Source organism: Aurantimonas marina (genome assembly GCF_017183135.1).
Lineage (GTDB): Bacteria > Pseudomonadota > Alphaproteobacteria > Rhizobiales > Rhizobiaceae > Aurantimonas > Aurantimonas marina.
Genome location: NZ_JADDXW010000019.1, coordinates 1 through 55,829, shown reverse-complemented (window position 1 = coordinate 55,829; position 55,829 = coordinate 1). Strand labels below are relative to the sequence as shown.

The 55,829-nt window shown below is 64.9% G+C and carries 54 protein-coding genes and 1 pseudogene; 22 read left to right on the top strand and 33 right to left on the bottom strand.

The features are described from left to right. Positions 1-572: 572 nt before the first annotated feature. The gene (locus ING15_RS17225) at positions 573-2,495 is read left to right on the top strand and encodes a M23 family metallopeptidase (protein ID WP_206456079.1); all 1,923 of its coding nucleotides are present in this window, start codon (positions 573-575) and stop codon (positions 2,493-2,495) included. Between the two features lie 128 nt (positions 2,496-2,623). Here ING15_RS17225 and ING15_RS17220 read toward each other — a convergent pair whose 3' ends face one another. Continuing rightward, a complete protein-coding gene (locus ING15_RS17220) occupies positions 2,624-2,845 on the bottom strand; it encodes a hypothetical protein (protein ID WP_206456078.1) in 222 nt (73 codons plus the stop codon). Between the two features lie 125 nt (positions 2,846-2,970). Between ING15_RS17220 and ING15_RS17215 the strand changes: the two genes are divergently transcribed. After that, positions 2,971-3,852, top strand: a complete 882-nt coding sequence (locus ING15_RS17215) for a LysR substrate-binding domain-containing protein (protein WP_206456077.1) — start codon at positions 2,971-2,973, stop codon at positions 3,850-3,852. Between the two features lie 81 nt (positions 3,853-3,933). Here the strand turns inward: ING15_RS17215 and mgrA are convergent, their stop codons facing one another. The 4 genes from mgrA to ING15_RS17195 all read right to left on the bottom strand — a co-directional run bounded on the left by mgrA (position 3,934) and on the right by ING15_RS17195 (position 8,806). Then, a complete protein-coding gene (mgrA, locus tag ING15_RS17210) occupies positions 3,934-4,971 on the bottom strand; it encodes an L-glyceraldehyde 3-phosphate reductase (protein WP_206456076.1) in 1,038 nt (345 codons plus the stop codon). A 110-nt stretch (positions 4,972-5,081) separates the two neighbouring features. Further along, on the bottom strand, positions 5,082-6,140 hold the full coding sequence (locus ING15_RS19885) for an extensin-like domain-containing protein (protein ID WP_206456075.1): 1,059 nt from the start codon (positions 6,138-6,140) through the stop codon (positions 5,082-5,084). Continuing rightward, the gene (locus ING15_RS17200) at positions 6,137-7,135 is read right to left on the bottom strand and encodes a L,D-transpeptidase family protein (RefSeq protein WP_206456074.1); all 999 of its coding nucleotides are present in this window, start codon (positions 7,133-7,135) and stop codon (positions 6,137-6,139) included. The genes ING15_RS19885 and ING15_RS17200 overlap by 4 nt, the downstream gene beginning before the upstream one ends. Before the next feature lie 123 nt (positions 7,136-7,258). Continuing rightward, positions 7,259-8,806, bottom strand: a complete 1,548-nt coding sequence (locus ING15_RS17195; protein ID WP_206456073.1) for a L,D-transpeptidase family protein — start codon at positions 8,804-8,806, stop codon at positions 7,259-7,261. Between the two features lie 291 nt (positions 8,807-9,097). On the opposite strand from ING15_RS17195, the gene ING15_RS17190 reads away from it, so the two are divergent. After that, positions 9,098-9,490, top strand: coding sequence for a PRC-barrel domain-containing protein (locus ING15_RS17190; protein ID WP_232845843.1), 393 nt, complete (start codon positions 9,098-9,100; stop codon positions 9,488-9,490). A 70-nt stretch (positions 9,491-9,560) separates the two neighbouring features. Here the strand turns inward: ING15_RS17190 and clpB are convergent, their stop codons facing one another. From clpB to ING15_RS17155, 7 genes are all read right to left on the bottom strand, one after another. Further along, positions 9,561-12,185: an ATP-dependent chaperone ClpB gene (gene clpB / locus ING15_RS17185; RefSeq protein WP_206456072.1), complete on the bottom strand. Its 2,625-nt coding sequence runs from the start codon at positions 12,183-12,185 to the stop codon at positions 9,561-9,563. Between the two features lie 251 nt (positions 12,186-12,436). Beyond that, positions 12,437-13,423: a DUF4167 domain-containing protein gene (locus ING15_RS17180; RefSeq protein ID WP_206456071.1), complete on the bottom strand. Its 987-nt coding sequence runs from the start codon at positions 13,421-13,423 to the stop codon at positions 12,437-12,439. 300 nt (positions 13,424-13,723) lie between these two features. Then, positions 13,724-14,641, bottom strand: a complete 918-nt coding sequence (prmC, locus tag ING15_RS17175) for a peptide chain release factor N(5)-glutamine methyltransferase (RefSeq protein ID WP_206456070.1) — start codon at positions 14,639-14,641, stop codon at positions 13,724-13,726. Beyond that, positions 14,634-15,713, bottom strand: coding sequence for a peptide chain release factor 1 (prfA, locus tag ING15_RS17170; RefSeq protein WP_206456069.1), 1,080 nt, complete (start codon positions 15,711-15,713; stop codon positions 14,634-14,636). The genes prmC and prfA overlap by 8 nt, the downstream gene beginning before the upstream one ends. A gap of 85 nt (positions 15,714-15,798) precedes the next feature. Then, positions 15,799-18,006, bottom strand: a complete 2,208-nt coding sequence (gene ptsP / locus ING15_RS17165; RefSeq protein WP_232845842.1) for a phosphoenolpyruvate--protein phosphotransferase — start codon at positions 18,004-18,006, stop codon at positions 15,799-15,801. Positions 18,007-18,250: 244 nt separating this feature from the next. Continuing rightward, on the bottom strand, positions 18,251-19,504 hold the full coding sequence (locus ING15_RS17160; RefSeq protein WP_206456067.1) for an aspartate kinase: 1,254 nt from the start codon (positions 19,502-19,504) through the stop codon (positions 18,251-18,253). 249 nt (positions 19,505-19,753) lie between these two features. Next, positions 19,754-19,993, bottom strand: coding sequence for a hypothetical protein (locus ING15_RS17155; RefSeq protein ID WP_206456066.1), 240 nt, complete (start codon positions 19,991-19,993; stop codon positions 19,754-19,756). 388 nt (positions 19,994-20,381) lie between these two features. Here ING15_RS17155 and ubiG point away from each other — a divergent pair, with 388 nt between their 5' ends. Together ubiG and ING15_RS17145 are read left to right on the top strand one after the other, a co-directional pair. Next, positions 20,382-21,131, top strand: coding sequence for a bifunctional 2-polyprenyl-6-hydroxyphenol methylase/3-demethylubiquinol 3-O-methyltransferase UbiG (gene ubiG, locus ING15_RS17150; RefSeq protein WP_206456065.1), 750 nt, complete (start codon positions 20,382-20,384; stop codon positions 21,129-21,131). A gap of 159 nt (positions 21,132-21,290) precedes the next feature. Next, a complete protein-coding gene (locus ING15_RS17145) occupies positions 21,291-21,638 on the top strand; it encodes a hypothetical protein (RefSeq protein ID WP_206456064.1) in 348 nt (115 codons plus the stop codon). 19 nt (positions 21,639-21,657) lie between these two features. On the opposite strand, the gene ING15_RS17140 is transcribed toward ING15_RS17145, so the two are convergent. Genes ING15_RS17140 through ING15_RS17125 form a run of 4 tightly spaced genes read right to left on the bottom strand, consistent with a single transcriptional unit; the run spans position 21,658 to position 24,087 of the window. Further along, a complete protein-coding gene (locus ING15_RS17140) occupies positions 21,658-22,128 on the bottom strand; it encodes a DUF1178 family protein (protein WP_206456063.1) in 471 nt (156 codons plus the stop codon). Next, positions 22,125-23,009: a carbon-nitrogen hydrolase family protein gene (locus ING15_RS17135; RefSeq protein WP_206456062.1), complete on the bottom strand. Its 885-nt coding sequence runs from the start codon at positions 23,007-23,009 to the stop codon at positions 22,125-22,127. Before ING15_RS17135 ends, ING15_RS17140 begins: the two co-directional genes overlap by 4 nt. Before the next feature lie 30 nt (positions 23,010-23,039). Next, positions 23,040-23,297, bottom strand: a complete 258-nt coding sequence (gene grxC / locus ING15_RS17130) for a glutaredoxin 3 (RefSeq protein WP_206456061.1) — start codon at positions 23,295-23,297, stop codon at positions 23,040-23,042. A 40-nt stretch (positions 23,298-23,337) separates the two neighbouring features. Further along, positions 23,338-24,087, bottom strand: a complete 750-nt coding sequence (locus tag ING15_RS17125) for a ComF family protein (protein WP_206456060.1) — start codon at positions 24,085-24,087, stop codon at positions 23,338-23,340. 159 nt (positions 24,088-24,246) lie between these two features. Here ING15_RS17125 and ING15_RS17120 point away from each other — a divergent pair, with 159 nt between their 5' ends. Further along, positions 24,247-25,146, top strand: a complete 900-nt coding sequence (locus tag ING15_RS17120) for a class I SAM-dependent methyltransferase (protein WP_206456059.1) — start codon at positions 24,247-24,249, stop codon at positions 25,144-25,146. A gap of 7 nt (positions 25,147-25,153) precedes the next feature. Here the strand turns inward: ING15_RS17120 and ING15_RS17115 are convergent, their stop codons facing one another. From ING15_RS17115 to ING15_RS17090, 6 genes are all read right to left on the bottom strand, one after another. Next, positions 25,154-25,297, bottom strand: a complete 144-nt coding sequence (locus tag ING15_RS17115) for a Flp family type IVb pilin (RefSeq protein ID WP_206456058.1) — start codon at positions 25,295-25,297, stop codon at positions 25,154-25,156. A gap of 50 nt (positions 25,298-25,347) precedes the next feature. Further along, the gene (locus ING15_RS17110) at positions 25,348-25,665 is read right to left on the bottom strand and encodes a hypothetical protein (protein ID WP_206456057.1); all 318 of its coding nucleotides are present in this window, start codon (positions 25,663-25,665) and stop codon (positions 25,348-25,350) included. Positions 25,666-25,781: 116 nt separating this feature from the next. Next, on the bottom strand, positions 25,782-26,192 hold the full coding sequence (locus tag ING15_RS17105) for a (deoxy)nucleoside triphosphate pyrophosphohydrolase (protein WP_408628706.1): 411 nt from the start codon (positions 26,190-26,192) through the stop codon (positions 25,782-25,784). Continuing rightward, positions 26,192-26,980 (bottom strand): GNAT family N-acetyltransferase, encoded by a 789-nt coding sequence (locus ING15_RS17100; RefSeq protein WP_232845841.1) that lies wholly within the window; start codon positions 26,978-26,980, stop codon positions 26,192-26,194. Before ING15_RS17100 ends, ING15_RS17105 begins: the two co-directional genes overlap by 1 nt. After that, complete coding sequence (argJ, locus tag ING15_RS17095) at positions 26,961-28,202, bottom strand: bifunctional glutamate N-acetyltransferase/amino-acid acetyltransferase ArgJ (RefSeq protein ID WP_206456054.1); 1,242 nt, start codon at positions 28,200-28,202, stop codon at positions 26,961-26,963. Before argJ ends, ING15_RS17100 begins: the two co-directional genes overlap by 20 nt. Before the next feature lie 178 nt (positions 28,203-28,380). Further along, entirely contained in the window at positions 28,381-29,268 is an 888-nt protein-coding gene (locus ING15_RS17090; protein WP_206456053.1) for a peptidylprolyl isomerase, read from the bottom strand. Between the two features lie 286 nt (positions 29,269-29,554). Between ING15_RS17090 and secA the strand changes: the two genes are divergently transcribed. Further along, a complete protein-coding gene (secA, locus tag ING15_RS17085) occupies positions 29,555-32,284 on the top strand; it encodes a preprotein translocase subunit SecA (protein ID WP_206456052.1) in 2,730 nt (909 codons plus the stop codon). A gap of 206 nt (positions 32,285-32,490) precedes the next feature. Here the strand turns inward: secA and ING15_RS17080 are convergent, their stop codons facing one another. The 4 genes from ING15_RS17080 to ING15_RS17065 all read right to left on the bottom strand — a co-directional run bounded on the left by ING15_RS17080 (position 32,491) and on the right by ING15_RS17065 (position 36,064). Next, positions 32,491-33,492: a L,D-transpeptidase family protein gene (locus tag ING15_RS17080; RefSeq protein ID WP_206456051.1), complete on the bottom strand. Its 1,002-nt coding sequence runs from the start codon at positions 33,490-33,492 to the stop codon at positions 32,491-32,493. A gap of 287 nt (positions 33,493-33,779) precedes the next feature. Continuing rightward, entirely contained in the window at positions 33,780-34,733 is a 954-nt protein-coding gene (locus tag ING15_RS17075) for an acetyl-CoA carboxylase carboxyltransferase subunit alpha (protein ID WP_206456050.1), read from the bottom strand. 180 nt (positions 34,734-34,913) lie between these two features. Further along, positions 34,914-35,897, bottom strand: a complete 984-nt coding sequence (locus ING15_RS17070) for a site-specific tyrosine recombinase XerD (protein WP_332873853.1) — start codon at positions 35,895-35,897, stop codon at positions 34,914-34,916. Further along, positions 35,894-36,064: a histidine kinase gene (locus tag ING15_RS17065; RefSeq protein WP_206456049.1), complete on the bottom strand. Its 171-nt coding sequence runs from the start codon at positions 36,062-36,064 to the stop codon at positions 35,894-35,896. Before ING15_RS17065 ends, ING15_RS17070 begins: the two co-directional genes overlap by 4 nt. A gap of 173 nt (positions 36,065-36,237) precedes the next feature. Here ING15_RS17065 and ING15_RS17060 point away from each other — a divergent pair, with 173 nt between their 5' ends. The 3 genes and pseudogenes from ING15_RS17060 to ING15_RS17050 all read left to right on the top strand — a co-directional run. Then, complete coding sequence (locus ING15_RS17060) at positions 36,238-36,819, top strand: shikimate kinase (RefSeq protein ID WP_206456048.1); 582 nt, start codon at positions 36,238-36,240, stop codon at positions 36,817-36,819. After that, positions 36,816-37,967 (top strand): 3-dehydroquinate synthase, encoded by a 1,152-nt coding sequence (gene aroB / locus ING15_RS17055; RefSeq protein ID WP_206456047.1) that lies wholly within the window; start codon positions 36,816-36,818, stop codon positions 37,965-37,967. Before ING15_RS17060 ends, aroB begins: the two co-directional genes overlap by 4 nt. Further along, a pseudogene (locus ING15_RS17050) lies at positions 37,964-39,220 on the top strand (HlyC/CorC family transporter); the annotation flags it as partial. The gene aroB and the pseudogene ING15_RS17050, both read left to right, overlap by 4 nt. A 342-nt stretch (positions 39,221-39,562) precedes the next feature. On the opposite strand, the gene ING15_RS17045 reads toward ING15_RS17050, so the two are convergent. Next, positions 39,563-39,865: a BolA family protein gene (locus ING15_RS17045; RefSeq protein WP_206456045.1), complete on the bottom strand. Its 303-nt coding sequence runs from the start codon at positions 39,863-39,865 to the stop codon at positions 39,563-39,565. A gap of 143 nt (positions 39,866-40,008) precedes the next feature. Here ING15_RS17045 and ING15_RS17040 point away from each other — a divergent pair, with 143 nt between their 5' ends. The 6 genes from ING15_RS17040 to ING15_RS17015 all read left to right on the top strand — a co-directional run bounded on the left by ING15_RS17040 (position 40,009) and on the right by ING15_RS17015 (position 45,341). After that, positions 40,009-40,629 carry a J domain-containing protein gene (locus ING15_RS17040; RefSeq protein WP_206456044.1) on the top strand — a complete coding sequence of 207 codons (621 nt, stop codon included), beginning with the start codon at positions 40,009-40,011 and terminating at the stop codon, positions 40,627-40,629. Between the two features lie 166 nt (positions 40,630-40,795). Then, positions 40,796-41,782 carry a cobaltochelatase subunit CobS gene (gene cobS, locus ING15_RS17035; protein ID WP_206456043.1) on the top strand — a complete coding sequence of 329 codons (987 nt, stop codon included), beginning with the start codon at positions 40,796-40,798 and terminating at the stop codon, positions 41,780-41,782. A 111-nt stretch (positions 41,783-41,893) separates the two neighbouring features. Then, complete coding sequence (locus ING15_RS17030; protein WP_206456042.1) at positions 41,894-42,136, top strand: type II toxin-antitoxin system HicA family toxin; 243 nt, start codon at positions 41,894-41,896, stop codon at positions 42,134-42,136. Positions 42,137-42,138: 2 nt separating this feature from the next. After that, entirely contained in the window at positions 42,139-42,399 is a 261-nt protein-coding gene (locus ING15_RS17025; protein WP_206456041.1) for a type II toxin-antitoxin system HicB family antitoxin, read from the top strand. Positions 42,400-42,402: 3 nt separating this feature from the next. Then, positions 42,403-44,313 (top strand): cobaltochelatase subunit CobT, encoded by a 1,911-nt coding sequence (cobT, locus tag ING15_RS17020; protein ID WP_206456040.1) that lies wholly within the window; start codon positions 42,403-42,405, stop codon positions 44,311-44,313. Then, the gene (locus tag ING15_RS17015) at positions 44,310-45,341 is read left to right on the top strand and encodes an esterase-like activity of phytase family protein (protein ID WP_232845840.1); all 1,032 of its coding nucleotides are present in this window, start codon (positions 44,310-44,312) and stop codon (positions 45,339-45,341) included. Before cobT ends, ING15_RS17015 begins: the two co-directional genes overlap by 4 nt. 24 nt (positions 45,342-45,365) lie before the next feature. Here ING15_RS17015 and ING15_RS17010 read toward each other — a convergent pair whose 3' ends face one another. Both ING15_RS17010 and rpmB read right to left on the bottom strand, forming a co-directional pair. Continuing rightward, complete coding sequence (locus tag ING15_RS17010; protein WP_206456039.1) at positions 45,366-46,049, bottom strand: queuosine precursor transporter; 684 nt, start codon at positions 46,047-46,049, stop codon at positions 45,366-45,368. A gap of 99 nt (positions 46,050-46,148) precedes the next feature. Further along, positions 46,149-46,445, bottom strand: coding sequence for a 50S ribosomal protein L28 (gene rpmB, locus ING15_RS17005; RefSeq protein ID WP_206456038.1), 297 nt, complete (start codon positions 46,443-46,445; stop codon positions 46,149-46,151). A gap of 331 nt (positions 46,446-46,776) precedes the next feature. Between rpmB and ING15_RS17000 the strand changes: the two genes are divergently transcribed. Together ING15_RS17000 and yddG are read left to right on the top strand one after the other, a co-directional pair. Beyond that, positions 46,777-47,565 (top strand): DUF3108 domain-containing protein, encoded by a 789-nt coding sequence (locus ING15_RS17000; protein WP_206456037.1) that lies wholly within the window; start codon positions 46,777-46,779, stop codon positions 47,563-47,565. A gap of 89 nt (positions 47,566-47,654) precedes the next feature. Then, complete coding sequence (yddG, locus tag ING15_RS16995; RefSeq protein WP_206456036.1) at positions 47,655-48,527, top strand: aromatic amino acid exporter YddG; 873 nt, start codon at positions 47,655-47,657, stop codon at positions 48,525-48,527. A gap of 11 nt (positions 48,528-48,538) precedes the next feature. On the opposite strand, the gene ING15_RS16990 is transcribed toward yddG, so the two are convergent. Both ING15_RS16990 and gloB read right to left on the bottom strand, forming a co-directional pair. Next, on the bottom strand, positions 48,539-48,991 hold the full coding sequence (locus ING15_RS16990) for a cupin domain-containing protein (RefSeq protein ID WP_206456035.1): 453 nt from the start codon (positions 48,989-48,991) through the stop codon (positions 48,539-48,541). Next, entirely contained in the window at positions 48,991-49,761 is a 771-nt protein-coding gene (gloB, locus tag ING15_RS16985; RefSeq protein WP_206456034.1) for a hydroxyacylglutathione hydrolase, read from the bottom strand. The genes ING15_RS16990 and gloB overlap by 1 nt, the downstream gene beginning before the upstream one ends. 447 nt (positions 49,762-50,208) lie before the next feature. On the opposite strand from gloB, the gene ING15_RS16980 reads away from it, so the two are divergent. Further along, a complete protein-coding gene (locus tag ING15_RS16980) occupies positions 50,209-50,823 on the top strand; it encodes a class I SAM-dependent methyltransferase (RefSeq protein WP_332873855.1) in 615 nt (204 codons plus the stop codon). A gap of 165 nt (positions 50,824-50,988) precedes the next feature. On the opposite strand, the gene iolB is transcribed toward ING15_RS16980, so the two are convergent. Both iolB and ING15_RS16970 read right to left on the bottom strand, forming a co-directional pair. Continuing rightward, a complete protein-coding gene (gene iolB, locus ING15_RS16975) occupies positions 50,989-51,843 on the bottom strand; it encodes a 5-deoxy-glucuronate isomerase (protein ID WP_206456033.1) in 855 nt (284 codons plus the stop codon). A 5-nt stretch (positions 51,844-51,848) separates the two neighbouring features. Beyond that, on the bottom strand, positions 51,849-52,106 hold the full coding sequence (locus tag ING15_RS16970) for a DUF3329 domain-containing protein (protein ID WP_206456032.1): 258 nt from the start codon (positions 52,104-52,106) through the stop codon (positions 51,849-51,851). Between the two features lie 144 nt (positions 52,107-52,250). Here ING15_RS16970 and iolG point away from each other — a divergent pair, with 144 nt between their 5' ends. The 3 genes from iolG to fixJ form a co-directional block, all read left to right on the top strand. Continuing rightward, complete coding sequence (iolG, locus tag ING15_RS16965) at positions 52,251-53,243, top strand: inositol 2-dehydrogenase (RefSeq protein WP_206456031.1); 993 nt, start codon at positions 52,251-52,253, stop codon at positions 53,241-53,243. A 497-nt stretch (positions 53,244-53,740) separates the two neighbouring features. Continuing rightward, complete coding sequence (locus ING15_RS16960; protein WP_206456030.1) at positions 53,741-55,276, top strand: PAS domain S-box protein; 1,536 nt, start codon at positions 53,741-53,743, stop codon at positions 55,274-55,276. Then, the coding region (gene fixJ, locus ING15_RS16955; protein WP_332873854.1) for a response regulator FixJ at positions 55,269-55,829 on the top strand (561 nt) is incomplete at its 3' end. The genes ING15_RS16960 and fixJ, both read left to right, overlap by 8 nt.

Below are 55,829 nucleotides of genomic sequence, written 5' to 3'. Positions count from 1 at the left end.
AGAAAGCAAACAAAAGCTTGCCAAACCCCTAGGAGGGTCGCTGTATCAGCGGCACTCGAAAAGATATGACGAAGGCGGCACAAAACCGAACCGGTCAGAACACTTTGTTCGTACCGGCTCTTGGCGGCCCGTTCAGGCCACCCCGGCGCCACCGCCGTCGTCGATGACCGGCATATAGGCGATCGCTGATCCGCCTGTCAACGGCGGTGGTCGCAAAAACTTCAAAAACCTGGCGCCGGCGGTGTGACGCAGGGGCCGCCTGGGAGGCCGGGACGCCAGGTGCGCCTCCTTCGCCCGCTCTGCCAGCGTCTATGCGCCAACCGCGAAGGCACTTGCGACTGCCTGGCGGTTCGACGGCCTGACTTGCGGCAGCGGATCGAGGCGGCACTATCAGAACCGCTCGCCGATCATACAGAACCGCGCGCGATCATAGTTGAGACCCCGTGGGGGAGACGCTATTGCCGGCAGGCACGGGATTTTCGAGGCGTTCCGTCGATGATGCGCCTCGGTCGATATTTCGCCACCTTGTTCGCGCAAACGCGACGAGCAAAAGACGACGGGGGACAGACCGCTTGCGATACGACAAGCCGGCTTTTGGGGACGAGCCGCCGCTGGTAGCCGATCGGCGTCGCCGACCGGACCGCCGGCAGGTATCGGCGCGCTGGCTTGCCGGGACGCTACTGACTGGTCTCACCTCGACCGCCTTGATGGGCATTGCCCTCTCCGCGGCCCTCGATGGCCACCGCGGCGCCGCCCGGCCCGCCGGCCTTGCGGCGCTGGTCTTCAACAAGAGCCTCACAGAAAAAGGCGAACGCGTCGTTGCGACCGCGATCCCAGTCGCGCGCAGCCGTCAGATCATCGAGTTGTCGACCATGAGCCGGGATGGTGATCGCGAGGTCATCCGCACCCTGCCCTTCGGTTACGTCAACATGCTGCTCGGCGCGCGCTATCAGGCGAGCACCGACTATCCGAGCTTCGATCCGTTGAAAATCTTCGCCGACGCCGCGGATAGGGAGTCGGGTACCGACGCTGCGGAGCCTGCCCGGATCTATGGGGCGCGGGTCGAATCGGAGGTGCAGCTCAAGGTTCAGTCCTTCGATTATGACGAAGCCGCCTATGAACGCGCCGACGCCCTGACCACCGCGAATGCGGCGCAACTCGTGCGCTCCGTCGCGCCGAGCCTGTCCTACCAGCCGGTTCAGGTTGCATCGCTGGCGACCGTCGACCCGATGCGGTTCAACCTGACGAGCGATGCCCCCGACTACGAGCCGGGCTCCGCGTTTCGGGTAGTGGAGGAAAACGTCTCGCTGGCGACATCCGACACGGACGACGCGCTTCCGCGCTTCCATGAAGAGGTGATCCCGTTGCGCGATACGGCGAAGATTGCCGATATTCTCGATCGCAACGGACGCCCACAAGCCGAGGCCGGCGCCGCGGTCGATGCGCTGGTGGGACTTCTGAAATCCGACGACCTGAAAGCCGGCGACGCATTGCGGGTGGGCATCGTCACGACCGGCGACCGCACGCAGGTGGTGCGGCTTTCGGCCTATCGCGGCAACCGGCATCTCGCCACCGTCGCCGAGACGGAGGATGGCCCGTTCGAAGCCGCAGCGGCGCCGGAAATGGGCGACTCGGTTTCAGATGCCTTCAACGAGAACGAAAACGAGGCGCCGCTGCGCACCGACATGCCCAGCGTCTATGATGGCGTCTACCAGGCGGCGCTCTCCTATGGTCTGAACAGCCGGCTTTGCCGTCAACTGGTGCGCATGCTTGCCTCGGAAGTCGACCTGCAGGCCCGACTGAGCCCGACTGATCGGCTGGCCGTGTTCTATTCCCTGGAAGAAGGCGAAGAAGACGCGACCGACAAATCCGAGATCCTGTTCGTCGAGGTCCGCTTCGGCGATACCACGAAGCGCTTCTACCGGTTTCGACCGAGCGACGCCGACAGCGCCGACTATTTCGATGCGGAAGGGCGCAGCGCCAAACAGTTCCTGCTGCGCAATCCCGTGCCCAACGGCCGCTTCACATCGAGTTTCTCGCCCAACCGCAAGCATCCGGTGCTTGGCTATGTGCGACCGCATTGGGGGGTCGACTGGGCGGCCCCGCGCGGCACGCCGATTCTCGCCTCCGGCAACGGCGTCGTCGAAAGGGCCGGCTGGTCCAGCGGCTATGGCCGCCAGACCATCATCCGTCATGCCAATGGCTACGAGACCTCCTATTCGCACCAGAACGCCATCGCCAAGGGCGTCAAGGCGGGCGCCAAAGTGCGTCAGGGGCAGGTCATCGGCTATGTGGGCTCGACCGGCCTGTCGACCGGCAACCACCTTCACTATGAATTGTCGGTCAACGACAAGAAGGTCGATCCGATGCGCATCAAGCTGCCCTCGGGCCGCGCGCTGAAGGGGGCCGAGCTCGATACCTTCAACCGGGAACGCGACCGCATCGACAATCTGTTGCGCGAACGCGTGGAGTCGCCGCTGGTCGCCAATCGCTGACCAGCCATTACGGCGCCGCGTCAGCGCGGTCGCGAGACCCCGTCAAAGCCGCTACCGCTGGGCGTAACCGCCCTGCGCCGACGTGCTGGAGCAGTTCCCGGCAAAACGGACGGGACGACAGCGATACCTCAGGCGAAGGTCCGGTAGGGAGCGAAACGGCTCTCCTGCACCATCCGCCAGCGCCGCGACGTCGACAGCACGGTCTCATCCGCTTCGCCGTTCCGGCCATGTAGACCGACATCTGCGAGAATATGACCGTCATGCACGGCCATGGAGCGGTTGAGAAGCTCGGCGCTCTTCATGGCGCGACCGGCAGTCTTGGTCTTGGGACCGATTTTCAATCCGAACATGTCGCACCCCTACGCTTGTCTGCAGATGTCATTTTGCTGTGCGACAATTCATTTGATTAGTCCAGCGACAAGTTTTAAACGGATCGGTGAGAAAAACTCGTCTAATTCCTCCAGTCGGATCCGCCATGCCCCTGATCGAGGTCGATCTCGTCCGTACCTTCGTCGCGATCTGCGAGACCGGCAGCTTCTCCAAGGCCGCCCAGCAGGTCGCCCGCACGCCGTCGGCTGTTAGCCTGCAGATGAAGAAGCTCGAGGCGATTCTGGGCCGCGAGCTTTTCGTGCGGGAGGGTCGCTCGGTCGGCCTCAGCGGCGACGGCGAGGCGTTCCTAGGCTATGCGCGCCGTCTGATGCAGCTCAACGAGGAGGCGGTCTCGCGCTTTCGCGCACCGGCCATGGAGGGTCGGGTGGCGTTCGGCGCCCCGGACGACATCGGCTATATTGCAATTCCGCAGATCCTCAAGCGCTTCGCGTCGACCCATCCCCATGTCGAAGTCGACGTGAAGCTCAAGTCCAGCGATGAACTGCGCCGGCTTTGCGATACCGGCGCGCTCGATCTCGCGGTGCTGTGCTGTTCGGATTACGGCAAGCGTGACGTGCGGATCGTTCACACCGAAAATCTTGTCTGGATCGGCCTTAAGCACGGTCAAGCGGTCAGCAAGAATCCACTGCCGCTGGCTCTCGCCACCCGGGGCTGTGCCTGGCGAGCCAGCGCCCTCGCTGCGCTCGACGCGGCTCACATCGGTTACCGGATCGCCTATTCGAGCGAGCACTCGCAAGGACAGATCGCCGCGGTTCTCGCTGACCTCGCGATCGCGCCGCTTCCCGAAAGCCATGTCTCCGCATCGCTGCGCCAACTGGGCGAAGCGGATGGTATGCCGCCGCTGCGCCAATATGAAGTGGCGCTGATGAAGCGGAAGGGCTGCGGCAAGATCGCCGACGCGCTCGCCGAGCACGTCACCGAAAGCTTCGCCGACCTTCGTCCGTCCCTGAGCCTCGCCCTTGCGTGAACAGGGGGGTCCGGGCTCCGGGGAGATCATGGTCCCTGGCGCTTCTCATGAGCGGGAGCGACCGGCCATCGTCCCTTGCGATCAGCCAGCGCTTTCGACGCGCGACTGCGTCCGCCAGAGGTCGATCTCGCCCTCGCCGGCGTGACGATCGATCTCGGCAAGTTCGGTCTCGGAGAAGTCGAGCTGTTTCAGGGCGTCGAGCGAATTATCGAGCTGATCGACGGTGCGCGCGCCAACCAGCGCCGACGTGACCTCCGAGCGCCGCAGCACCCAGGCGATCGCCATTTGCGCAAGGCTCTGTCCCCGGCTCTCGGCGATCGCGGTGAGGGCGCGGATTCGCGCGATGTTCGCGGCGCTGAGCATGTCCGGTTTGAACGAGCCCTCGCGCGCGGCACGCGAGTCGCTCGGAACGCCCTCCAGATATTTTCGGGTCAGCAGGCCCTGGGCCAAGGGCGAAAACGCGATGCAGCCGATGCCCAGCTCACCGAGGGTTTCCAGGAGCCCGTCCTCGACCCACCGGTTGAGCATCGAATAGGACGGCTGGTGGATGACGAAGGGCGTGCCCTGCTGCTTCAGAATCGCGTATGCCTGCCGCGTCAGTTCCGGCGAATAGGACGAGATGCCGACATAGAGCGCCCGTCCGGACCGCACGATCTGATCCAGGGCGCTCATTGTCTCCGCAAGCGGCGTCTCGGGATCGGGGCGGTGATGGTAGAAGATGTCGAGATAGTCCAGCCCCATGCGCTTCAGGCTCTGGTCGCAGGACGCGATCAGATATTTGCGCGAACCGAAATTGCCGTAGGGACCGGGCCACATGTCGTAACCGGCCTTGGACGAGATGATCAGCTCGTCCCGGTAGGGCCGGAAATCCATCTCCATCCAGCGGCCGAAATTCTCCTCGGCGGAGCCGTAGGGCGGGCCGTAATTATTCGCCAGGTCGAAATGCGTGACGCCCCGATCGAACGCCCGCCGCAGGATCGCCCGTCCGGTCTCGAAGACATCCGTGCCGCCGAAATTCTGCCAGAGGCCGAGCGAAATGGCCGGCAGTTTCAGGCCGGAGCGCCCGACCCGTCGATAAGGGATGGCGTCGTAACGATTTGCTTCGGCGAGGTAGGGCATGCGGCGGACCTTTTTGGCGAACCAGAACTGTCTGCCGGTATAGGCGGTCGCGCGGCGCGGGAAAAGAGCGGCGGAACGCCAGTGCGATCGGCCTCCTCGCCGCCGGGTGCCTATTTGCAGTAAGTCCCGCCATTTCGCCGCGCCGCGATATCGAGATGGAAATGCGTCGCGTGGTCGGCGTCGGTGCCTGGGCCGAGAACCGTCTTGAAGGGCCCGCATGCGCCCTCGCGGACCGCACGTTGAAACCGCGCTGCCGGTGAGCCCGGCTCCTGCGTCTCGACGCCGATCCTCTTGCCATCCTTGAAGGCGAACGCGGCGATGTCGACGGCGCTGCCGCGCGCATGTTCGGAAATGCCGTTTTCGGATGCGCGGTTGCGGCAGACATAGGTGGAGGCGTGGCGAAACTCGCTCAGCCGCGTCGCCGGGAAATTCGCCTTGGCCGCCGGAACGACGCTGTCCGTTATCCAACGGTCGAGGGCGAGCGCCGATCGACATAGCAGCTCGGTGCCCGACGAAATCGTAACGCCGCTGGAAAGCCGTTCGATATTGACCGGCCGCAAGACGCCGCAGGCGCCGTCGCTGATACTCTCGCCAATGGTGAAAAGAACGCCGCGCTTCTCGAGTTCCGCCTCGCACATCCTGGCGTCCTCGATCGCCGCAGCGGCGAGAACGGCAGCGGCCGGTGTAATGGCGGGCTCTCGATCTTTCAACGGATCGGGAGCGTCCGAAACCGGAGCAGAGACAGGCCTATCCGGTAGAGCCGGTTTCGCTCGCTCTCGTTTGCTCGCTTCCGGCGCCGCGAGAGATTGGCTTTCAGGCAGTACGTCCGGTCGCGTCTCCGGGACCGGGATCTCGCTCACAGGCTTTTCCACCGCGGGCTCGGGTGCGCTCTCCATCGCTCCGGGAATTGCGGGGCCCAAGAGACCGCTTTCTTTGGGCTTACCCGTTTCGGCCGCCCCCTCAGATCGCACCGCCGCCGGCAGGTCGCCACCCTTCGGTTTCGATTCTTCTCCCTCGCGCGCACCGGTGGCGCCGTCGTCCGGCCGCGCTTCGGGCACGGGCAGCGCCGCATCCTTCGGTGCCTGCGCCCGCGCCGATGGCTGCCCTGAAGCGAAGACCAGCGCCAAGACGGCCAATACCGAAAAAGCGCGGTCCTTCGCCCCTCTCACCCGGAGAACTCGACGCTCGTGCGGCCCGGCTCGACCAGCTTCGACAAGGCCTCGGCGTCCCAATTGGTCAGCCGTACGCAGCCATTGCTATTCGATTTGCTGATTTGCGAGGGCTCGGGCGTTCCGTGAATTCCATAGGTCGGCTTGGACAAATCGATCCACATCGAGCCGACCGGTCCGTTCGGTCCCGGCGGCAGCGTCAGCGGTTCGGAATTCTCACCCTGCTGAAAATTGATCTTCGGATTGTAGCTGTAGGTCGGCTCAGGGGCTAAAGCATTGACCGTCATCGTTCCCGATGGCGAGGGCGTCGCCGTCGAGCCGATCGTCGCGGGATTGGCGAGCACGATCTGATCTTGGTCATCATAAGCGACGAGACGACCGGCGGCCTTATCGACGACGATCCTGGCGACCTTCGTCGTCGGCGCCTCGCCGGGATCGGCGACCAGGATCGTCGTTCCTGCCTTGGCGAAATCGGCGCTCGGATTGAGCAATTTGAGAAGATCCTCGTCCATATGGAACTTCTCGGCCAACATCTCGGCGGGATCACGGTAGCCGAGCCATTCCATCCCGGCCCGCTCGCCATAATCCTCCGGAATAGATGCAACGTAGCGGCCCGCGACATCCTCCTTGGTGATCGTGTAGATCTGCATGGCCTCGCCCTCATCGACGGCAAGAACCGTCCAGACATCCGCGTCGATCCGCCCGTCCTCCGGTAGGCCGCGCATCAACTCGTAGGCGCGGACCGCCTTGTCGGTATTGTCGCCGGGCATTCCGTCGATGACGCCGGGCGAGGCATGTGCCCGGCCAAGCAGCACCTGCAGCCGGATGAGAAACGGGTCCGGAGCCCCTCCGGAACGAGCGCCCTGCCGCGCTTGCCAATCGACGAAATGCGCTGTTCCGATCGCCGCTTGCGTCAGCGGCAGTGCGTCAGAAAAGGCTGGAGAGGGGGCAAGCCACGCCAGCAAGCCGGCGGATGCGGTTAGAAGGATTTTCATCAAAGGCCTCACATCGAAACAATGAACCTTCAACGCCAGCCCAGGGCTCGAGGCTCCCGGACCGGTGATCAACCTTCCATCGTGGTCAACGATGCGTTAACAAACGCGCCCATCCTCCACGGACTATTCAACGAACTCCACCGTGACGCCCGACTTGACCATCTTGGCAAGCTCCGTGGCGTCCCAATTGGTCAGGCGCACGCAGCCATTGCTGTTGGTCTTACCGATTTTGGAGGGCTCGGGCGTGCCATGGATGCCGTAAGTCGGTTTTGACAGGGCGATCCAGATCGAACCGACCGGCCCGTTGGGTCCGGGCTGGATCGTCAGCACCTTGTCGTTGTCGCCCTGTTTGAAGTTGATCTTCGGGTTGTAGGTGTAGTTCGGGTCGAAGGCGATCCGGTTCACCTGGACGATGCCGGAGGGCGACGGCGTCTGGGTCGAGCCGATCGTCGACGGATAGGCCGTGATCAACGTGCCGTCGGCGGCGTAGACGCGGACCTGCTCGCGCCCCTTGTCAGCGATAATCCTGGCGACGTCCTGCTTCACCGGCTCGCCGATCGCGGCAACCTTGATCCGCGTGCCGGGCTTGCTGAAGTCGGCACCGGGGTTGATCTCCCGCAGGAAAGCCTCGTCCATGTGGAACTTCTCCGCGATCTTCTCCGAGGGTCGCTCGAAGCTCATTGCGGGCAGCTGCGCCTTTTCGCCGTAGTCGACGGGGATCGACGCAACGAAGGGGCCGGCGACATCGTCGGCGGTGAGCTCATAGGTGGTGATGGCCGGGCCGCCGGTGGCGTCGAGTTCCTCGGCCAGAGCCTGGGCGTCGCCGGTGGGAAGAGTCCGACCGAATTTTTCCTCGTACGCGGCAACCGCCTTGTTGACATTCGATCCCATGCGCCCGTCGATCACGCCGGGGGACATGCCGGCCCGGTCAAGCAGGATCTGCAGCGCCGCGATCTCAGCCTTGGCGTTCTTGCCCTTAGGCATCGCGACCTGGGGGGCCGGATCGCTCTCCTGAACCGTCTGCCCCTCAGGCTGGACGATCGGCGCACCCGGCTCCGGCAGGGGTTCGGACGACGGAATCGTGTCGGGCAGGGCGGCGTCCCTCTGCGGCTCGACGACCACATCGCGAGGCGCTGACAACGGCAATTCGGCTTCGCGGCGCGGCTCGGCCGCCGGTTGCTCGGGCGCGGGCAATGGCGCGGCGATTACCGGGGCATCGAAGGCGGGGCCGTTGCCGCGGGGTTCGTTATGGTAGGGATCCGCCGAGCGTGGGCGCACGATCGAACGCTCCACGGGGGCCGGCTCGAGGATAGCGCCCGGAGGAGCGATATCGACCCGCCCTTCGAGCGTAACCCCTGGTGGCGGCGGTCCATCGATGATCGCACCACGGCGGTCCTCGAAGCGCTGACGACGCTCCCGGAACTGCTGCCGGCGCGGCTGCTCCACACCGATGATGCGGCCATAGGCATCGACCATGACGCGTCGGCCCATCTCGTCTACGTACACTTCGGCGACGTTGTCGTGATAGATCTCGACGTTCGGATCGTAATATTGCGCCAACCGCACGGGTTCATCGACCCGCCTCGCGGAATCTGCGGTCTGCGCCAAGGCCGCCGTCGCGCCGAATGACAGCACGAACGCCGAAAGATACAACCGCGCGATTACACTCATCTTCATCTCTCCACCAAAGCCCCCGACCCGGACGTCTCGACCGGCCCGGACCATATCGACATAGAAAATGGCAGATGAACCGGACATGAAAAAGGCGGCTTTACTTCTTTGTCCGGTCCAGATCGGCCGTTCCAGCCTCGAAACAGTCGAAGTTCGCCGGAAAACGCCCTGCGGCAAGCCCGTCATTCCGTGGTCTGGCGGTAGCTCCCCGTCACGCCGAATGCGACCCGGTGGAACGCGATGCGCCTGCAACCCGTTGATGGGGCAACCGAAACGGATCGGAGAAGGATCATGTCATCGACGGAAGGCCGGACCATCATGGGCAATGAGACCGACGGCGTCGGCATCGACAATATCGAGGCAAGCCGCGTCTCGGGAACCGAAGTCTACAACACCGACGGTCATCACCTCGGCCATATCCACGATCTCGTGCTCGGCAAGCGTGACGGCCGGGTGAAATACGCGATCATGTCGTTCGGCGGCTTTCTGGGGATCGGCGAGGAATATCATCCCCTGCCCTGGCAGGTGCTGAAATACGACGAGCGGCAGGGTGGCTATGTCGTCGGCATCACCCGCGATCAACTCGAGGGCGCACCGCGCTATGCCGCGGGGGCCACCCCGAGTTGGGGCGACCCGGACTACGGCCGCAGAATCGACGACTATTATCGGCCCGCTTACATCTGACCGGCGCGCATCGGGACCAAACAAAAGAGGGCGGCCGCGGGGCCGCCCTTTTCGTTCGCCATCGCATCTTTCAGGCGGCCGCGCGGTCACCGCCGGCACCGGCCTTCGAGCCGACTACATCGAAGATCAGGTGGTCGGTCCCACCGGTGATCTTCACCGTATTTTCGTCACGAACCTCGCCGAGCAGGATCTTCTCGGCCAGCGGATCCTGCACCTCGCGCTGGATGACCCGCTTCAAGGGCCGCGCGCCGTAAGCCGGATCATAGCCCTTCTCTGCCAGCCACGTCCGTCCGCTCTCGTCCAGTTCGAGCCGGATCTTGCGGTCGACGAGCAGCTTTTCGAGCCGTGTCATCTGGATGTCGACGATCGCGCCCATTTCCGAGCGATGCAGACGGTGGAAGAGGATGATCTCGTCCACCCGGTTGAGGAACTCCGGACGGAAGGAGGCCTGCACCACCGCCATGACCTGTTCGCGCGCCGCTTCGGCGTCCTCGTCGTCCTTGAGCGCGACCAGATACTCCGCCCCAAGGTTGGATGTCATGATGATCATGGTGTTGCGGAAGTCGACCGTGCGCCCCTGCCCGTCGGTGAGCCGCCCGTCATCGAGCACCTGCAAGAGGACATTGAAGACGTCCGGGTGGGCCTTCTCGATTTCGTCGAACAGAACCACCTGATAGGGCCGGCGCCGCACCGCCTCGGTGAGCGAACCGCCCTCCTCGTAGCCGACATAGCCCGGAGGCGCCCCGATCAGCCGGGCGACCGAGTGCTTTTCCATGAATTCGGACATGTCGAGCCGGACCATCGCCGCCTCGTCGTCGAACAGGAAGGAGGCCAGCGCCTTGGTCAGTTCGGTCTTGCCGACCCCGGTGGGGCCAAGAAAGATGAACGAGCCGATCGGTCGGTTGGAATCCTGCAGGCCGGCGCGCGCCCGGCGCACCGCCTTGGAGACCGCCTGCACGGCCTCGCCCTGACCGACGACCCGCTTTTGTAGCGCGTCTTCCATGCGCAGCAGCTTGTCGCGCTCGCCTTCCAGCATCCGATCGACCGGGATACCGGTCCAACGCGAAATCACCTGCGCGATGTGGTCGGCGGTCACCGTCTCCTCGACCATCGCATCGGCGTTGACCGTCGTATCGACGGCCTCGGCCTGCTTCAGTTCCTCTTCAAGCTTCGGGATTTCGCCATAGGCGAGTTCGCCCGCCCGCTGGAATTCGCCGCGCCGCTGGGCGGTGGCGAGTTCGTTGCGGGCCTCGTCGAGTTGCCGCTTAAGATCCGCGGCGAGGCCCAGCTTGGATTTTTCCGCCTGCCACGCGCTGGTGATCCGGTTCGATTCCTCTTCAAGATTGGCGATCTCGGAATCCAGCCGCTCCAGCCGATCCCGCGCCGCCTCGTCGGTCTCTTTGCGCAAAGCCTCGCGCTCGATTTTCAACTGCATGACACGCCGGTCGATCTCGTCGAGCGCTTCGGGCTTGGTGTCCACCTGCATGCGCAGCCGCGCCGCGCCCTCGTCGACGAGGTCGATCGCCTTGTCGGGCAGGAAGCGGTCGGTGATGTAGCGGTTGGAGAGCTGCGCCGCCGCAACAAGGGCCGAATCCGAGATTCGCACCTGATGGTGCTGCTCGTATTTCTCCTTGAGGCCGCGCAGGATCGAGATCGTATCCTCGACCGTCGGCTCGGCGATGAAGACCGGCTGAAAGCGCCGCGCCAAGGCCGCGTCTTTCTCGACGTGCTTGCGATATTCGTCGAGGGTTGTGGCGCCGACGCAGTGCAGTTCGCCACGGGCAAGCGCCGGCTTCAACAGGTTCGAGGCGTCCATCGCCCCGTCCCCCTTGCCAGCGCCGACCAGCGTGTGCATCTCGTCGATGAACAGTATGATCGAACCGGCCGCGCTGGTGACTTCCGACAGCACCGCCTTCAGCCGTTCCTCGAATTCGCCACGATATTTCGCGCCGGCGATCAGCGAACCCATGTCGAGCGCCATCAGCTGCTTATCGCGCAGCGACTCCGGCACGTCGCCACTGACGATCCTCAGCGCCAGGCCTTCGGCGATCGCGGTCTTGCCGACACCCGGCTCGCCGATCAGAACCGGGTTGTTCTTGGTGCGGCGCGACAGAACCTGGATCGTGCGGCGGATCTCGTCGTCCCGGCCGATCACCGGATCGAGCTTGCCCTCTCGGGCCGCGGCAGTCAGGTCGCGGGCGTATTTCTTGAGGGCGTCATAACCGCTCTCGGCCGACGCGGAATCAGCCGTGCGCCCCTTGCGCAAATCGTTGATCGCCTCATTGAGGCCGTTCGGCGTGACGCCGGCCTTCTTCAGGATGTCGGCGGTCTTGGCGGATGTCTCGATCGTCAGCGCCAGCAGCAACCGCTCGACGGAAACAAAGCTGTCGCCGGCTTTCTTGGCGATCTCCTCGGCCGTCGCGAACACCTTCGCCAGTGGCTGCGCAAGGTACATCTGCCCCCCGCCTCCGGAGACCCGGGGCATCGCGTCAAGCGCCCCATCGACTGCGATCTGAACGTCTTTCGGGCGACCGCCAGCTTTCTCGATCAGGCCGGCCGCCATGCCCTCCTCGTCGTCGACGAGGACCTTCAGAAGATGCTCCGGCGTGAACTGCTGATGGTCGCGGGACACCGCGAGCGTCTGGGCCGCTTCGACAAAGCCGCGCACCCGTTCAGTATATTTTTCCAGATTCATTGGATCGCCTCTCCTTTTGGCGGTCCACCCTCGCCCGAGGCATGAACCGCGCATCGATGGAGTTCGGCCCCCGACATCGGCGAGCCGCCCGCCACCGATATGGGATCGGACGGGTCGCCGCGAAAGAGGCAGTTTGCCAGACTGTTGCAAAAATGTTGCGCCAGCGTGAATGCAAAAGGACGCCGCGGCAGCCGCGACGTCCTTGATCTTGATCATATGCATCCGGCGATCGGCCGAAAAGGCCGGACGGTTCAGGCGTTGGAGGCCAGCAGGAAGTCCGGCAGGGCGTTGCCCTCGCCGTCGCTCGTCTCGGCCGACGCCTCTTCGAGCTTTTTCTTGCGCGGTCGGCCGGGCCGGCGCTTGACCGGCGCCTCGGCCCCACTCTCGGGGGTATTGGCCAGGGGCTCCGCGCTGGCAACCTCCTCGACCTTTCGGGCTTCGGCCGTCGCGCCCTCGCCGCCTCGCGACGGGCTCGGACGGGTGGCGCTCGCGGCAACCGCCTCCTCGCCCTCGCGGCTCCGGCGCGGCCTGCCCCGGCGCCGCGGCGTCCGTTCCGCCGGCTCGTCGGCCTGTGATTCGCCGGCAGAGACCACCGCGCCGCTTGACGCCTCCGACGAATGCCTGTCACGGACTCGCTCGCCGTCATTGCGCTGGTGGCGGCCGCCCTCACCCTGTTCGGAGTTTTCGCGCGCGATGACCGGCTGCGGACCGGTCCCGTCCGCCGGAGTTCTGTCGCGGCGGTCGCGATTTCTGTCGCGATTGCCGTCACGGTCCCTGTTGCCGTCGCGATTGTTATCGCGATCCCGGTCGCGATTGCCGTCCCGGCCCCGATTGCCGTCCCGGTCGCGGTTGGAGTCGCGATCGCGGAATCCGTCGCGGCCATCGCGATCGCCGTCCTGCTGACGGTGATCGTTGCGCTCGCCCGACGACTCCTGCGAATCGTCATCTTCGTCGGACTCGTCGCGGGAATCGCGATCGTCGCGCTGTTGCGGGAACTGCGCCTGCGCGGCCGCGACGATGCGATTATAGTGTTCGGCGTGCTGCAGGTAGTTCTCGGCCATCACCCGGTCGCCGGCACCCGAAGCATCGCGCGCGAGCGTCGTGTATTTCTCAGCGACGTGCTGGGCGGTGCCCCTGATCTTCACATCCGGGCCGTTCGACTCGTAACTGCGCGAGAGCGGATTGGGACCTTTGCGTCCGCGGCCGCGCATACGGTTTTTCTGCTGTCCTGGCCTCATGAACTTCCTGTCTATTGGATGCACCGGTCGTGCCGGTATGGCTTACTGCCTCAGGGCGCACCATGCGCGCCCGCACGAATTTAGCTCCGCCGGAGCAAAGCCAACATAAAGAGATTAAATCGGTTGTGCCTGGCGATACCCTCACGCCGGCTTGACGGACGACCTACTAGTCATCTCGAGCGTCCTATGGCTGCCGTCGAGCGGCACCTAAAGGAACTGCCCCCTCGGATGTTCCGTACTGGCCGCGACACTAGAGGGTTACGCGCGCCGTAACAAGTGCCTTTTCAACAATTAAGGCGCTCAACTTGGGATCGAAACGCCATCCTCCTCCTGCTCTGAAAGCGGGGGCTCGCCCCGACTGAAACCCAGAACGCGCACGACGCCGGAAAAATCACGTGTGGAAACGTCGAGACGCAACCGTTGCGAGGCAAATATCGCCGCCACTTCGTCTTCCTGTCCGATGCCGATTTCGACGATCACGCGACCGCCCGGCCGCAACACCGCGTCGATTCCCGCGGCGATCGCACGATAGGCATCCAGCCCATCCTCGCCACCGTCCAGGGCTGCCAGCGGATCATGCTCGCGCACCTCAACCGTGAGGGAGGGGATATCGCCGCTTCTGATATATGGTGGGTTCGACAAGACCAGATCAAGGGGTCCGCCGGCCGCCGCCAGATAATTCGACAGGACAGGCAGCATCCTGCTGGCAACGCCCGCAGCCTCGGCGTTGCGGTAGGCCGTCGCGAGCGCACCGGCCGAAATATCGATCGCCAGGGCCCGCGATTGCGGAAACAGCGCCAGCAGCGAGACGGCGATGGCGCCGGACCCCGTCCCGATGTCGGCGCACAGACATTCCCCGCGCTGCTTGATGATCGCGGCCATTGCCTTGCGCGCCTCGTCGACAAGGATTTCCGTGTCCGGTCGTGGCTCCAGAGTTTCCGGAGAGAGCTCGAACTCGTGCTCGTAGAAGGCGCGCCGGCCGAGTATCCGGTGAACCGGCTCGCCCGCGAGCCGTCTGGTGAGGCGCGATTCAAGCCGCGCCGCCGCCCCGCTCGATACCGCCGTGGCGGACGCCGAATGAACCTCTCCTAGCGGGAGACCCGCGCACTCGGCGAGAAGCAGGCGCGCGTCGAACTCCGGCGTTGCCGATCCGGCCGCGCGCAGGCGCTGCACGGCGTGCCGCAGCAACGGACCCAGCCTGTCGGCCGCCTCAGTCATCCACGCCGACGGCGGCAAGCTGCTGGGCCTGATGGTCGGCGACCAGGGCTCCGACCAGTTCGTCCATGTCGCCCTCGATCACACGATCGAGCTTATAAAGCGTCAAATTGATGCGGTGGTCGGTCACCCGGCCTTGCGGAAAATTGTAGGTGCGGATGCGCTCGGAGCGATCACCGCTGCCGACCTGTCCCTTGCGCGCAGCGGAGCGCTCGTCATCGGCCTTCTGACGTTCGAGGTCGAAAAGGCGCGCCTTGAGCACCTGCATCGCCCGCGCGCGGTTTTGGTGTTGCGACTTTTCCGACGACGTCACCACGATTCCGGTCGGCAGATGGGTGATGCGCACAGCCGAATCGGTGGTGTTGACGTGTTGGCCGCCGGCCCCCGAGGCGCGCATCGTGTCAATGCGGATGTCCTCGGCGCGCACATCCACATCGATGTCTTCGGCCTCCGGCAGAACCGCCACGGTCGCGGCCGAGGTATGGATTCGGCCGCCCGATTCGGTTTCGGGAACGCGCTGCACCCGATGCACGCCGGATTCGAACTTGAGCCGCGAGAACACGCCGGGACCCTGGATCGCCGCGATCACCTCCCGGTAGCCGCCAACCTCGCCCTCGCTCGCCGACAGGAGCTCGACCTTCCAGCGGTTCAACTCGGCATAGCGCTGGTACATGCGGAAGAGGTCACCGGCGAAGAGCCCCGCCTCGGACCCGCCGGTACCGGCGCGGATTTCGAGGATGACGCCCTTCTCGTCCGCGGCGTCCTTGGGCAGCAGCAGAATGCGGATTTCATCGGTGAGCTGTTCGAGACGCTGCTTCAATTCATCGATCTCGATCTCGGCCAGGTCGCGCATCTCGCGATCGGCGGTCGGGTCGTCCAGCAGCGAGCGGGACTCGGCGAGTTCCCGTTCCACCTTGCGATAAGAGCGGATCGCCGCGACCACCGGCTCGAGGCTGGAATATTCCGCGGCGAGCTTGGAATAGACATCGTGAGCCGGCCCCTTGGCCATCTCGTTCTCGAGATGACCAAAACGGGCCAGGATCTCATCGAGGGTCGAATTCGGCAGCGTCGCCATAATGTCCTGAAGCTGATGTCAAAGTGAATGGGGTGCGGCGTAGTCCGCGGCGAAGGGGGCGCGAGCCGCCGGTCACTGCGGTCCGCTAACATGAAATTCCATTGGCTTCCGCGAATTCGACGAGAAGCTGTCGCGGGCTGGCCGCCAGTTGGCCGCCGTTGAGCTGCTGGGCCAGCGCCTCGGAAAGCTTTTCCGCCTCCAGTTCGACGATCATCGCCTTCACCGGACCAATCGAGGGTGGTGCCATGGATATGGAGCGGAAGCCAAGTCCAATCAACGCCATCGCCGAGAGCGGCCGACCTGCCATCTCGCCGCACAGCGTCACCGGGACATCGTGACGCTGCCCGGCATCAACGATCATCTTCAGCGCCCGCAGGAACGGCGCCGACAGATCGTCGAAGCGCGTCGCGACACGCGCATTGCCCCGATCGACCGCATTGAAGAACTGGAATAGGTCGTTCGAGCCGACGGAGACGAAATCGAGCATTTCCATCAGTTCGTCGAGCTGGAACAAGAGCCCCGGCACCTCGATCATCGCGCCGACCTTCAGCCGTTTCGGCATGACATGGCCGAAGCGCGTCAGATGCTTGTACTCGCGGCTGATCATCTCGCGCGCCTGCCGCAGCTCCGAGACCTCCGTCACCATCGGGAACATCACCCGCAGTTCGCGCCCCGCAGCCGCCTTGAGCAACGCCCGCAGCTGGGTGCGCATCAAGCCCGGACGATCAAGGGCAAGCCGCAGCGCCCGGTAGCCGAGCGCCGGGTTTTCCTCCGGCGACTGACTGAGATAAGGCAAGAGCTTGTCGCCGCCGACATCCAGCGTGCGAAACGTCACCGGTCGGCCGTTGGCCGCATCCAGAACCGCGGAATAGAGCCGCTCCTGGTCCCGAGCGCGCGGCATGGTCGAGGCCACCATGAACTGGAGTTCGGTGCGGAACAGGCCGATGCCTTCCGCCCCCGCCGCGTCGAGTTGCGGCAGGTCGACGAGAAGGCCCGCGTTCATCTGCAGGCTGATCGGCACGCCGTCCTTGGTCTCGGTCGGCACGTCTCGCAGGGAATGATAGCGCTGCTGACGCTTAGCCCGGAATGTCACCTTGTCGGAATAGAGCGCCTCGAGTTCCGGCAGCGGCCGGAGGTGGACGCTGCCGTCCTCGCCGTCGACGATGATCGAATCACGGTTCTCCGACATCGAGACCGCACCCTTAACCTGACCGACGACCGGAATTCCCAGCGCCCGCGCCACGATGACGACGTGGCTGGTCGCCGCGCCCTCCTCCAGCACCAGCCCGCGAATGGCGTCGCGGCGATAGTCGAGCAGTTCCGCCGCGCCCATCGAACGCGCGACGATGACTGCGTCGGCATTGTCCGCGCCGGCGTGATCGTCGCGGCCGATCAACTGACGCAGCAACCGGTTGGCGAGATCGTCGAAGTCGTGCAGCCGCTCGCGGATATATGGGTCGGTCATGTGCATCATGCGGGCCCGCATGTCCGACTGCACCTTCTCGACCGCGGCTTCCGCGGTCAGTCCGTTGCGCACGGCCTCCTCTAGCCGGCGCACCCAGCCCCGATCATGGGCGAACATACGGTAGGCCTCGAGCACGGCCCGATGCTCACCCTCGCCCGCCACATCCCGGCGCGACAGCATGCTCTCGATCGACGCCCTAAGGACGCCGAGCGCCTTGTCGAGACGTTCGACCTCCGATTCCATGTCCTCGTTGAAGAGGTTGGTGACAACCACCCGCGGCTCATGCAGAACCACCTTACCAAGGCCGATGCCGTCCGACAGGGCGACACCGTCGAAGCTGACCGGACGCGACAGATCGAGCGCGACGCCGGGGCGTTGCAGACCCTCCAGACTGCCGGCCGCGATCATCTCGGCGACCACCATCGCCACCGTCTCCAGCGCCTCGGACTCCTCGTCACGATAGACCCGCGCGGATTTGTTCTGGACGACGAGCACGCCAAGGGTCCGGCCAGCGCGCAGGATCGGAACGCCGAGGAAGGAGTGGTAAACTTCCTCCCCGGTCTCCGGCAGATAGGTGAAGGCCAGGTGCTTTTGCGCCTCGGACAGGTTCAGCGGCCGCGCCGTCGCCGCGATGGTACCGACCAGGCCCTCGCCGAGCTTCAGTTGGGCGAGGTGGACGGCGCCCGGATTGAGACCCTCGGTGGCGTAGAGCTCCAGCACCGCGTCGGCCCGCAACACGTAGAGCGAGCAGACCTCGGCCACCATGTTCTGGGCAATAGAGCGGACGATCTGGTCGAGACGCACCTGTGCGTCGAGAGGCTCGGCCATGAGCTCCCGGATGCGGCGCATGAGCACGCGCGGACCTGACATGTCGCTTCTCAACAACGCGGTCTTCCGTTTCACGGGCCGCTACGGCGCCGCATCCGGTTCAATCCGGGGGCGGTGCGGCCTGTCTCTACAAGATCACATACTCAGCTTCACTGAGAAACCCACCGGGGCAATGACACGCCGTCGCCCGGAATAACATGCCGTGGCGTGCCTCTCGACGACACGAGGGCATCGCCCCACGACATTACCCCTTGTCGAGGCCATAGACCGAATGCAGGGCGCGGACCGCCAGCTCGGTGTAGTCCCCATCGATCAGGATCGAAATCTTGATCTCGGAGGTGGTGATGGCGCGAATGTTGACGCCACGGTCGGCCAGCGCCTTGAAGGCGGTGGCGGCAACCCCCGTATGGCTGCGCATGCCGACCCCGATGACCGAGACCTTGGTCAGCCCCTGTTCGCTCTGGATCGTGTCGTAGCGCATTTCGGCCTTGGCCCTGTCGAGCACGGCGGTAGCCTTGCCGAGGTCGCCGGCCGGGACCGTGAAGGTCATGTCGGTCGAGGCGCCCGATTCGGAAATGTTCTGGACGATCATGTCCACATTGACGCCGGCCTCGGCGAGCGGCCCGAAGATGGCAGCCGCGACTCCCGGCTGGTCGGCGACCCGGCGCAGCGAGATCTGCGCTTCGTCCCTGGCGTAGGCGATCCCTGTCACGACCTGCTGTTCCACGATTTCATCCTCGTCGCAAATGAGCGTTCCCGGCGGGTTGTCGAAATCGCCCATGCCGGGCGCGTCCGGGTCGTCGAAAGACGAACGCACGAAAGTGCGCACCTTATGCACCATAGCGAGTTCGACGGAACGAACCTGTAGCACCTTGGCGCCGAGCGAGGCCATTTCCAGCATTTCCTCGAAGGAGATGCGGGCCATGCGCCGGGCCTTCGGCTCGATCCGCGGATCGGTGGTGTAGACCCCGTCGACATCGGTATAGATGTCGCAACGATCGGCGCCCAGCGCCGCGGCCACGGCCACGGCTGATGTATCCGAGCCGCCGCGACCGAGGGTGGCGATGCGGTTGTCCGGCGCGATTCCCTGAAACCCGGCGATCACCGCGACCTGGTTGTCCTCGAATCGTCGGATGATGTCGGACGCGTCGATCTCCTGGATGCGGGCCGCGCCGTGGGCGCCGTCGGTCTTGATGGCGATCTGCCAGCCTTGCCAGGAGCGCGCATTAACCCCCATCCCCTGCAACGTGATCGCCAGGATGCCGGCCGTCACCTGCTCACCCGACGCAACGACGGCGTCGTATTCGCGCGCGTCGTGGATCGGCGAGGCCTCGCGGCACCAGCCGACGAGCTCATTGGTCCGGCCGGCCATGGCGGAGACGACGACGGCGACATCGTGACCCGCGTCGACCTCGCGTTTGACATGCCGCGCGACGTTGCGGATGCGGTCGATGTCGGCGACGGAGGTTCCGCCGAATTTGAGGACGAGACGGGCCATGAAAACGGGTTCGGTGTCTTGCGGGACCGCGGCCCGAAGGGCCTGGTCGTTGGCGGGTGCAACGAACCGCTCGTGAAAGCGCGTTCTTGACATGCCCGGTTAGGGTTGAGCGGGCGTTCCCTAACCGATGCGTGGCGCAACTGCAATCGGGACGCCTTTTGAAACGCCCCTGGCGGTTCGCTTTCGCAGTGCTATCGAAAGGGCCGGCCCCCAGCGCCGGGTTCGATTACGCCCTGATCTCCAGTCGCCTCATCCATAGTCCCAACGCGATGCGCCACGCCCCGCATCGAAGGCGAGAGCCACATAGCGGGAATTGCGGTAGTGAAATCGCGGGCGCCGGCGCCGGTGCATGAATCGGCTGGCCATCGTCGTGGCGCAAGCAGGCAAGGTGGCCGCATCGTCGAACGGAACGATGTGGTGGATCAGCACGACCGGGCGTCGATCGCGGATCCCCTTGCACCAGCTCAGGGTCGCCAGTGCGCGGATCAACCCCGGCAGCCCGCGCCTCGTCGCGCGCCGGGACAACCACCATAGGCCGCAGATCGTCGCCCATCCGATCCCTGGCGATCGACGACACAGAAGGACGATGCGGGACGGCGAGCGAAGCGTAGCTCGCTTTCGATGAACAGGGCTTACGGCCGCTCCCGGCTGCATCCGCCCCAATGGTTTTCTCTTCGCGAGAGATGACGATCTGCCGTCGTATCGGAACGGAGCCGAAACATCGGACTACACCGCCGCGTTTCCACGCCGGCCGGCCAAATCGTTACCCGACTTCCAAATCCGCTCGGACGCGCGCCCGTCCGTAGGCTCACCGGCTTGACTTTGGACCTCGCGACGGAACATGCGGACGGACATCGGCAAGACGGACGAGGGTCGAATGAACACCACCGAAAGCACGACGGTCGACGCGGGCGAAGTGGAGCGCTTCTCGCGTCTCGCCCAGGAATGGTGGAATCCGGCCGGCAAGTTCAAGCCGCTGCACAAGTTAAACCCCGTACGGCTCGAATATATTCGCGAACAGCTGGCGATGAATTTCGACCGCGACGTGCGGAGCGGACGTCCCTTCAAGGGGCTGTCAGTGCTCGATATCGGCTGCGGTGGCGGGCTGATCTGCGAGCCGATGGCAAGGCTTGGGGCCGATGTCGTCGGCGCCGACGCATCGGAAACCAATATCGAGGTGGCAAAGATCCATGCCGCCGAGAACGGCCTTTCGATCGATTATCGGGCGACCACCGCCGAGGCGATCGCGGCAACGGGCGAGCGCTTCGACGTCGTTCTGGCGCTCGAAATCGTTGAACACGTCGCCGATGTCGATCTGTTCCTGGCATCCTGCGCGCAGATGGTGAAGCCTGGCGGGCTTCTGTTCGTTGCCACGATCAACCGGACCTTCAAGGCACTCGGTTTCGCGATCGTCGGCGCCGAATATGTGCTCGGCTGGCTGCCGAGGGGCACCCATCAATACGCCAAGCTGGTGCGTCCGGAGGAAATCGCCGCGCCGGTCGAGCGGGCTGGGCTCTCGATGATCGATGAGACAGGCGTCGTCTACCATCCACTGGCCGACGCCTGGCGCCGCTCGCGCGATCTCGACGTCAACTACATGGTGCTGGCGCGGCGACCGTCCGCATAAGCAAAGGCTGGGGAATTGCGACCCCCGGTCGCCAGAGGCAAGCTGCGCGCAAGCTAGCGGTTGCATTATTCAGTTGCGGGCGCGCTGTGCGCGCATCACCACAGACTCAATGATCTGACGGGAACCGGCACGTGTAGACAGCGAACACCGGAGGACGAGATGATCGCGGCACAAGCAGACAGCATACCCAACGAGGCGAGTTGTCCGATCCATCTGGAGGTCTTGGCACTGCTGTTGCGCTCGGACAGCCGTACCAAAGAGGCTCTGATCCAGGAAGTCCCCGGCCCATCGCGGGCGAGATTGGCCTTTTTCTGCTATAATCGCGTTCATCTTCGCTCATTGGCGTTTCAGGTCGCTGCCCTGTGCGAACTGCGCGATCTGCGGTTGATCGCGGGTACCAAGGGCGATCTCCTCTATAGCCAGGCGACGGAAGCCGGTCTGTTCGACGACAGCGACCCCGCGTCGCGGCGCAAGGGCGTGACCCTCGCCCGCACAGCGCGCGGCTGACGGCGCCTGCACGGCCGCGTCAATTCTTGTCTTCGGGGAGCGCCGGCAAGGGGAACGCGGCGATGCCCTCCTCGCGCAGACCTTCGACATCCTGCGTCGAGGCCTCGCCATAGATCTGACGATGCTGGGTCTCGCCGTAATGGATGCGCCGTGCTTCCTCGGCGAATTTCGGCCCGACATAATCCGACCTCGCGCGTAATTCGCGCGCCATCGCCTGAAGCCTGGCGATCGCTTTCGCCGCCTCGGCGTTGGCGAACTCCCCGGCCGGCTCGGCCGGTTCCCCCGCCTCGCCGGTCGAAGCCTCCGGCGCCGTGGTCTTTGCGCTCGTCGCGACCGCGGGCTTCATCAAGGCCTTGGAGACATGGCTCGAGCCGCAGATCGGGCATGCGAGCAAGCCGGCGGAGGCCTGCCGCTCGAAATCCGCGCCGGACCGGAACCAGCCATCGAATTCATGTGCGGCGGGATGGCAGCGGAGCGCGAAGCTGATCACTCAGCCGCCTCGAGAGAACCGGTCACGCGGATTTGCGCCGTCGCCTCGCCCACGGCGAAGGCGCGAGCGTTCCTCAGGTTCGGTATCTTCGCCCGCGCCGCCGCCACCTCGGCGGTGTCGATCGTTGCCACAGCAATCCCCGGCTCATGGCCGTCGACCTCGGCAACCACCCGCCCCCACGGATCGACGATCAGCGAATGGCCAAAGGTCTCGCGGCCGTCGTCATGCCGCCCGCCTTGCGCCGCGGCCACCACATAGGCGCCGTTCTCGATTGCGCGGGCGCGCAAGAGGACGTGCCAATGCGCCTCGCCGGTCTGGCGGGTGAAGGCCGCCGGCGCCGTGAGGATTTCGGCACCGGCCAGCGCCTCCTCGCGAAACAGATGCGGAAACCGCATATCGTAGCAGATCGCGAAGCCGAGCCGTGCGGCGCCATCGGAAAATTGCAGGTCGGCCAGCGCCGCGCGGTTTCCCGGCCGGTAGGTTCGCGATTCGCGCCAGCTCTCGCCATTGTCGAGATCGACATCGAACATGTGGATCTTGTCGTAGGTGGCGACGCGGCTGCCATCTGGCGCGAACAGGAAAGCCCGGTTGGCCACCTTGCCGTCGCCAGCCGCGATGGCTGTCGAGCCGAGATGCAGATAGACCGCGTGTTCCTTCGCGAGTCGTCCGGCCGTGGCGACCAGGATGTCGTCGTCCTCGGAGCGGAGACGTTTCATCAGCTCGGCGCGGTCGCGATGGACCATGCCGGTCATTTCCGGTGACTGCAGATAGGACGCGCCCTCGGCCACGGCTTCACGGACCAAGCCTTCGAGGGCTTCGGCATTGGCCTGCGGCTCGAGCCGGGAGCGCATCTGCAGGACAGCGGCGCGAAAGACGGTCATGGCAAAGTCCCGATGGTCAATGATACCCTGTCATGCGGAAAGCAACGCGTCGAGTTTTCCGGCACGTTCCAACGCGTAGAGCTCGTCGCAGCCGCCGACATGGGTGTCGCCGATGAAGATTTGCGGAAAGGTCACGGTGCCCTTCGCCCGCTGGTACATTTCCTGGCGCAATTGCGGGGAGGAACTCGCGTCCTTCTCCTCGTAGGACTGTCCCTTCTGCTCGAGCAGTTGCTTGGCGCGCACGCAAAAGCCGCAGAACTGGCGGGTATAGATGGTCACGTCCGGCATCAGATCACATTCCTGGTTATGAACCCGGAAGCATATGGCTTCACTCCATGCCGGCCGCAACCCTCGCGAAAGTCAGAACGTCGACATCTGTCGCGCCGGCCCGCTTCAGGGCTCGTGTCGCGCTCGCGGCGGTTGCGCCGGTCGTGTAGACGTCGTCGACGAGCAAGACGCGGCGACCGTCGATCTCCTGACGCCGCGCGTCGATGACGCGAAAGGCGCCGCGGACATTGTCCCACCGCTGGCGCGAACCAAGCCCGACCTGGCTGCGCGTCGGCTTCACCCGCCTGAGCGCTAGCGGCGCGAAGGCGATGTCGGCGTTGCGGGCGAGCAGCCGGGCAATTTCCGCGGACTGGTTGAACCGGCGCCGCCACAGCCGGCCGGCATGCAGCGGAACCGGCACCACGACATCGGCGTCGCCGAGAAGCTCCGCGCCCGAGCGCGCCATCCATCCGGCCATCAGCGGCACCAGATCGGTGCGATCGCCGTATTTCAGCGCCGTGACCAGGCGGGCGGCGAGATCCTGGTAGATCACCGCGGCCCGCAGCCGGGCGAAGGGCGGCGGGTCGGCGATAGCCTCCGCCGACAGGAACCCCTCGCCGAGATCGTAGGCGAATGGCAGCCCCAGGACCTCGCAATAGGGCCGCTCGATGAAGCGCAGTTTCGCCCAGCAGGCCGGGCAAACGGTGTCCACGCCGGTGATTGCCACCTGACATCCCGGACAGACCGGCGGAAACAATAGCCGGCCGATCGCGTCGCCGACGGCTCCGGTGCGGCGCTTGAATGGGCTCATTGCGTCATCCTGCCCTCCAGCCCCATGCCCCCGGTTGACTACATCGACCGGTCGGGTCACCTCGACGACGGGGGCCGTCCCCCGTCCCCTTGACGATACGCCACCCGCTGTCAGCTACAAGCGCTGTCGCGGTCACCTTCGACAGAGCGCCGAGAGATCATGCCGGACATTTTGGATCACCAGGTTTTCGATCGTACCTTGCTCGACCGTCGACGGCAGCGCTGGCTTGACGCTGAGCCGCGGGCGGGCGTCGGCTTTCTGCTGCGGGCGGTGGCCGACGAACTTGGCGACCGGCTGTCGCTGGTCGAACGCCGGTTTGCGGTCGCCGTCGACCTGGGCGGCCACACCGGCGACATGGCGGCGCGGCTTCGCGCCGGCGGCCAGGCCGACCACGTCGTGCGGATCGAGCGTCTGGCGGCTCTGCTGGAGGGGGAGGAATTTGCCTGCGTCGGCGACGAGGAAACCCTGCCGCTGGCTGACGATAGCGTCGATCTCATCGTCTCCACTCTCTCGCTGCATCTGACCAACGACACGCCGGGCACCCTCGTCCAGATCCGGCGGGCGCTCCGGCCGGACGGTCTCTTCCTTTGCGGCTTTCTCGGCGGCGAGACCTTGTCGGAACTTCGGTTCGCGCTTCTGGCGGCCGAAGCTGAGATCACCGGCGGCGTCTCGCCGAGGGTCGCGCCGTTTACCGATGTGCGCGATGCCGGCGGCCTGCTGCAACGGGCCGGTTTCGCGCTGCCGGTCGCCGACCAGGATCGGCTGACGGTGCGTTACGACACGCTGTTCGATCTGATGGCGGATTTGCGCGCGATGGGCATGGCCAACATGCTGGTCCAGCGGTCCCGTCGTCCGGCCTCGCGGCGATTGTTCCTGCGGGCGGCCGAGATCTACGCCGAACGCTTCGCCGATCCCGACGGACGCATTCGCGCGACGTTCGACATCGTCTACCTGTCCGGCTGGCGGCCGCATGACAGTCAGCAAAAGCCCCTGCGGCCGGGCAGCGCCCGGACCAGCCTCGCCGCGGCGCTCAAGGACAGATCGGATGATTTGACGTGACGGCTTGTCAGAAGGCGGCGGAAACCGCCGCGAACGGGCCAGTCAGGCTCGTGCCGATCGCCGTCGCGCCCACAATGATCGCAAGCGATATGATCCCGGCAATCAGCGCGTATTCGATGGCCGTCGCGCCGGTGACGTCATGGCGAAGCATCTTAGCGGCCTGGGGCGCGCTTCCAGGCTGACGTCGCGCCCCTTGCCGGTTCAGCACGCGCCGGTGCTCCCACCGTCCGAGAAGATCACGCAGGGCCGGGCGCCTGTCCGCTGCAAAACACTGCGCCGCACGGTATAGCGATTCGAGGACCCGATGGAGCCTGTGGCCATCCTGTCGAGTTGGGGAGCGGCGGTGGAAACCACATAGTCGGCCCCGCGTTTGGCAGCCGGCGCGACGATCAGCGCTAGTGCCATCGCGATCGACCCGAACAGCAGCGTCGCCCGGAACAGCCCGGTCCGGATTTCGACGATGGAGTCGGACGCGCGGCGTCCGCCGTCCAGTTCGTCATCAGCCTCGAAATCGCGCATCGTTTCCTCACAAAGCTGGCAAGCTCCGAAAATCAATATGCGCGCCTACAGTGAAAAAGCTCTTAAGCGACTCAGTGCGCTTTCACGGCTATGTAACCACTTTTTCCCGCGCGCCCTCAGAGCAGATCGATCAGATGGGGGATCAAAGGCTCGTCGGCGGGCGGCATCGGGTAGTCCCGAAGCTGCGTCGCGCGGACCCATTTCAGCCGCTGCCCCTCGCGCGGAGCCGGGATGCCCTCATAACGGCGACAGATGTAAAGCGGCATGAGGAGATGGAAATCGTCGTAGGAGTGACTGGCGAAGGTCAGCGGCGCCAGACAGGCCGCCTTCGTCACGATGCCCAGTTCCTCGCGCAATTCGCGGATCAGCGTCGCCTCCGGCGTTTCGCCGGGCTCGACCTTGCCGCCGGGAAATTCCCACAAGCCGGCGAGCGGCTTGCCGGCCGGACGCTCCGCGATGAGCAGGCGTCCGTCGGCATCGATCAGCGCGCAGGCGACCACGAGCAGCAGACGACGTTCTGCCGACATCATCGCGTCCCGTCCGGCGGTGCCCGATAGACGTAGCGATAGGCTTCCGAAAAGCCGAGCGAACGGTACAGCGACAGCCCCGCCGTGTTGGCGGCCTCGACCTGCACCCAGCCGGTCCTTGCACCCTTGTGGACGGTATAGCCGAGCGCCGTCGCGACAAGGTCGCGACCCAATCCCTTCTGGCGTTCGCGGCGATGGACGGCCACATCGAGAAGCCCGGCGAGATCATTATCGTGGATCGCGAGCGCCACCGCGACCGGCGAACCGGCCTCGTTCTCGCGAACGAACAAGCCCGTCGGCGGTCGGATCGCCTCCAGTATGTCCGTCAGTCCCGTACGTAGGGCCGACGGGCGTTCGTGGACCCGAAGGCTGGCCTCGACATAGCGGGCCGTGTCGCGAATCGGGATCCGCTCGATCGGGGCGCTGAGATCGAGTTGGGTCAGATCCGCCGTCATGACGATCGACTCGTCGAAGTGCTCCCATCCCTCCGCATCGAGATAGTCGACGAGTTCGGGAGGGGCCAACGGCGACTGCCGGACGATAATCGCGCGGCCGAATTGCGTAAACGTCTCGCCGGCGCGCGCGATGCGCTGCGCGATATTGGAATTGTCGGACGGATCGAGCGGATTGACGGAGTTCAGGCGTTTGGCGGGGAACGACGCGGTCAGGCGCACCGCCCAGGTGCCGTCGAACGCGGTAGAAGACGCCGGCCAGGCCCGGAAACCGGCCGCCTCGAGCCGCCGAACGACGGCGAGTTGGCGCATCGTCTCAGCTTCGGTAATCGCCATTGATCGCGACATAGTCCTTGGTCAGATCGCAGCTATAGACCGTCCAACGTCCGGTTCCGAGGCCGAGCTCGACCCGGATCGGGATCTCGGCCTCGCGCATCACGGCCGAGGCTTCGGCTTCGGAATAGTCGGGATCGCGCGCGCCGTCCTCAGCGACACGAACACCGCCGAAATGGATGGTCAGCCGGTCGCGGTCGGCCTCTTCGCCGGCCTTGCCGACGGCCATGACGACGCGACCCCAATTGGCGTCCTCGCCGGCCACGGCTGTCTTGACCAGCGGTGAATTGGCGATCGACAGGGCAATCCGCTTGGCGGCCGCATCGCTGGTCGCGCCCTCGACGGTGACCTGAATCTCCTTGCGCGCGCCCTCCCCATCGCGCGCCACCTGGCGCGCGAGATCGAGCATGAGATCACCGAGCGCTTCGCGAAAGCCCGCGACACGCCCATCGTCGGCGTCGGAAATATTCGGGCAGCCGCGCCGCGCGGCGGCGCCCGTCGCGAAAAGAAGCAGCGTGTCGGAGGTCGAGGTATCGCTGTCGACCGTTACCGAATTGAAGCTCGGGGCGACGGCCTCAATCAGCATCGCCTGCAACGCCGGCGACGCGATCGCCGCATCGGTAGCGACGAAGGACAACATCGTCGCCATGTCCGGCGCGATCATCCCGGCACCCTTCGCGATGCCGTTGATCGTTACGACGGTCCCCTCGATCGTCACCGTCCGGGTCGCCAACTTGGGATAGGTGTCGGTGGTCATGATTGCGTCGGCGGCCTCGCGCCAGCCGTCGCCGACAGCCCGTTCGGCCAAGCCTGCAAGGAGGCCGGTGAACTTGCCGGAATCGAGCGGTTCGCCGATGACCCCCGTCGAGGCGAGAAAGATGTCCTGCGGAGACGCATCGACCGCCGCAGCGGCGGCCGCCGCGGTTCTCGACGTGGCTTCATGCCCCCTCTTGCCAGTGAAGGCGTTGGCGTTACCGGAGTTGACGACCAGCGCCCGGGCAACGCCGCCACGAAGGCTCTCACGGCTAAAATCCACCGGCGCCGACGGGCATTTCGACGTGGTAAAGACACCGGCGACCGCAGCCGGCCCATCGAAGCTCATCAAGAGGACGTCGGTGCGGCCGGCATATTTGATGCCGGCGGCGGCCGTCGCGATCCGCACACCCTCGATCGGTGGGAGGGCCGCGAAGGCGGTCGGGGCAAGCGGCGAGACGGTCGTCGTCATATCGTCACCGGGACAGGTCGGTTGCAAAAGGAAACGGAAGGCATTCGACAGTGCAACGAAGCAGCCGCATCACGGCCGGCCGCGATATCCGTGCGGACAGGCTGGCACCGAGGCCATCCGCCGATCCTGGCGCGATCGAAACCGGCGGATCGGACGAACGGCTCTCGGGAAAGGACTGCTATTTCGCGGCCGGTTCGGTGGCGGGAGCGACATCCGGCTCCATGCTTTTTTCGATCGCCTCGACCTGCTTTTTCATCTCCGGGTCGACGTATTCGACCGAAAGCGCAGCGCGCGCATCGCGCACCAGTTCCATATATTTCTCGCGCAGAACAACCTGGCGCACCTGATCCTTGATCTGCTCGAAGCTCGGCTTCTCCGCCTCGCGCTTTTCCTCGACCTTGATCACATGCCAGCCGAACTGGGTCTCGACCGGTTCCTTGGTATAGCTGCCCGGCTCCATTGCGAACGCCGCCTTCTCGAAGGCCGGCACCATCTGGCCAGCGCCGAAGAACCCGAGGTCGCCGCCTTCGGGGCCGGACGGGCCGGTGGATTTCTCCTTGGCCACCGCCTCGAAATCCGCGCCCTCGTCGAGCTGCTTGATCACCGCCTCGGCCTCTTCCTTCGTCTTCACCAGAATGTGACGGGCATGTACCTCCTCTTTCGCGTCGATGGAGGCGATCTCCTTGTCGTAGCGCGCCTTGAGGTCCTCGTCTGTCACACCCGCGACGCCGTTCTTCGCGAAATAGGCGTTGTGTAGCGCGCGGTCGCGCTGGAAGGCGATCTCGGTGGCAACGTCCGGCTCGTCCTGAATTTTCGCCTTCTCCGCTTCCTGGGCAAGGGCCTTGATGTCGATCAGGGCGGACAGCAATGCCAGCTTGCGCTGCTCGGGCGGCAGCTGGGCGAACTGCTGGCCGATCGCGCCCGCTGCGGCCATGAGGTCGCGCTCGGTGATCTCCTTGCTCCCCACCTTGGCGACGACGTCGGATTCGGCGGCGGAAACCGGCGCGGCGAAGGTCACGAGAGCCAGGGCGCTCGCTGCTAGCGTCAGTCGAAGGTCGAAAGTCATGGCAAAGACCGTCCTTTGCGGTTCAAGGGAAAACGAGCCCGAATACCAAGCCGCGAGTTCATTGCACAGCGGCTCCGCGCGAGCTGCCCATACGGCGCGGCGGCCTTTGGCGGCACGCCGTTGACATCGGTTTGGCCCCCTCTTATCTCTCGCGCGATCTGAAAGTCCAGCCGCCTTCCGCGAAGTTTGAGGGCTTCCGACATTCCAGCGACTGTCCGGAATCGGCGGCGGCGGCCGGCAAGCCGGTTGCGGCGACGGCGACTCACATACTTGGAAGGACCGGTTCATGGTCAGTTTTGGCGGGCTCGCCCGCAAGTTGCTGGGTTCGGCGAACGATAGGGTGGTGCGGCGCTTTCAGCCGAAGATCCAGCCCATCGCCGCCTTCGAAGAGGAGTTTTCCCGCCTCACCGACGACGAGCTTCGGGCCAAGACCGAGGCGTTTCGCGCTGAGATCGCTGCGGGGAAAACCATCGACGATCTTCTGGCACCGGCCTTCGCGGTCGTGCGCGAAGGTGCCAAGCGGGCACTAGGCATGCGCCATTTCGACGTTCAGATGATCGGTGGCATGGTGCTGAACTCCGGCGCCATTGCCGAGATGAAGACCGGCGAGGGCAAGACCCTCGTCGCAACCCTCGCCGTCTATCTGAATGCGCTGGAGGGCAAAGGCGTCCACGTCGTCACCGTCAACGACTACCTGGCGTCGCGCGATGCCGAGTGGATGGGCCGGCTCTACCGCTTCCTCGGGCTGACCGTGGGCACTATCGTGCATGGCATATCGGACGAACAACGCCGGGCGGCCTACGCCTGCGACGTGACCTACGCCACCAACAACGAACTCGGCTTCGACTATCTGCGCGACAACATGAAGTACGAACGCGACCAGATGGTCCAGCGCGGCCACAATTTTGCGATTGTCGATGAGGTCGACTCGATCCTGATTGACGAAGCGCGTACGCCACTGATCATCTCCGGGCCGCTCGACGATCGATCCGAGCTTTACAAGACCATCGACGCCTTTATCCCCCAGCTCGACAAAAGCGATTACGAACTCGACGAGAAGCAGCGCACGGCGACCTTCACCGAGGAGGGCAACGAGAAGCTGGAGCGGCTTCTGGAAGCCGCCGGCCACCTTCAGGGCGACTCGCTTTACGACATCGAAAACGTCGCGATCGTCCACCATGTCAACAACGCCCTGAAAGCCCATGCGCTGTTCCAGCGCGACAAGGACTACATCGTCCGCAACGACGAGATCGTCATCATCGACGAGTTCACCGGCCGCATGATGCCGGGCCGGCGCTATTCGGAAGGCCTGCACCAGGCGCTCGAGGCCAAGGAAGGCGTCACCGTCCAGCCGGAGAACCAGACGCTGGCCTCGATCACCTTCCAGAACTACTTCCGGATGTACAAGAAGCTGGCCGGCATGACCGGCACGGCGCAGACGGAAGCTGCCGAATTCGGGGATATCTACGGCCTCGACGTGATCGAGATCCCCACCAACCTGCCGATCCTGCGCCTCGACGAGGACGACGAGGTGTACCGGACCTTCGAAGAGAAGTTCCGGGCGATCAGCCGGGAAATCCAGGATGCCGCGTCGCGCGGCCAGCCGATCTTGGTCGGCACCACCTCGATCGAAAAATCCGAGCTGCTCGCCGAACGGCTGCGCAAGGACGGCCTGAAGGATTTCCAGGTCCTCAATGCCCGCTATCACGAGCAGGAAGCCTACATCGTCGCCCAGGCGGGTGTACCCGGCGCTGTCACCATCGCCACCAACATGGCCGGCCGCGGCACCGACATCCAGCTCGGCGGCAACGCCGACATGCGGACCGAGCGGGAACTCGCCGACATGCCCGACGGGCCGGAGCGCAAGGCCAAGGAAGATGCGATTCGAGCAGACATCAAGCGCCTGAAAGACGAAGCGATCGCGGCTGGCGGCCTTTACGTGTTGGCAACCGAACGTCATGAGAGCCGGCGAATCGACAATCAGTTGCGCGGCCGCTCCGGACGCCAGGGCGATCCGGGCCGCTCGAAATTCTATCTGTCGCTGCAGGACGATCTGATGCGCATCTTCGGGTCCGAGCGAATGGACTCGATGCTGACCAAGCTCGGCCTCAAGGAGGACGAGGCGATCGTCCACCCCTGGATCAACAAGGCGCTGGAGAAGGCGCAGAAGAAAGTCGAGGCGCGCAACTTCGACATTCGCAAGAACCTGTTGAAATACGATGACGTGATGAACGACCAGCGCCGCGTCATCTTCGATCAGCGCATCGAGCTGATGGACGCCGAGGAGCTCGACGAGACGATCGCGGACATGCGGCACGAAACCATCGAGGCGATGGTCGCCCGCCATATTCCCGAACGGGCCTATCCCGAGCAATGGTCGATCGCGGAACTGAAGGCCGATGCGCTGGAACTCCTGAACCTCGACCTGCCGGTCGCGGAATGGGCGGCCGAGGAAGGGATCGCCGAGGACGACATCCGCGAGCGTATCCGCGAGGCGGCCGACGCCGCTGCCCGCGACAAGGGCGAGCGCTTCGGGCGGGAGGTGATGACCTACGTCCAGCGCAATGTCGTGCTGCAGACGCTGGATGCACTCTGGCGCGAGCACCTGGTCAATCTCGATCATCTGCGTTCGGTGGTCGGCTTCCGCGGCTACGCCCAGCGTGACCCGCTGAACGAGTACAAGTCGGAATCCTTCGAGTTGTTCGAGGCCATGCTCGGCAATCTCCGGGAGCGGACGACGAAGCAATTGGCCCGCGTCGAGATCGTGCGCCCCGAAGAGCAGCAGGAGGCGCCGCCGCTACCGCGGATGGAAGCCCATCACTTCGACGCATCGACCGGCGTCGACGAGTTGGGCGATGGAGCCAAGCGGCTCACCGCGAATTTCACCCCGGCCGATGCCGACGGGCTTCGCCGCGATCCGAACGACACCAGCAGCTGGGGTCCGGTCGGCCGCAACGAGCCTTGTCCCTGTGGTTCGGGCAAGAAGTTCAAGCACTGCCACGGTGCCCTGGTCTGAGGGCGTCTGACCACACGCAGACCCAATACGAAACGGCCGCCGGAGCAAAGCTTCGGCGGCCGTTTCGTTCACAGCATCGGACGATAACTTGGTCGCGGTTCTGTTTCCCGGTTCGCCGCGATGATCCAAGCGGATCGCGGCGAGGAGCGTAGCGGCGCTCCGGTCGAGCCGTACGCCAATGTTGGGCGTGGGACGACCGCCCTCCCTTACTTCAAGAAGCCGGAAAAGATCGATCCGCTCGAGGATGATGACCGGCCGATGCGGTTGCCCTCCCGGTCGTAACCCTCGCGGCGATGCTGTTCCGCGGCATAGGCCTCGGCCGTGATCGGCTGGCCCGTGCGATAGCTGAAATTTGCGGTTTCCGCGAACTCGCTCGGCGCCATCGACGCGGCGATCGTCTGCTCCTTGGTCTCGTCGGCGGTCACTTTGGCCGCCACTTCCGGCGCCAGGTCAAAGTCCGGACATGCCCCGGTCGGAGACAGACCCGCAACGGTCTCGGCGCTTTGGTCGAAGACGTAACGCCGATCGCAGACGCCGACATTCGGCTGGCGGCGGGTGATCTCGAAGTGATCCGAGCCCTTCTTCAGCATCTTCCAGAATTCGTAATGTTCGGAATTGCGATGCCGCGCCATGTTCTTCGGCGTCATGCGGAACGGGTAGGCCTGGATCTGGAACGCCCGTTGGCCACCCTGGAAGGATTCGCGGGCCAGCGCGAAGATTTCGGTGATCTGGCCGTTATCCATAGCGTAGCAGCCGGCGGAATTGCAGGAGCCGTGGATCATCAGGAAGGTGCCAGTGCGTCCGTTCGCCCGGTCATAGGCGTTCGGAAAGCCCATATTGACGGACAGATAGTAATTCGAGTTCGGGTTCAGCTGCCCCGGCGTGACGGTGTAAAAGCCTTCCGGCGCCTGCCGGTCACCCTCACGGAACTTCGGCCCGAGCTTTCCCGACCAAGCACAGATCGGATAGGCCTTGAGCAGCGCATAGGTCCCGTCGTCCTTCTGTTTCCAGACTTCGAGTTCGGATTCTTCCTTGAACAGCCGGACGAGGATCGGCGACTTGACACCCATCCCGTTGGCCTTGATCGCCTGAACCAGCGCGGCCGGCAACGGCGCATTCGCGGGCATGAGATCACTGTATTGGCAGGCGGTAAGCGTGAAGAGCCCCAGCGCGAGCGCGGCAGCCGTCACGAGGCGGCGGACGAACATCCCCTCATTCCCCATCGCATACGAGGATCGCCCGGCGATCCCCGTCCCCACTCGGATCGCGGCCATAGCGGAGCCGCTCGATCCCTTGCGATGGCGAACCCCGGCCAGGCTGGCCGGGCCCATCGCAGACTTGATCCATTATACCGCGATCAGGGTAAAAGAATCCCTAAGCCGCGCGTTTCGACAGATCGGTCAAGACTTATTGTCTTAAGCGATGACCATGGCCGCAATTTGGCAAATGCCGATGGGTAAGGAAACCGGCAACCGCGGCAGAACGGCAACAGGCCTCACAGATTCCGCCCGATCGCCAGAAACTTGTCCCGACGCTGACGCCGCAGCGCCTCGCCATCCAGGCTCGCGAGGTCCGCAAAGGCGGCCCGCACCGCATCCGCCGCCTTTTCGATCCCTTCCTCCGGCGAGCGATGAATGCCGCCGACGGGTTCCTCGATGATGGTGTCGATGACCCCGAATCCCTTCAGGTCCTGCGCGGTGATCTTCATGGCTTGGGCGACGTCGCGCGCCCGCGTCGCATCGTGCCACAGGATCGATGCCCCGGCCTCGGGGGAAATGACGGAGTAGATCGCGTGTTCGAGCATCAGCACGCGGTTCGCGGTGGCGATGGCGATGGCCCCGCCCGATCCGCCCTCTCCGATCACCAGCGACACCAGCGGCACCTTGAGATTGAGGCAGGCCTCCGTCGACCGTGCGATGGCCTCGGCCTGGCCACGCTCCTCGGCGCCGATACCGGGATAAGCGCCGGCTGTGTCGACGAGAGTGAGAACGGGGATGGCGAAGCGCTCGGCGAGTTCCATGACGCGGGCGGCCTTGCGGTAGCCCTCGGGCCGGGCCATGCCGAAATTGTGCTTGAGGCGGCCCTGCGTGTCGCTGCCCTTTTCCTGACCGATAACCGCGATCGACTGGCCGTCGAAACGGCCGAACCCGCTGATGATCGCGTAATCCTCGGCATAGAAACGGTCGCCGGCCAGCGGCACGAAATCGGTGATCAGCCGGCCGATATAGTCGAGGCAATGCGGGCGGTCGGGATGTCGCGCGACCTGGGTCTTCTGCCAGGGCGTCAGCTTGCGGTAGAGGTCGGCCAGGGCATCGCGTGAGCGCTTTTCGAGCCGTTGGGTTTCGTCAGTGACGTCGACCGCGTCTTCGCCGCCCTTCATCTTCTTCAGTTCGATGATCTGGCCTTCCAGATCCGCTACCGGTTTTTCGAAATCCAGATAATTATGCATCGGTTACGCGGCGTCGGCCGTCCTTTGGATTTGGCGACCGGCAGGGTGGCCGGCTGGCCGCGAGGCAATATCGACGGTGGCCCGTCCGGCCACCCTCCGACGCCAGCGGCTGAAAGGTCTTCGTGCGCGGCGGAAACTGGCTACACGCCGCCGCCTTGTCAAGGAATCCCGCGCGCGGGATCAATCGCCGCTGAGCGCCGACAGCGGATGATGATCGGTCACGAGACGGATCAGGCGTTCTTCCAGGACATGGGTGTAGATCTGCGTCGTCGAAATATCGGCGTGACCGAGAAGTTCCTGCACGGCCCGCAGATCGGCGCCGTTCTGCAGAAGATGGCTGGCGAAGGCGTGGCGCAAGACGTGCGGCGACATCCGCGCGGCGGGAATGCCGGCGCGGACCGCGAGCGCTTTCAGGTCGCGCGCAAAGGCCTGACGGGTCAAATGTCCGCTTTCCGAGAGCGCCGGAAAGAGCCATTGCCCATCGTCGGCGATGCCGGCCACGCGCATCGCCTCGGCAAATCGCGCCAGGGCTTCCCGGGCGGCCTCGCCGATCGGCACCATCCGCTCCTTGTCGCCCTTGCCGCGCACGACGATCATCCGGTTTTTCGCGCGCAGCACCGACCGCGGCAGGCTGACGAGTTCGGAGACCCGCAGTCCGGTCGCGTAGAGAAGCTCGACCAGCGCGCACAGCCGCGCCGCCCGCGCGAGGCGGCGCGGCGAAGCATCCGGGTCTCGCGCCTCCTCGTCGGCCCGGCCGATCAGCCGGTCGACCTCGTCCTCGCTCATGATCTTCGGCAGCGGTCGCTTTTTCCGCGCACCCTCGATCGGCCCGGTGGGGTCATCCCCGCGGTGACCCTCGGCATAGAGAAAGCGGTAGAACTGGCGCAGCGCAGACAGCCGCCGCGAGCGGCTGCTCTCGGCAAAGCCGCGGGCCCCGAGCCGCGCGACATAGGCGCGGATGTCGTCCGTCTGCGCGCCCGTCAGCGAACCGCCTTGCCCGGAAACGAAGCCCGCCGCGTCCTCGAGGTCGCGCCGATAGGCGGCGATGGTGTTGTCGGAGGCCCCCCGCTCCACCGCCATCATCTCGAGAAAGCTCTCGATGTCGGCTTCGTCGCCCCGACCGGCCGGGCCGACGACAACGGGCGGGCTGGCGGCCGCGCTCACCGGCGAAGAGTCTCCATGGGCGACGTCGGGGCGAGTTGCGGCAACGGCACGTCCACCGTCATCTCGCGGCGGGTCGGCTCGACGAAGTAGACGAGCGCCGCCATGATGCCGTAGATGATGCCGGCGAGGATGAGCAGCGTCGTCAGGAGGCGAACGAGGGTCGGCATCGTGGTCTGGCGCACTCACTGCTGGGTCGAATCCCGTTGCGGCCATTTGCTTCTAGTGAGAATGGCGCGGGACGCAAGCGACGCGCCCGGTTCTGTTCCGGCATAACCGACGGTTTTTAAGATTTCCTGTCCTTCGGCACGTGCCGGAGCATGGGAAGGTAGCGAAAGGCGCCATGAGAAGCGAATTATCCCCGGACGGAGCAGCGGCGATCCAGGACCGACTCGGCAACCGTTCGATCGCACTCATCGGCCTGATGGGCGCCGGCAAGACGACGGTCGGTCGTCGGCTTGCCACGTTGCTCGCCCTGCCCTTTCGCGACACCGACATCGAGATCGAGGCAGTGTCGCGCATGACCATCCCCGAACTGTTCGCGGCCTATGGCGAGCCCGAGTTCCGGGCCCTGGAAGCGCGCGTCGTCGCCCGCCTCGCCGCCGAGGGACCGCAGGTGATCGCGACCGGCGGCGGCGCCTATCTGCATAACGAGACGCGCGCCATGCTGAAACGGACGGCGATCACGGTCTGGCTGAAGGCCGATCTGGAAACGTTGATGGAGCGCGTGTCGCGCCGGTCCAACCGGCCGCTGCTGAAGACCGACGACCCGCGCGAGGTCATGCGTCGCCTCATCGATATCCGTTATCCGGTCTATGCCGAAGCCGACATCACCATCGGCACGCGCGACGTGAAGCGCGACATCATCGCGGCCGAGATTTTCGAAGCCTTGGACCGCCATCTCGATACGGAGACGACCCGATGAAACGTGAAGCGGCCTATCAGACGGACAACGGCGCGGCGACGCCCCGGTGCGTGGTCGTCGATCTGGGAACGCGTTCCTACGACATCCTGATCGGACCCGGTCTGGTCGACGAAGCCGGAACGGAGATCGCGCGCCGGCTGCCGGGCATCCGCGCCGCGGTGGTCACCGACGAGACCGTCGCCGGCCTGCATCTCGATCGCCTGTCGATCGCATTGCGTGCCGCCGGCATCGACCATTCGACGATCGTCCTGCCGGCTGGCGAGACGACGAAATCCTTCGCGCATCTGACCCAGGTCGTCGACGAAGTGCTGGCGCAACGCCTGGAGCGCGACGACGCGGTCATCGCTCTCGGCGGCGGCGTGATCGGCGATCTCGCCGGCTTTGCCAGCGCGATCGTGCGGCGTGGCATGCGCTTCGTCCAGATGCCGACGACGCTGCTTGCCCAGGTCGATTCATCCGTCGGCGGCAAGACCGGCATCAACTCGCCGCGCGGCAAGAACCTGGTCGGGGCGTTCCATCAACCCTCCCTGGTCCTCGCCGACACGGCTTTGCTCGACACGCTGTCGCCGCGCGAATTCGCGGCCGGCTACGCCGAAATCGTCAAATACGGACTGATCGACCGGCCGGATTTCTTCGACTGGCTCGATCGAAACTGCGAGGCGGTGTTTGCGGGCGGCCCCGAGCGGGCGGACGCGATTCGACAAAGCTGCAAGGCCAAAGCCGTCGTCGTAGCGGCGGACGAACGCGAGAACGCCGGCCGCGCGCTGCTCAATCTCGGCCATACCTTCGGCCACGCGCTGGAGGCCGCGGTCGGCTATGATTCGCGCCGGCTCGTGCATGGCGAGGGAGTCGCGATCGGCATGACGCTCGCCTACCGGTTCTCGACCGAACGCGGCCTCTGCCCGGCCGAGGATGCCGATCGTGGCGAAGCCCATCTTCGGGCCGCCGGCCTGCCGACCCGGATCGGGGAAATCCCCGGCGCGCCACTCACCACCGCACAGCTGATGGCCGGCATCGCTCAGGACAAGAAGGTGAAACGCGGCCGCCCGACCTTCATCCTGACGCGGGGCATCGGCCGGGCGTTCCTCGAGGGCGATGTCGCGCCGGCCGCCGTCGAAGCCTTTCTCGACCGGGAGATCGCCCGATGACCACGACCTTGTGGATCATGCTCGCTATTGTTCTGGTCCTCGTTTCGATATCGGCGTTTTTCTCGGGCTCCGAGACCGCGCTCACCGCCGTGTCGCGAGCGCGGCTGATGAGCTTCGAGAAGAACGGCGACCAGCGCGCCGGGATCGTGCAGCGGCTGATCGAACAGAAGGACCGGCTGATCGGCGCCCTTTTGATCGGCAACAACCTCGTCAACATCCTCGCCTCGTCGCTGGCCACGACCGCCTTTCTCCAGCTCTTCGGGGAGGCCGGCGTCGTCTATGCGACCATCGCCATGACCATCATCGTCGTCATTTTCGGCGAGGTGCTGCCGAAATCGGCCGCGATCGCCCGGCCCGACGGATTTTCGCTCGCCGTCGCCCGGCCGGTGTCGATGGTGGTCGCGCTGTTCGGGCCGTTGACCCGCATCGTCAACTGGATTGTCCGGCGCGTCCTGGCCATGTTTGGCGTCAGTCTGGAATCCGACGCCTCGCTGCTGACCGCCCATGAGGAGCTGCGCGGAGCCGTCGAAGTGCTCCACCGCGAGGGCGCGCTCGTCAATGCCGACCGCAACCGGCTGGGCGGGCTGCTCGACCTGCACGAGTTGGAAGTCTCCGACGTGATGATCCATCGCACCGGGATGCGGCAGGTGAACGCCGACGACGGACCGGCCGAGATCGTCCGCCAGATCCTCGAAAGCCCTTACACCCGCTTGCCTGTATGGCGCGGCCACTACGACAACATCGTCGGAGTCGTCCATGCCAAGGACCTGCTCCGCGCCCTGCATGAGGTCGACAACGACCCCGCCAAGGTGGACATCCTGAAGATCTGTAGCCAGCCGTGGTTCGTGCCCGAAACGACGACGCTGCAGGACCAGCTCAACGCCTTTTTGCGCCGCAAGTCGCATTTCGCCATCGTGGTCGACGAATATGGCGAGGTCGAAGGGCTGATCACGCTGGAGGACATTCTGGAAGAGATCGTCGGCAACATCGCCGACGAGCACGACATCGACATGCAGGGCGTCAAGATCGAAGCCGACGGATCGGTCATCGTCGACGGCCAGGTGCCGATCCGCGACCTCAACCGGGCGCTGGACTGGAACCTGCCGGACGAAGAGGCGGTGACGATCGCCGGATTGGTCATTCATGAAACCCAGACGATCCCGGAAGAGCGGCAGGCCTTCACCTTCTTCCACAAACGCTTCACGGTTCTCAAGCGCGAGAAGAACCGGATCGCCAAGTTGCGCATCCGCCCTGCGACCGTGTTGGTGCCGCCGAAAAAGCTCGGCGGTCATGCAGCCGCAGCCGGCGCCGCGGGGCCGCTGCCGGAGACCGATGGCGATTTCGACGACTATGAGGATATATTCGAGAACGAAGCCGAAGCCGGCGAACCCGTCGCATCGGCGGATGAGGCCGATCGCTACTCTGGCTCGGAGGGGCGGGAGGTCAGCGCCGACCTGCCGGCATCGGACATCAAAGAGCCAGACGGCCGACGCGACGGATCGAGTAGCGCCGGTGGATCGCCGCCTCTTGGCGGGGGCGGCAAGGATCGACGTGACTGATCTTCAGCGCCGCGGCCTTTCGTCACCGCGACCGAATCAGCGCCGCGTCGCCTCGCCAGGCGCCGAGGCCTCGATCGCCAGCGCATGGACGCCGGAGGCAAGCTGGTTCTTCAAGATTGCATTGATCGCCCGGTGGCGTTCGACACGGCTCTTGCCGGCGAAGGCCGCGCTTACCAGCCTGACGCGAAAATGCGTGCCCCCGGAGCCGTCGAAGGTTGCGTCATGTCCGTTTTCGGCATGGTGATGCCCGGCGTGGAGATGACTCTCGTCGATAACCGCCAGTGTCTCGGGCGCGAATGCGTCGGCCAGCTTCGTCTCGATCGTGGTCTTGATATTCATGGACGTCTTCGTCTCCTGAGCTGTTTCTGTGGCCGATCGGCCGCACGAAGCTTGCGCGAAACAGCCGGACCCCTTGAGTTTCCGGCTTTTTCCGTTCTGTCAATTCTTGTTCGTTCGGATGTAGGGCACCATAATCCACCGCAATGAAGCTGGATTCAAAATATTTCGACGCGATCCGCGTTAAAGGCAAACGTGCCGCCGACAAACCGCGCGCGCCCGAATGCGCGTGGGAAGGCTGTGACGAGGCCGGCATCTACAAGGCGCCAATGGGTCGCGACCACGAGGGCCAGTACCTGCATTTCTGCGTCGACCACGTTCGGCAATACAACAAGTCCTACAACTATTTTTCCGGTCTCGACGACAAGGACATTCAGCGCCATTTGAAGGATTCGCTGACCGGCGACCGCCCGACCTGGAAAATGGGCCACAACGGCTCGGCGCCCGGCGACGCCGCAAAGGCGGCGACCGCAACCCGCGCCCGGCGCTGGAACGGGCGAACGCGCGACCCCTTCAATATCTTCAACGGCGAAGACGCTCCGCCCCGGCCCGAAGCCCGTCGGCCGAAGGTGCGTTCCCTCGAGGCAAAGGCGTTGAAAACGCTCGATCTCAGTCAGCAGGCGTCGGGCGAGGCCATTCGCGCGCGCTACAAGAACCTGGTCAAGCAGCTGCATCCCGATGCCAATGGCGGCGACCGCGGCACCGAAGATCGGTTGCGTGAAGTGATTCAGGCCTACAAGCTTTTGAAACAATCCGGATTTTGCTAGGCCATTCGCGGCGGAGCTCGCAGCTTGCGCCGTGACGTCGGTCGCCAGGGCCGGCAGCGTATTCGATTGTCACCGGAATTCCGTTCGGCGCCCGGCGGCATGGTATGGCAGATTTGACAGGGTCCGCGGCGAACCGCCGAACGAGTGCCGGACCGTTGGAGGTATGATGAGTGCAGCGGAACAGGAAGTGGCCGGCCTGCCGGACACCACGATCTCCGTCCGCGAAACCTTCGGTTTCGAAAGCGACCTGACCGTCCCGGCCTATTCGAAGAGCGACCTCCACGTTCCCGAGTTGGACCCCGATTACATTTTCGACCAGCCGACGACGCTGGCGATCCTGGCGGGCTTCGCCAAGAACCGCCGCGTCATGGTGTCGGGCTATCACGGCACCGGCAAGTCGACCCATATCGAACAGGTGGCCGCGCGGCTCAACTGGCCCTGCGTGCGAGTCAATCTCGACAGCCATGTCAGCCGCATCGATCTGGTCGGCAAGGACGCGATCGTCGTGCGGGACGGCATGCAGGTCACCGAGTTTCGCGACGGCATCCTGCCCTGGGCCTATCAGCACAATGTCGCGCTGGTCTTCGACGAATACGACGCCGGCCGGCCGGACGTGATGTTCGTCATCCAGCGCGTGCTGGAATCCTCCGGCCGTCTGACGCTGCTCGATCAAAGCCGCGTGGTGCGCCCGCATCCCGCCTTCCGGCTGTTCGCCACCGCCAACACGGTCGGCCTCGGCGACACGACCGGGCTCTATCATGGCACCCAGCAGATCAACCAGGCGCAGATGGACCGCTGGTCGATCGTCACGACGCTGAACTATCTGCCGCACGACAACGAGGTCGGCATCGTCGTCTCGAAGGCGAAAAGTTACGATTCGAAGGAGGGCCGCGAGACGGTCTCCAAGATGGTGCGCGTCGCCGACCTCACCCGCTCGGCCTTCGTCAATGGCGATCTGTCCACGGTGATGAGCCCGCGCACGGTTATCACCTGGGCCGAGAACGCCGAGATTTTCGGCGACCTTGGCTTCGCCTTCCGGCTGACCTTCCTCAACAAATGCGACGATCTGGAACGCGCGCTTGTCGCGGAGTTCTACCAGCGCGCCTTCGGCGAGGAATTGCCGGAGAGCGCGGCGAATATCGTGTTGGACTGAAGGGCGGCCATGGCCCGCATCGGCGACAACCAGCGTCCCGCATCGCACAAGCCCGTCGACCGGGAGCCGTTCCGGACACCTGCGCGCCGGAACGCCGAATAGTTTGGGCTGATGGGAAAAACCATTGAGAAAATGCGTGCCAATCCCAAAGGCGACTGGCACATTCGTGATGTGGAGAAGGCCTGTGGCGAAGCCGGCGCGAAGTTTGCGGCGCCACCGGGTGGTGGGTCGCACTTTTACGTCAAGATGGATGGGAAGCGGGACCGGCTGACAGTGCCCGCGCACAAGCCGATCAAGCCGCACTATATTCGCCAATTGGTACGTTACCTTCAGAACCCAGACACCGAGTTGTGATGATGGCCAATTTCAAACATGCTGACGGCACGGCGTTTCGACCGGAGGCCTATACGGTCACGGTAACACCGCTTTCCGAGGATGATGGCGGCGGATTTCTTGCAACGATCCCCGATTTGCCGGGCTGCATGGGCGACGGCGAGACTGAAATGGAAGCGATCTTGGACGTGAGATCCGCCGCGTTGTGCTGGATCGAAGGCGCTCTCGCCGACGGAGAGGATATCCCCGCTCCATCCCGGCGGGCGCTCGAAGCCGCCGAGTAGATCATGGCCCGCATCGGCGACAACCAGCGTCCCGCATCGCACAAGCCCGTCGACCGGGAGCCGTTCCGGCGCGCGGTCTCCGGATGCCTGCGCGCCATTGCCGGCGATCCCGAGCTCGAGGTCACCTACGCCTCCGAGCGGCCGGGCCTGTCCGGCGCACGGGCACGGCTGCCCGAACTGCCGAAGCGCGCGACCCGGAACGACCTTGCTGTCACCCGCGGCCTTGCCGACGCGATGGCGCTGCGCAAGGCGCGGCACGATGCGCGTCTTCACACCAGCCTGGCGCCGGAGGGCAAGGCGGCGCGGGCCGTTTACGACGCCGTCGAGCAGGCCCGCTGCGAGGCGATCGGCGCCAACGCCATGCAGGGCGTCGGCGACAATCTTGCCGCGATGCTGGAGGACAAGTATTTCCGCTCCAACCTCACCGACGTGACCGACCGCGCCGAGGCGCCGATCGAGGATGCGGTCGCGCTGATGGTGCGCGAGAAGCTGACCGGCCGGCCGGTGCCCGAGAGCGCGCGGGCGCTGGTCGATGTCTGGCGCGACTTCGTCGACGGCAAGGCCGGTGAGAAATTCGACCGGCTGTCGCAGACGGTCGGCGACCAGGAGGATTTCGCCCGGGCCATGCGCGACATGCTCGTCTCGCTGGAGATGGCCGAAAAGCTCGGCGACGAGAACGAGAGCGAGGAAAGCGACGAGGACGAGGAGCAGGGCGACAACCAGACCCGCGATTCCGAGGACGGCGGCTCGGAAAAGGAAAGCGGCACCGACGAGGCGGAGTCGCAGGAAAGCGAGACCGAGGGCGAGAACCAGGACGCGGCGGAGGCCGAGTCTTCGGAAGTCAGCGCCGAGGATCAGATCGATGACGACAGCCAGGACGCCGAGACCCCGGGCGATTCGCGGCGGCCGAACCAGCCGCTGAACAATGTCAGCCTCGCCGCCGACTACAAGGTATTCTCCCAGGCCTTTGACGAAATCATCGGCGCCGAGGAGCTGTGCGACGAGGCCGAGCTCGACCGGTTGCGCTCGTTTCTCGACAAGCAGCTCGCGGCGCTCCAGGGCGTCGTCGGGCGGCTCGCCAATCGCCTGCAGCGCCGCCTGATGGCGCAGCAGAACCGGTCCTGGGATTTCGATCTCGAGGAAGGCTATCTCGACAGCGCCAGACTGCACCGTCTGGTCATCGACCCGATGCAGCCGCTCTCCTACAAGATGGAGCGCGACACCGACTTCCGCGACACGATCGTCACGCTGCTGATCGACAATTCCGGTTCGATGCGCGGCCGGCCGATCACCGTCGCGGCGACCTGCGCCGACATTCTCGCCCGCACGCTGGAGCGGTGCGGCGTCAAGGTCGAGGTGCTCGGTTTCACCACCCGCGCCTGGAAGGGCGGCCAATCGCGCGAGGCGTGGCTGAAGGCGGGCAAGCCGGCCAAACCCGGTCGCCTGAACGACCTCAGGCACATCATCTACAAATCCGCCGATTCGCCCTGGCGCCGGGCGCGGCGCAATCTCGGTCTGATGATGCGCGAGGGGCTGCTTAAGGAGAATATCGACGGCGAGGCGCTGATCTGGGCGCATAACCGTCTCCTCGCCCGGCCCGAACAGCGGCGCATCCTGATGATGATCTCGGATGGCGCGCCGGTCGACGATTCCACCCTCTCGGTCAATCCCGGCAATTATCTGGAGCGGCATCTGCGCGCGGTGATCGAGCAGATCGAGACGCGCTCGCCGGTCGAGTTGCTTGCCATCGGAATCGGCCACGACGTCACCCGCTACTATCGCCGCGCCGTGACCATCGTCGACGCCGAGGAACTGGCCGGCGCGATGACCGAGCAGCTCGCCGATCTCTTTGAGGAAGAAAGCCGAGGGCGCCAGCCCCTACGCCGCAAGGTCGCGGCCGGCGGACGGCGTTGACGGCTCGGTCGCAAGGCAGGGGGCGGGTTCTCGCCTCGCTTGTCCTGCTCGCGGCGCTGTCGACGTCCGGCCTGGCGACGGCGGCCGAATCGATCGACGTTTCGTCGAAGCCGATCGCCCGCTTCGGCAAGGATTCCGCCTCCGGTCGTTACGGCGATCTCGATTTCGTCGGCGGGTTTGAGTTCTGGTCGCGTGACGGCCGCCTCAAGGGCGTCTCGGCGATCCGCCTCCAGGGCGGCGGAGAGCGGTTTCTGTCGGTCACCGACACCGGCAACTGGTTCGCCGGCCGCATCGAGCGGGACGCCGCCGGACGGCCTACAGGCTTTGGCGATGCCGTGATTGCGCCGCTTCTCGGTCCCGACGGCCAGCCGATGCGCGGCAAGATCGCCGCCGACGCCGAATCGCTGTCCATCGACGGCGACCGCGTGTTCGTCGGCTTCGAGCGCGATCACCGGATCTATGTCTATGAAAATCCGCGCGCCCCCTTCGGCGAGGCGGCCCGCGAAATCCCCCTGCCCCTCCCCCGGCATGAACTCAGGACCAATCGCGGCATCGAGACTATTGCCACCGCCCCTGCAACAAGCCCGCTCGCCGGCGCGCGGATCGCGATCGCGGAGCGGTCGATCGATACCCACGGCAATCTCTTCGCCGCGATCTTCGACGGTGCTCGGAACGGCGTCTTCAAAATCCGCAAGGACGCCGACTGGGATGCCTCCGACGGCGCCTTCCTGCCGGGCGGCGACCTTCTGCTGCTGGAGCGGCGCTACCAAGGCTTCCTGGGTGGCCTCGGCATCCGTATCCGCCGGATCGCCGGAACGAGCATCCGGCCGGGCGCGCTCGTCGACGGTCCGGTGATCATGGAAGCCGATCTGTCGAACGAGATCGACAATATGGAGGGGCTGGACGTCTGGATCGACGCCGAGGGCGGTACAAGGCTGACCCTCGTCTCCGACGACAATGGCTCGATCTTCCAGCGCAATCTGCTCTTGGAGTTCCGTCTTGCCGACCGGCCCGCGCCGATCAACTGATCAGCCGCGCTCGTCCGGCAGTCCTCAGGCCCGCGCGGCCCGATAGGGCATAAATTGCTGCATGATGATCCGGTAGGGCACCAGCGCGAAGACGGCGATCAGAAGCTTGACCGACAGATCGCCGAGCCCCCAGGACACCCAGCGAGGGGCTTCCACGACGAAAACGCCGAGAAGCGGGGCGATTTCTAGCGCGAAGGGCTCATTCGGCCCAAGCAACAAGAACATCGGCGCAAAGGCCACGGTGAAGAACACGAAGGTATCGAGCACCGATCCCGAGACCGACGAGGCCGCGGGCGCCCGCCACCAGCTTGCCTGCCGCAGCCGGTTGAAGACGGCGATGTCGAGAAGCTGGGCCGCCAGGAACGCCGTGCCCGAAGCGATGGCGATGCGGAACAGGCGCTCGGCCGCCGTGGCGTAGCCGAGCAGGCCGAGATCGAACAGCAGCGGCGGCACCACGATCGAGCATAGCACCGCCATGGCGAAGCCCGCATAGACGGCGCGCCGCGCCACCCGCGGGCCGTAGCGCCGGTTGGTGAGATCGGTAACCAGGAAGGCGAAGGGATAGACGAAGGCGCCCCAGGTCAGAATGTCCGCGAGCTGTAGCGAACCGAGCTGGACGAAGAGCGGAAACTGCACGGCGACATTCGCGGCGAGGACGATCGTCGTCATCGCCGCGACGGGCAGAAGATAGATGCGCATGGATTTCATTTTTTTAACCTGGGTAATGGAACCAGCGTGCCGGGCGCGAATCCGCGACCGACAAGGGGATATTGCGTGGCCCGGCCGCCTGCGCGGCCGGCAACAGCCTCAGCTGGCCGCGGCTTCGGTCGCCTTCTTGGCGATCTGACGCTTGAGCAGGCGGGCACGCTGCGACAGCTCGGCGGCATCCGCCTTGAGCAGGAAGGCGTCGAGGCCGCCACGATGCTCGACCGAGCGCAGCGCGTAGGCCGAAACGCGCAAACGATAGCGCTGTCCGAGCGAATCGGAAATCAGCGTGACGTTGCACAGATTCGGCAGGAACTTGCGACGCGTCCTGTTGTTCGCGTGACTGACATTGTTGCCCGACTGGACAGCCTTGCCAGTGAGTTCGCAGGTGCGTGACATCGGATCACCTTTCAGATTAACGTAACACCCGATCCGGGCGCGCCGCCGCTAGAGCGCCGTGCGTCCATCAGGACGCACAAAGGACGCTCTACCACTTTGATTGAGCATCGGAATGACCCAAAAACCGGATTCCACTTTTTGGTCCGATGCTCTAAACGGCGCGATCATCGCTGTCGGGCAAGACCAGAAATTCGACCGGCTCTATAGGCCGCGCAAAGGAATGCGTCAAGCCGTTACGACTTTGCGGGATTGCCGTGCCTTGCCACAAAAGCGCGCCGATCGTGCCGCCACGGCTGCGTCAACGAATTTTCTTAGCCTTGAAGGCAAACCGATGACACCCAAACAGCTTTTTCTCGGCGTCGCGATGTTGGCCTCGGCCCATGCGATCGGCCCGGCCGATGCCACCACCCATCGCCAGACGGTAACGACGCAATACGGCATGGCGGTCATCGGCCTTAAGATCGGCAAGGCGTCCTTCGACACGGTGATCGACGGCAGCCGTTTTTCGGTCAAGGGCACCCTTTCTTCCGCCGGCCTCGGCAGTCTCGTCTCCGACACGGCCGGCACGAGCCGGGTCTCCGGCCGCATGACCGGCAAGAGCCTTTCCCCCGACAGCTACGGACTTGACTATGCGAGCGACGACAAGCGCTGGAAAAGCGAGGTCGCCTTCAGTGGCGGACGCGTCACCGCGGCGAGCGTCAGCCCGAAGCGCGACAAGCCGAAGCCGAGCTACGTGCCGGTGAAGCGATCGCAACTCGCCGCCGTCGTCGACCCCTTGAGCGGCCTGATGATCAAGACGACCGACGCCGCCTCGGTGTGCAGACGCACTCTGCCCTTCTACGATGGCTGGTCGCGGCTCGACCTGCGGCTTTCGCCCGCCGGAACGCAGCAATATTCGATGCCCGGCTATTCGGGCCCGGCGACGGTCTGCAACGTCAAGATCCGACCGGTCAGCGGCTATGATGCATCGTCGAAGGGCCTGACCTATCTGGCGAAGCAGACGATCCAGATCTGGTTCGCGCCGATCGCGCGCAAGGATCTTTTCGTGCCGGTCTATGCCCGCATCCCGACCAAGGTCGGATCGCTGACGCTGCAGGCGACCTCCGTTTCGGTGAAGTGACCCTCGCGGCCCCGTCCCTTCCTCTGCATTGACCGGATAACGCACCGCCGCCCATAAGCACGCGTCGATACGGATGGTGGGACGCGGGTTTGGGAACGGCTCTGGGTTTTTCGGCGGTGCTGATGTGGGCGCTGCTGGCGCTTTTGACGGCCCGCAGCGGCGCGGTGCCGCCGTTTCAGCTCGCCGCCATGACCTTCGTGATCGCCGCTCTCGTCGGCCTAGTCGCGATGAAAGCCCGCGGAACCGGGATGGCGGTTTTCCGGCAACGACCCGCCGTCTGGATTCTCGGCGTCGGCGGGCTGTTCGGCTATCACGCGCTCTATTTCGCCGCCCTGCGCAACGCCCCGGCGGCCGAGGCGAGCCTGATCGCCTATCTCTGGCCGCTGTTCATCGTGCTCGGCTCGGCCATGCTGCCGGGCGAGCGGCTGCGCTGGTTCCACGCCGCCGGCGCGCTGCTCGGCCTTGCCGGCGCCGCGCTGATCGTCACCGGCGGCGGCGCCATCGCCTTTTCGCCCGACTACGTCTTTGGCTATGCGCTCGCCGGGCTCTGCGCCCTCACCTGGTCGAGCTATTCGCTGCTGTCACGCCGCTTCGGCACCGTTCCGAGCGACGTCGTCACCGGTTTTTGCGCAGGAACGGCAGTTCTCTCGCTTCTCGCTCACCTCCTTTTCGAAGCGACGATATGGCCGCAGACCTCCGGCGAATGGCTCGCGGTGCTGCTGCTCGGGCTGTTGCCGGTCGGCGGCGCCTTCTATGTCTGGGACCACGGCGTCAAGCACGGCGACATCCAGATCATCGGCGCGTCGAGCTATGCCGCGCCGCTCCTGTCGACGCTGGTCCTGGTCGCCGCGGGCGAGACCGCCATGACCGGCGCGATCGTCGCGGCGGCCGTGCTGATCACCCTCGGCGCCTGCCTCGCGGCGCTGCCGCTGTTTCGGCGGCTGCTGCGGCGAGGCGTGTGAGCCTTCGCCGATCAGTCCTTGGCGGTTTGGCGCGGCGTCGGCCGCCAGTCCTTCGGCGCCATCTCGAACGATTTGAACATAAAGCCCGGCGCGACCGTACAGCCGACCAGCGTGTATTCGCCAAGGCTCGTCGCCGTCTGCCACCAGCCGGCCGGCACGACGAATTGCGGCGATTCATGTTCGCCGACATCCGGGCCAAGGCGATGGGACGACGCCGCGTGGCCGTCTTCAGACACCGTGATCACCAGCGGCGCGCCGCCATACCAGTGCCAGACCTCGGCGGCATCCTTGACCCGGTGCCACTGTGACGTCTCGCATTCCTCGAGCAAATAGTAGATCGCCGTCGAGCGGGCCCGGCCCTTGCCTTTCGCCGGTTCGTCGCGAAAGGTTTCGCGATACCAGCCACCTTCGGGATGCGGCTTCAGATCGAGCGTCTTGACGATTTTCAGGGCGGCGGAACTCATCAGTATTGATCCCTCTTCTTGCGAATGGCGGCGAACACCGCGGCGGGCTCGGCGTCCGTCATGCCCATAGCCGCCGCCAGCGCCGGGTCATCGGCGCGCAAAAACGGATTGGTCTGCTTCTCGCGCCCAAGCGATACCGGCAGAGTCGGTTTGCCGTCGGCCCGCAGCGCCGTGACCTCGCGCGCCCGCTCCTGCAAGGCGGAATTGTCCGGATCGACGTCCGTGGCGCACTGGGCGTTGGTGGCGGTGTATTCGTGGCCGCAATAGAGCATCGTCTCGTCGGGCAGCGCCCTGAGGCGCTTGAGCGATTCCCACATCATCGCCGCATCGCCCTCGAACAACCTCCCGCAGCCGAGCGAGAACAGTGCATCGGCGGCAAAGACGGCTTTCGCGTCGGGCAGATAATAGGAGATTTCGCCAAGCGTGTGCCCCGGCGTGTCGATCGCCTCGACGCGTACGCCGCCGAGCGAGAACGCGTCGCCGCCGGAGACCGCCCGATCGATGCCGGGAATCTTCGACCGTTCCTTTTCCGGCCCGATGATCTCGACCCCGAACCGCGCCTTCAACGCCTCGTTCGCCGCAACATGGTCGCCGTGATGATGGGTCGTAAGAATATGGGTGAGCGTCCAGCCGGCCTTCGTGAGTTCGGCGAGGATCGGCGCCTCCTCCGGCGCATCGATCGCGATCGTTGTGCCGCTGTCCTTTTCGTGGACGAGCACGCAGAAATTGTCGCTGCGGCAAACGAATTGGCGGATTTCGATCTCGGCCATGGAGGTCTTCCCTTCATTGAATGCGGTGCGTTGTCGAGTTAGGGCGCTGCTGCGCCATGTCAGCCGCCGGGCACACCGCTGCCGCCTCGCAACCGGATCGAGGCCATTCCCTCGAAAGAGAGTTTCGACCCAGCTTCCGAGCGTCCTATAGTGGCTGTTCGATCCGTCGCATCTGGAGCATCGGACCAAAAAGTGGAATCCGGTTTTTGGATCATTCCGATGCGCAATCTAGATGTTAGAGCGTCCTTTGTGCGTCCGAACGGGCGCACGGCGCTCTAAGCGGCGAACAGGGAGCCGTCCACACTGACCACCAATGCCGACATCGTCGACCTTCGCGACTTTTACGCCTCGCCTTTGGGTCTTGCGGCCGCCCGCGCCGTCTCGCTGGCGCTGACGCCGCTCTGGCGGCCGATCTCGGACGAGCGGCTGGTCGGGCTCGGCTATGCCGTGCCCTATATCGACCGCTTCGCCGCCGACGCCGAGCGCGCCTTCGCCTTCATGCCGGCCGCGCAAGGGGCGCAGAACTGGCCGATGGGCGCTGCGTCGCTTTCGGCTCTTGTCGGCGTCGAGGAGTTGCCGCTCGGCGACGCCTCGGTCGATCGCGTCCTCATCATCCACGCGCTGGAATTCGCAGAAAGCCCGGAAGCCATGCTTGCCGAGGTCTGGCGGGTGCTGGCGCCGGGCGGGCGCATCGTCATCGTCGCGCCGCACCGGCGCGGCGTCTGGGCGCGTTTCGAGCACACGCCGTTCGGCTCGGGCCGCCCGTGGTCGCGCGGCCAGCTCACGCGGCTCCTGCGCGGCGCGATGTTCACGCCCTCCGCCTTCGCCGAGGCGCTCTTGTTTCCGCCGTTCCGCCGCCGCTCCCTGCTCGGCTTTGCGGCGCCGCTCGAACGCCTCGGCCGCGATCTCTGGCCGGTCTTCGCGGGCGTCGTCGTCCTTGAGGCGACCAAGCAGCTCTACCGGGGCGTTCCGGTCACCTCGACGGCCCGCGAGCGCCGCCGGGTGGTCAAGCCGGTGCTCGTTCCGGCCGGCGCTGGCGCCGGGGCGCGGAGGGAGGGATGACGGCGCGGCACGGTGCGAAACAAATAAGCTCGCCCTCGCATAGCTCGAATCGTCGAAAAGGAAGCCGCGGAGCTTCTTTGCGGGATCAGCCGTGAGACTAGCGAATTTATAGGACAGTGACCCTCGCGGATTGCCCGGAAGAGCTGCCGGATCAGAGCATAGTCGTCAGCTTGTCGAACTGCGATCCCGTTTCCCATCTCGCGCCGGCGGCTGTACCAGCCATTCATGCGCCGGCTCGTTGCGGAACTTCCACGTCCGCTTCGGCCCGGCCATAACGTTGAGATAATACAGATCGTAGCCATGCGTCGCCGCGCAAGGGTGATAGCCCTTCGGCACCAGCGTGACGTCGCCATCCTCCACCACCATCGCCTCGTCCAACTCGCGCGTGCCATCGTCTCGCGCATCCGTATAGACGCGCTGGAAGGCGAAGCCTTGCGGCGGATCGAGGCGATGGTAATAGGTCTCTTCGAGATAGGATTCGGCCGGCAGATTGTCGGTGTCGTGCTTGTGCGGCGGGTAGGACGAGGTGTGCCCGCCCGGTGTGATCACCTCGACGACCAGCAGCGAATCCGCGCCCGGGTCGGTCTCGGGCAGGATGTTGGTGACGTGGCGGACATTGGTGCCCTGCCCGCGGGTCTCCTGGCCCAGCGAATCCGGCGCGATCAGCCGCGGCGGATGCGCACTCGGCTGTCCCGGCGCCGAGCAGACGGCCAGTTCGACCGCGGTCTCTGCCGTCGCCTGCCAACGATCGCCGGCCGGGACGTAGATCGACCAGGGCTTGCCCTGGAACGGGCTCATCCGCTCGCCGATCAGGCCGAAATCCTCGCCATCGCTCGCGATGGACGCACGACCCGAGACGAGGACCAGGCAGACTTCGCGGTCGCCGGTGCGTTCGGCGACGCTGGCGCCGGGGGCCAGCCGATACAGCTCGAAGCCGACATAGCGCCAGCCGGCGCTCTCGGGCGTGACGTGGATCACGCGGTCGTGGTCGCGTTTCGGTCGAACGCGCAGATGGGACATCGGGGTCAGTTCCTTTCGCTGGTCTCGGTGTCGTTCGCCGCCGTTCCGTTCCCGGACACCTGCGCCTTGGCGCCGGTCGCATCCGGATCGTAGGCGAGGAAGAAGCTCCAGATCGCCCAGACGGCCGCCGCGCTGGTCATGATGCCCCAGAAGGGCTCGCCGTTTGCCCATTCCAGTGCGGTCCAGACGAGAAGCACGCCGGTCAGGCACACGCGTATCCAGAGCGGACGGTAGAACGGATGTTCGGCTTCGCGTCTGCGCATGTCGTCGCTCCTTCGTTGCCGGTCGCCGGTCCGGCCTCTGTCGCCGTCGCGAGACTGAATTCTAGCCCTTCTCAAGCTCGGATTGTCTATTCCAATCTCAGCGATTAGTCCTGCGACGCGAGATTGGACTTCTGGAGACATGTCATGCTGAGCTTCGGCCTTCTTGGATGCGGCCGCATCGGCCAGATCCACGGGCGCAATATCGTCGCGCATCCGAACGCGCGGCTCGTGGCGGTGGCCGACGCGCTACCGCAATCGGCCGAGAGTTTCGCGGCCGCCACCGATAGCGAGGCCCGCCCGGCGGACGCGATCCTGACCGGCGCCGACATCGACGCGGTCATCATCGGCACGCCGACCGACACCCATGCCGAATTGATCGAGACGGCGGCGGCCGCCGGCAAGGCGGTGTTCTGCGAAAAGCCGGTCGACCTCAATTCGCAGCGGATTCGCGACACCCTGGCGCAGATCGGCGATGCGCCGCTGATGATCGGCTTCAATCGCCGCTTCGACACGCATTTCGGTTCGTTGAAGGCGCGGATCGATAAGGGCGACGTCGGCGATGTCGAACTCGTCACGATCCTGTCGCGCGATCCCGGCCCGCCGCCCATCTCCTACATAAGATCGTCGGGCGGCCTGTTCCGCGACATGATGATCCATGATTTCGATATGGCGCGCTTCCTGCTCGGCGAGGAGATCGTCGAAGTCCACGCCGTCGGCTCCTGCCTCGTCGACAGCGCCATCGGCGAGGCCGGCGACATCGATACCGCCGCCGTTTTGCTCAAGACGGCGACGGGAAAGATCGCGCAGATCTCCAATTCGCGGCGGGCAACCTATGGATACGACCAGCGCATCGAGGTGCATGGCTCGAAGGGCCTCCTGAAGGCGGAGAACGTCCCCGAGACGACGGTCGTCCTGGCCAACGCGTCGGGGGTCGCGGCGGACCCCGTCCAGAATTTCTTTCTGGAACGCTATGCCGAGGCCTATCGCCGCGAACTGGCCTATTTTATCGACGCCGTCACCAGCGGAACCCGACTTTTGCCCTCGGGCGTGGACGGTTTGAAGGCCGGACTGCTGGCGGATGCAGCGACGGAGAGCCACAAAACTGGCGGTTGTGTCAGCCTCGACGAGCTTGCCTGATCCGATATTGCGACGGCTGGTGCAGGCCCGTCGCGCGCCGGCCCGTCCCCGGCGCGTGCGTCGCGCTCGAGGATCGGGCCGAGCATGGGATTACGGCGAGCCTTGGCGTAAAATCGATCGACAAGCAGGCAAATGATCTCGTCGTCGATCTGCCAGACGTGTTTCGGCGCCGATGCGGATTGTGCGGCTTTGAAGACGAAGATTGCCAATCAAGGAGCAAGTGATACGTTCGATCGATAATCAACGCATATTATCGGCCGGCAAGTTGAACTCAAGATATGAGGTGCCCGGATCGACCCTCCGGTTCAAGTGCGGTCGAAGTCTTGCCGGTACAGGATCATCGAACCGGGCGCCGCAAGATCGCAACGCATTCCTGACCCGACAACTCAGCCTGTTCTGCAATGCTTTCATCGTGCAACGGTGGCTGACATTTCTTGATCCTGATTGGAATTTGCTATTCTCTACCTATCGACGAGCCGCAGCAAGGTTTCATCGTGATGTCCTATAGATCCGTGGCGCCGCTCGATGAAGCACCTGCGGCTGAGAATCGTCTGTTTCAGGCGGCTGGCGCTGTAAGGACCGAGGGGACGACGGCTTACGCGCTGGCGCTGCTGATCGTCGTTGCCACCGTGGCGTTCGGCATCGCGCGGCCGGGTGGTTTCGATGTCCCAGCCCTCGCCTGGTTCATGCCAGCAGTCCTCCTCGCCTCTATCTCTGGTGGGATATGGCCGGGTCTGTTCGCCCTCGTCCTGTCCTTGGGTGGATCGCTTTTTTTCGGCGGGATCTCGATAGCGTCCCCCGGCGATGTACGCGCCGCCGCCATCTTTGTGACGGTGGCCGGCGTTATCGCTCTGGCCGGCGCCGCGCTGCACCACGCCCTTAAGGTCATCGCCAAGATCGAACGCGCGCTCGATGCCCGTGAGATGCACCTGCGCTCGATCCTCGACACGGTTCTCGACGCGACCGTCGTCATCGACAAGGACGGCACCATCGTATCGTTCAATGCCGCCGCGACACGCCAGTTCGGCTATGCCGAGAGCGAAATCCTCGGCCAGAATGTCCGAATCCTCATGCCGGAACCTTATCGCGGCGAGCATGACGGTTATTTGCAACGTTATCAGACCACAGGTGAAAAGCGCATTATCGGCGTTGACCGCGTCGTCGTCGGACAGCGAAAGGACGGTTCCACCTTTCCCATGAAGCTGGCGGTCGGTGAGATGAGGATGGACGACTCGATTTTTTTCACCGGCTTCATCCGCGATCTGACCGAGCGCGAGGAATCGGCGGCGCGACTACACGAAATTCAGGGCGAACTGGCACGATTGGGACGGCTCGGCGACCTCGGCGAAATGGCCTCGACGCTCGCCCACGAACTCAACCAGCCGCTCTCGGCGATCTCCAACTATGCCCAGGGCTGCACCCGGCTTCTGCGCGACATGGACGACACGCTGGCCTCCCGCATGCGCGAGGCCCTGGAGGAAATGGTCCGACAATCGCTGCGAGCGGGTCAGATCATCCGGCATCTGCGGGAATTCGTCACCCGGGGGGAAACCGAGAAGACTCCCGAAAACATCCGCGCGCTGGTCGAGGAGGCCGGCGCGCTGGCGCTCGTGGGTTCTCGGCAGCTGGGTGTCCGATCGATTTTTGAGTTTGTGCCGGGACCCGGTATGGTCCTCGTGGACAAGGTTCAGGTGCAACAGGTGCTGGTCAACCTGATGCGCAATGCGATGGAAGCCATGCGCGACAGCGAGTCGCGGAAACTTCTGGTGCGCACGACATCGAACGGGCGCGGCGACGTCGTGGTGGAGGTTGCGGATACGGGGGCGGGAATTTCCGACGAGATCGCGGCGCGCCTTTTCCAACCCTTTGTGACGTCGAAGTCCAACGGCATGGGGGTTGGCCTTGCCATCTCCAAGCGTATCGTGGAAGCCCATGGCGGTAGCATATCGGCGAGCGGCAACGACAGGGGTGGCGCCACCTTCCGATTCACCTTGCCCGCGATAAAGGACGAGGCCTTGAATGGAGATCGGTGATTACACGGTTCACATCGTCGATGACGAAGAGGCAGTCAGGAAGTCGCTCGCCTTCCTGCTGACCATGGCCGGCTTCACGGTGCGGGTACATAGCTCGGCGACGAATTTCCTCACCGCCGCACCCGGCGTCGGCAAGGGCTGTCTGGTCACCGATCTGCGGATGCCGGACATGAGCGGCGTCGAACTGCTGCATCGCCTCAGGGAGAGCCAGGCCCTGATGCCGACGATCGTTGTCACCGGCCATGGCGACGTGCCGATGGCCGTGGAAGCCATGAAGGCGGGCGCGCTCGATTTCATCGAAAAGCCGTTCGAGGACGAGGTGCTTTTCGCAGCGATCCATCGCGCCGCCGCCGAGCTCGCGCAACAGCGGGACGGGGCCGACATCCAGGCGATTCAGGCCAGGGCGAACGCCTTGACCGAACGCGAATGCCAGGTGCTTTTCGGCATCGTGAGGGGGCGTCCCAACAAATCCATCGCCTTCGATCTGGATATCAGCCCGCGAACCGTTGAGGTCCACCGCGCCAACATCATGACGAAGATGCAGGCCGGCAGC

Excerpts from the sequence above, each read along its gene's own strand:
- ING15_RS17045 (WP_206456045.1), bottom strand. The coding sequence starts at position 39,865 with ATGAATATCAAGACCACGATCGAGACGAAGCTGGCCGACGCATTCGCG.
- aroB (WP_206456047.1), top strand. The coding sequence starts at position 36,816 with ATGAAACGTGAAGCGGCCTATCAGACGGACAACGGCGCGGCGACGCCC.
- ING15_RS17060 (WP_206456048.1), top strand. The coding sequence starts at position 36,238 with ATGAGAAGCGAATTATCCCCGGACGGAGCAGCGGCGATCCAGGACCGA.
- secA (WP_206456052.1), top strand. The coding sequence starts at position 29,555 with ATGGTCAGTTTTGGCGGGCTCGCCCGCAAGTTGCTGGGTTCGGCGAAC.
- iolG (WP_206456031.1), top strand. The coding sequence starts at position 52,251 with ATGCTGAGCTTCGGCCTTCTTGGATGCGGCCGCATCGGCCAGATCCAC.
- ING15_RS17075 (WP_206456050.1), bottom strand. The coding sequence starts at position 34,733 with ATGCATAATTATCTGGATTTCGAAAAACCGGTAGCGGATCTGGAAGGC.
- ING15_RS16960 (WP_206456030.1), top strand. The coding sequence starts at position 53,741 with ATGTCCTATAGATCCGTGGCGCCGCTCGATGAAGCACCTGCGGCTGAG.
- ING15_RS17135 (WP_206456062.1), bottom strand. The coding sequence starts at position 23,009 with ATGACCGTCTTTCGCGCCGCTGTCCTGCAGATGCGCTCCCGGCTCGAG.
- ING15_RS17030 (WP_206456042.1), top strand. The coding sequence starts at position 41,894 with ATGGGAAAAACCATTGAGAAAATGCGTGCCAATCCCAAAGGCGACTGG.
- ING15_RS17125 (WP_206456060.1), bottom strand. The coding sequence starts at position 24,087 with ATGAGCCCATTCAAGCGCCGCACCGGAGCCGTCGGCGACGCGATCGGC.
- ING15_RS17220 (WP_206456078.1), bottom strand. The coding sequence starts at position 2,845 with ATGTTCGGATTGAAAATCGGTCCCAAGACCAAGACTGCCGGTCGCGCC.
- ING15_RS17215 (WP_206456077.1), top strand. The coding sequence starts at position 2,971 with ATGCCCCTGATCGAGGTCGATCTCGTCCGTACCTTCGTCGCGATCTGC.
- ING15_RS17040 (WP_206456044.1), top strand. The coding sequence starts at position 40,009 with ATGAAGCTGGATTCAAAATATTTCGACGCGATCCGCGTTAAAGGCAAA.
- ING15_RS17105 (WP_408628706.1), bottom strand. The coding sequence starts at position 26,192 with ATGTCGGCAGAACGTCGTCTGCTGCTCGTGGTCGCCTGCGCGCTGATC.
- iolB (WP_206456033.1), bottom strand. The coding sequence starts at position 51,843 with ATGTCCCATCTGCGCGTTCGACCGAAACGCGACCACGACCGCGTGATC.
- prfA (WP_206456069.1), bottom strand. The coding sequence starts at position 15,713 with ATGGCGACGCTGCCGAATTCGACCCTCGATGAGATCCTGGCCCGTTTT.
- ING15_RS17145 (WP_206456064.1), top strand. The coding sequence starts at position 21,291 with ATGATCGCGGCACAAGCAGACAGCATACCCAACGAGGCGAGTTGTCCG.
- prmC (WP_206456070.1), bottom strand. The coding sequence starts at position 14,641 with ATGACTGAGGCGGCCGACAGGCTGGGTCCGTTGCTGCGGCACGCCGTG.
- ubiG (WP_206456065.1), top strand. The coding sequence starts at position 20,382 with ATGAACACCACCGAAAGCACGACGGTCGACGCGGGCGAAGTGGAGCGC.
- ING15_RS17100 (WP_232845841.1), bottom strand. The coding sequence starts at position 26,980 with ATGGCGATTACCGAAGCTGAGACGATGCGCCAACTCGCCGTCGTTCGG.
- ING15_RS16970 (WP_206456032.1), bottom strand. The coding sequence starts at position 52,106 with ATGCGCAGACGCGAAGCCGAACATCCGTTCTACCGTCCGCTCTGGATA.
- ING15_RS17120 (WP_206456059.1), top strand. The coding sequence starts at position 24,247 with ATGCCGGACATTTTGGATCACCAGGTTTTCGATCGTACCTTGCTCGAC.
- ING15_RS17160 (WP_206456067.1), bottom strand. The coding sequence starts at position 19,504 with ATGGCCCGTCTCGTCCTCAAATTCGGCGGAACCTCCGTCGCCGACATC.
- ING15_RS17200 (WP_206456074.1), bottom strand. The coding sequence starts at position 7,135 with ATGAAAATCCTTCTAACCGCATCCGCCGGCTTGCTGGCGTGGCTTGCC.
- ING15_RS17190 (WP_232845843.1), top strand. The coding sequence starts at position 9,098 with ATGTCATCGACGGAAGGCCGGACCATCATGGGCAATGAGACCGACGGC.
- ING15_RS17110 (WP_206456057.1), bottom strand. The coding sequence starts at position 25,665 with ATGCGCGATTTCGAGGCTGATGACGAACTGGACGGCGGACGCCGCGCG.
- ING15_RS17025 (WP_206456041.1), top strand. The coding sequence starts at position 42,139 with ATGGCCAATTTCAAACATGCTGACGGCACGGCGTTTCGACCGGAGGCC.
- rpmB (WP_206456038.1), bottom strand. The coding sequence starts at position 46,445 with ATGTCACGCACCTGCGAACTCACTGGCAAGGCTGTCCAGTCGGGCAAC.
- ING15_RS17115 (WP_206456058.1), bottom strand. The coding sequence starts at position 25,297 with ATGCTTCGCCATGACGTCACCGGCGCGACGGCCATCGAATACGCGCTG.
- cobT (WP_206456040.1), top strand. The coding sequence starts at position 42,403 with ATGGCCCGCATCGGCGACAACCAGCGTCCCGCATCGCACAAGCCCGTC.
- ptsP (WP_232845842.1), bottom strand. The coding sequence starts at position 18,006 with ATGGCCGAGCCTCTCGACGCACAGGTGCGTCTCGACCAGATCGTCCGC.
- cobS (WP_206456043.1), top strand. The coding sequence starts at position 40,796 with ATGAGTGCAGCGGAACAGGAAGTGGCCGGCCTGCCGGACACCACGATC.
- ING15_RS17010 (WP_206456039.1), bottom strand. The coding sequence starts at position 46,049 with ATGAAATCCATGCGCATCTATCTTCTGCCCGTCGCGGCGATGACGACG.
- ING15_RS17090 (WP_206456053.1), bottom strand. The coding sequence starts at position 29,268 with ATGACTTTCGACCTTCGACTGACGCTAGCAGCGAGCGCCCTGGCTCTC.
- argJ (WP_206456054.1), bottom strand. The coding sequence starts at position 28,202 with ATGACGACGACCGTCTCGCCGCTTGCCCCGACCGCCTTCGCGGCCCTC.
- ING15_RS17080 (WP_206456051.1), bottom strand. The coding sequence starts at position 33,492 with ATGTTCGTCCGCCGCCTCGTGACGGCTGCCGCGCTCGCGCTGGGGCTC.
- ING15_RS17180 (WP_206456071.1), bottom strand. The coding sequence starts at position 13,423 with ATGAGGCCAGGACAGCAGAAAAACCGTATGCGCGGCCGCGGACGCAAA.
- ING15_RS17065 (WP_206456049.1), bottom strand. The coding sequence starts at position 36,064 with ATGCCGACCCTCGTTCGCCTCCTGACGACGCTGCTCATCCTCGCCGGC.
- ING15_RS16990 (WP_206456035.1), bottom strand. The coding sequence starts at position 48,991 with ATGAGTTCCGCCGCCCTGAAAATCGTCAAGACGCTCGATCTGAAGCCG.
- ING15_RS17195 (WP_206456073.1), bottom strand. The coding sequence starts at position 8,806 with ATGAGTGTAATCGCGCGGTTGTATCTTTCGGCGTTCGTGCTGTCATTC.
- ING15_RS17000 (WP_206456037.1), top strand. The coding sequence starts at position 46,777 with ATGACACCCAAACAGCTTTTTCTCGGCGTCGCGATGTTGGCCTCGGCC.
- gloB (WP_206456034.1), bottom strand. The coding sequence starts at position 49,761 with ATGGCCGAGATCGAAATCCGCCAATTCGTTTGCCGCAGCGACAATTTC.
- mgrA (WP_206456076.1), bottom strand. The coding sequence starts at position 4,971 with ATGCCCTACCTCGCCGAAGCAAATCGTTACGACGCCATCCCTTATCGA.
- clpB (WP_206456072.1), bottom strand. The coding sequence starts at position 12,185 with ATGAATCTGGAAAAATATACTGAACGGGTGCGCGGCTTTGTCGAAGCG.
- grxC (WP_206456061.1), bottom strand. The coding sequence starts at position 23,297 with ATGCCGGACGTGACCATCTATACCCGCCAGTTCTGCGGCTTTTGCGTG.